Source organism: Streptomyces sp. NPDC032472 (assembly GCF_040636955.1).
Lineage (GTDB): Bacteria > Actinomycetota > Actinomycetes > Streptomycetales > Streptomycetaceae > Streptomyces.
The window spans coordinates 1-42129 of record NZ_JBEZVK010000060.1 but is presented as its reverse complement, the minus strand read 5'-3'; the positions used below and the strand labels follow the sequence as shown (position 1 = coordinate 42129).

The following is a 42129-nucleotide window of genomic DNA, read 5'->3' as shown; positions in this document are numbered from 1 at the left end:
CCGACCGCACTGCCCGGAGGTAGCGCATGCTCGCCGAGACCATATGTTCCGCGGTGGCCGCGGCGGCCGGCCAGGTCGCGCCGGCCCCGCTCACCGACGTGATGTCCCGCCGCACCATCGGGCTCGCCATCGCCGGCGTGGTCGTCGCGCTCGCCGCCATCGGCTCGCTGCTGGTGTACGTGTTCAGCGGCGACGACGCGGCGGACAAGAAGAACCAGGGCAAGGGCGGCCAGGGCGGCACCACGGTCTCCGGTACTCCCGCCCCGGGCGGCTCCGGCAAGACCGGCGAGACCGCCGCCACCGCCGGCAAGACCGGCGGCGGCACCGGCGAGCCGGGCCAGGGCCAGAGCCCGAGCGGCGGGCAGAGCCAGGGCCAGACGGCCTCGCAGGGCCAGAGCCAGGGGCAGGGCCAGGGCGCCGTCCCCGGCGGCCCCGCGGCCGGCGGGATCCCGGCGGGCTTCGCCCTGGTGACGGACCCCGGCTACCACTTCTCGATGGCGATGCCCCAGGGCTTCCGGCAGACGGACATCGCCGGCGACAAGTCCGGAGCCATATACAGCCTCGACGGCGGCTTCCCGCGCATCCAGGTCGACTACACCAACCACCCCGGCAACGACGCCCGCGCAGCCTGGTTCGCGCTGGCCCCCGGGGTGGCGGCCAGCAGCCAGAACTACCGGCAGATCCGGCTCGACCTGGTCCCGTACCGGAACTACCCGACCGTCGCGGACTGGGAGTTCGAGCGCGACCAGAAGGGCATCCGGGTCCGGGTGCTCGACCGCGGCTTCAAGATCGACTCGACCCACGGCTACGCCATCATGCTCAGCTGCGCCGCGGACCAGTGGGACGGGCCGGAGTGCACGCAGATGCGCAACGTGGCGTTCCAGACCTTCCAGCCGCTCGGCTGACGAGCCTTCCAAGGCCCGGGACGCGGGCGCTGCGGGCGACGTATCGTGTCAGCGGGGGCCGTGGGGAACCGGCCGCCCGGCACGTACTCGGGGGAGGCGGAGTGGAGGACTACGCGGGCCGGATCCTGGCCGGCCGCTACCGTCTGCCGCTGCCGCCGTCGGACGACTACGAACTGGTCGAGACCCGGGCGTTCGACACGCGGAGCGGGCAGGAAGTCCTGGTACGGCAGGTGCCCTTGCCGGAGATCGTGGACGCGGAGCTGCTGGACGGCGAGGCCGACGGCTTAACCGGGCCCGCCGCCGGACCCGGCCGCGCCCCCCGGAGCGCTCCGCAGGCCGGGGAACTGCCGGCCGTGCGCAGGGCCATCGCCGCGGCCCAGGCGGCCGCGTCCGTACCGGACCATCCGCGGCTGGACCAGGTCTTCGACGTGTTCGCCGAGGGCGGGTCGCTGTGGATAGTGAGCGAGCTGGTGCCGGCCCGGCCGCTGGCCGCGCTGCTCGCCGACGAGCCGCTGACCCCGTACCGGGCGGCGGAGGTCGCCGCGGACCTGCTGACCGCGCTGCGGGCGCTGCACGCGCACGGGTGGACGCACCGGAACATCACGGTCCGGACCGTGTTGATATGCGATGACGGGCGCGTCGTGCTGACCGGCCTGGCGGCCGGCGCCGCGGAGGACGCCCTCTGCGGCTACGACCCGGTCCCGCCCGACCCCACCGCCCAGGCGTGGGACACCCCGCCGCCCCCCAACGGACCGTTCTCGGTGCCCGGTTCACTGCCGCCCGGCCCCGGCGCGGCCCCGGCCCCGCCGGCCGGCAATACCCCGCCGCTGCCCGGCGGCCCGCTCGCGCCCACCCCGCCCGGCCACGACGTGGTGCCGGCCCGGCCCGGGCCCGGTCACGCAGTCCCGCAGACCGCCCCGGGCGCGCTGCCGGCCCGTCCCGGTTCCGGGGAACCCGCCTCGCGGGGCTACGGCTCGCTGCCGGCCCAACCTGGGCCCGGCGACCCGGGGCCGTACGCCGCGTCCGGTTCGGATGGTCCCGGGGTGACGGGCGCCGGTGGCGCCGGCCGGGGCGACGAGGCGCCGCAGGCGTCGGACCGGCGGGCGGGCGAGGGCGGTTACGCCCCGCTGGTGGCGCCCGGCTACGACACCGGGCCCCGCTACACGGACCGCATCACCCCGGGAGCCCGGGACACGGACCGGCCCGAGCCGAAGGCCGCCGCCCGCGCCGGGGCCATCGCCGCGTACCGGGCGGGCGCGCAGGCCGCGACGGCCCGCGTCACCGAGCAGCGCAAGGCCGTCCCCGCGCCGCCCGCGGGCCCCCGCCCGCAGGGCTCGAACCTCCCGCAGGGCTACGAGTACCCCTACGGCGGGCCCGTCCCGGCCACCCCGGCCAGCCCCGGAACCGGCCAGGGCGCCGTCCCCGGCTCGTCCGGCGGTACGGGTACGGCTCCCGGCTCACCCTCCGGTACGGGTGCCTCCCCGGCGCCGGGGGAAGGTACCGCCGGTGCTGCCGCGTCGGCCGCCCGACCGGGTGTCGGCCCGGACGGCGAATCCGGCGCGGGCACCGCTTCCGGCCTGGGCACCGCCCCCGGCCTGGGGACGGGCCCGGGAACGGCCGGCGGCGGCTCCGGCAGCGGAACGGCCCCTGGCGCGAGGGCCGGTACGGAGCCGGCCCCCGGAGCGGAGGCCGACACGGGCATCGGCACCGGCACCGCAATGGCCTCCGGCGCGGGAGCGGCCACCGGTACGGACGCCACCGCAGGCAGGGGTGCCGGCCCCACGGGCGGTGCCGACGGCGGGGCTGTGCCCTGGCACGGGGCGGCGCCGCGTCGGCAGGGCCCGCTTCCGTCGGCCGAGGCCGGAGGCGGGAGCGCTCCGCACGCACGGCCGGAGGCCGGCCCGGCCGGCCCGGTACGGCCGGCGCTCCCGGCCCAACTCGCGCTGCCCCAGGGCTACCACCAGGCCGAAGACCCCACAGCCCACCTGCGCCCCGGCCGGCCCGGCCACCCCCGGCCGAACCTGCCGATCCCGGCCCACCCGGCCGGCTCCCGCCCCGCGCCCCCGCCCGGGCAGCAGCCCGCCGACCAGACCAGGGCTCCGCACGCAGCCGGTGGGCCGGCGCCGCACACCCCGGGCGCCGTACCCGGGCCGTACGCCACTGCCGAGCCCCGGGCCGGGGGCGTGGTGTCCCCGGGGGCGGGCCCGGACCCCGCCATGACCCCGCGCCCCGAGTCCGGGCGGGAGCCCGGCAGGGACCTGCACCACGCGCCCGCGACCCCCGGCGCGGGCGGCGGCCCGCAAGGCCCCCAAGGCCCCCAAGGCCCCCGAGGCCCGCGCTCCCCGGCCACGCCGCCCCCCGCGCCCGGGCGGGAGCCTGGCGGGTACGGCGGGGCCTGGGGCGGGGCCGGGGGCGGCCCCCGCACCGGGCTGGACGCGGAGCGGGCCCGGCAGACGCGGATGGCCGTGGTCGGGGCCGTCACCGAGCGCTGGGCCCCCGAGCAGGCGGCCGGTGCCGTCAGCGGCCCCTGGCAGCTGGCGGCCCCCGTCGGGCCGGCCACCGACCTGTGGGCGCTCGGCGCGCTGCTCTACCGGGCCGTGCAGGGCCACGCCCCGTACCCCGAGGACAGCGTCGCCGAGCTCGTCGAGATGGTCTGCGCCGAGCCCCCCGCCTTCGCGGAGGAGTGCGGTCCGCTGCGCCCCGTCGTGGAGTCGCTGCTGCGTCAGGACCCCACCGAGCGCCCCGACTTCGAGGAGCTCCGCGGCTGGCTGCGCTCCCTCGTGCGGTCCGCGCCCGAGCCGGATGCCGCGGGCCCCGGCGCGCTCCCGGCGCCGGAGCCGGATCCGGCCCGGCTGCCCGTCGTACGCCGCCGCGGCGACCTGCACGGCCGGCACCGCAACCCGGCCCCCTCCCACAGGCCGCGCCACCTCGGCCGGACCCTGCTGCTGGGCGTGCTCGCCCTGATGGCCGGGGCCGTGGCGTACGCCATGCTGTTCCTCCCCAGGGCGCAGGAGGCCGACAAGGCCGGCAAGGCCGACGCGCCCGCGCCCGTGGCCGATACGCGCACCTCCTCGCCCGCGGCCGCCCCCAAGAGCCCGGCCCCGGACCGTACCCCGGCCCCGACCCGGCTCCAGACCCCGGCCCCCGCCCCGCCCGGCTACACCACCCAGCAGGACCCGGAGCACTTCGAGATCGCCGTGCCCGACGGCTGGGAGCGCCGCGGGATGAACGAGGCCGGCCAGGTCCGCTACACCGACGGCCAGTACGTCCTGACCGTCGTCCCGGGCCGGGACAAGGTCGAGGGCGGCAACCCGGATCCGGCGACCTACCAGAAGGACAAGGAGCCCGAGCTGGCCCCGTACCGCTCCTCCACCTGGGCCAGCGGCGGCGACGTGAAGACCACCAAGGTGGGCCAGCAGCTGCGCGTCACCGGCCGCTACACCTGGATCGACGGCGCCGGCCGCAACGTCGTGGCCCGCAACTTCGTCGTGGCCCTCGGCGGCAGCTACCACGTCGTCATGGTGACGGGCCCGCAGGACGGCGAGGGCAAGGTCACCGAGGTCTTCGATAAGGCCACGGGCAGTTACAAATCGGGCGGCTGATGGAGAATCAGTACGGCAATTGCGTCACAGTGGTGCCGGAACCGTGCCCTCCGTGTATCGGCGGAGCCGCCGCATTCGTAATCTGGCCCGGAGTGCACAGAGTGGCGGGGTTTCGTGGAACAGCAGACAGGTGTGGGCGCAGTGCTCGCCGGCCGGTACCGGCTCGTGGAGCCCATCGGCAGCGGCGGCATGGGCAAGGTCTGGCGCGCCCATGACGAGCTCCTGAACAGGACCGTCGCGGTCAAGGAACTGACGGCGGGTCTGTACGTGGCCCAGGCCGACCGGGAGGTCCTGCACGCCCGGACGCAGAAGGAGGCCCGGGCCGCGGCCCGGATCCAGCACCCGGCGGTGGTGACCGTCCACGACGTGCTGGAGCACGACGACCGGCCGTGGATCGTCATGGAGCACGTCGACGGCCCCTCCCTCGCCGAGGCGGCCAAGGCGGCCGGCCGGATCGATCCCCGCGAGGCGGCCCGCATCGGGCTGCACGTGCTGGGCGCGCTGCGCGCCGCGCACGCGGTCGGCGTCCTGCACCGCGACGTCAAGCCCGGCAACGTGCTGCTCGCCAAGGACGGGCGGGTCCTGCTCACCGACTTCGGGATCGCCGCGATCGAGGGCGACTCCTCCATCACCCGCACCGGCGAGATCGTCGGCTCCATCGACTACCTGGCCCCCGAGCGGGTCACCGGTGCCACCCCCGGAACCGCCTCCGACCTGTGGTCGCTGGGCGCCACCCTGTACACGGCGGTCGAGGCCCGCTCGCCGTTCCGCCGCACCTCGCCCATCTCCAGCCTCCAGGCCGTGGTCAACGACGAGCCGCCCGCGCCGCGGCAGTCCGGCCCGCTCGGCCCGGTCATCACCGCGCTGCTGCGCAAGGACCCCGAGGAGCGGCCCTCCGCGCAGGAGACGGAGCGGATGCTGCTGGAGGCGATGGAGGGCCGCGAGCCGAAGGCGGCGCAGGCGTACGTGCCGACCCGCGCGGTGACCCCGGAGGAACTCGCCACCGCGCACGCCCCCAAGCCGGCCGCGGCCTCCGCCACCGCCTCCGCACCGCCCCTCACGGCCACCGCCGCCGTGCCGGACGCCGCCACCGCGGCCGAGCCCGTACGCACCGCGGCCCTGCCCGAACAGCCCGCCGCTCCCGCGCCGTCGGACCGCAGCGCCGGCCGGATCCGGCGGGCCGCGGCCGTCGCCCTGGTGGCGGCGCTGCTCGGCGGCGGCGCCGTGTTCGGGGTGCTGAAGCTCACCGGGGACTCCGAGGAGGACCGCGGCTCGGACAAGAACGCGAGCGCGCCCGATGCGCAGGACGGCGAGGAGGACGCCGGACCGCCCTCGGGCTACACCGAGGTCACCGACCCGGTCGGCTTCACCCTCTACGTACCGGAGGGCTGGAAGCGCCAGATGGACGGCAACCAGATCGACTACACCGCCGACAACGGAAGGCACTTCATCCGGATCGCGACGGACACCACGCCGGACTACGACACCCCGTACGCGCACCTGCTGGACCTGGAGAAGCAGGTGAAGCAGCGCTCGGACTACAAGCGGCAGAAGCTGAACCAGAACACCTTCCAGGACAGCACCCGCTCGGCCCTCTGGGAGTTCACCTGGACCGAGAAGGGCACCCAGGCGGGGCCGCGCCGGGCCATCGAGCAGATGTACATCGCCCCGGACGGCACCGAGTACGCGGTGTACATGTCGGGCCCGGCCGCCGACTGGGCCACCACCCGCCAGCAGTTCGACACGGTGCTCAGCGGCTGGGCGCCGCCCGCCAAGAAGGGCTGAGCCCCAGGGCCCGTCCGGCCGGGCGGGACGGCATCCTGCCAGCGATTGCTGGCGGGTTTGGCAAAATCCGGTTACCGACGGGTACCCAAAGCCTCCCGCGAGCAATACGCTCACCGCCATGACGGACTCGCAGGCCCCGGCGGCCCCCCTCCGCACCGCACCGCAGCCCACCAACCCGGTCGCTCCCGCGCCGGCCGGTGCCCGCACCGCAGCCGACGTGGTCACCCCCGGCCTGGTCTCCCGGCTCACCCGCGGAGTGATCGGCTCCGGTCGGACCGCGAACCACACCCCCTTCACCGGGGACAAGCTCGCCGACCTCCCCGAGGCCACCCCCGAGGACGTCGCCGAGGCCTTCGGCCGGGCCCGCGCCGCGCAGACCGCCTGGGCCGCGGTGCCCGTCCGCCGCCGGGCCGCCGTCCTGCTCCGCTTCCACGACCTGGTCCTGGCCCGCCAGGCCGAGGTGCTGGACCTGATCCAGCTGGAGACGGGCAAGGCCCGCCTGCACGCGCACGAAGAGGTCCAGGCCGTGGCCGTCGCCGCCCGCCACTACGGCCGCAAGGCGCCCGCGTACCTGCGCCCCAAGAGCCACACGGGCGCGATGCCGACCCTGACCAAGGTCACCGAGCTGCGCCAGCCGCGCGGGGTCGTGGGCCAGATCGCCCCCTGGAACTACCCGCTCGAACTCTCCGTCGGCGACGCCCTGCCCGCCTTCGTCTCCGGCAACGCCGTCGTGATGAAGCCCGACACCGAGACCGCGCTCACCGCCCTGTGGGCCCGCGACCTGCTGATCGAGGCCGGGCTGCCCGCCGAGGTCTTCCAGATCGTCCTGGGCGAGGGCCCCGTCGTCGGCCCCGAGGTGGTCCGGCACGCCGACTACGTCTCCTTCACTGGCTCCACCCGTACCGGCCGCGAGGTCGCCCAGGGCGCGGCCGCCCGCCTCGTCGGGGTCTCCCTCGAACTCGGCGGCAAGAACGCCATGCTCGTCCTGCACGACGCCGACGTGGAGAAGGCCGCCGCGGGCGCCGTCCGCGCCTGCTTCTCCTCCGCCGGCCAGCTGTGCATCTCCATCGAGCGGCTCTACGTCCACGCCTCGATCGCCGACGCGTTCCTCGACCGCTTCGCCGCCCGCACCAGGGCGATGCGGCTCGGCAGCTCCCTCGCGTACGGCGCGGACATGGGCTCGCTGGTCGGCGAGCGCCAGCTGGAGACCGTGACCCGGCACGTGGACGAGGCCGTCGCCAAGGGCGCCACCCTGGTCGCGGGCGGCACCGCCCGGCCCGACATCGGCCCGCTGTTCTACGAGCCCACCATCCTCGACGGCGTCGAGGCGCCGATGGCGGTGTGCAGCGAGGAAACGTTCGGCCCGGTGGTCTCCGTCTACCGCTTCACCGACGAGGACGAGGTCATCGCCGAGGCCAACGCCACCGCGTACGGGCTCAACTCCAGCGTCTGGACCAAGGACGCCCGCCGTGGCCACGCCGTCGCCGCCCGCCTGCGCACCGGCACCGTCAACATCAACGAGGGCTACGCCCCCGCCTACGGCAGCGCCCAGGCGCCCATGGGCGGCATGAAGGACTCCGGCCTCGGCCGCCGACACGGCTCCGAGGGCATCCTCAAGTACACCGAGGCCCAGACCGTCGCCCACCAGCGGGTGCTGCCGATGGCGCCCGCGCTGGGCATGGACGACGAGAAGTACGCGGCGTTCATGACCCGCAGCCTGAAGGTGATGAAGGCTCTCCGCCTGCGCTGAACCCCCGACAGCCGACAGCCGACAGCCGACAGCCGACAGCCGACCGCCGACCGCCGAGGAGGCACAGCAGTGTCGTACGACTACGACGTCATCGTCATCGGATCGGGCTTCGGAGGATCGGTCTCGGCGCTGCGGCTGACCGAGAAGGGCTACCGCGTCGGCGTCCTGGAGGCCGGGCGCCGGTTCACCCGCGAGAGCCTGCCGAAGAACAGCTGGGACCTGCGCAACTACCTGTGGGCCCCGGCCCTCGGCCTGTACGGGATCCAGCGGATCCACCTGCTCGGCAACGTGATGGTGCTCGCGGGCGCCGGCGTGGGCGGCGGCTCCCTCAACTACGCCAACACCCTCTACGTTCCCCCGACCGCGTTCTTCGAGGACCGGCAGTGGGCCTCGATCACCGACTGGCGCGAGGAGCTCGCCCCGTACTACGAGCAGGCCAAGCGGATGCTCGGGGTGCGCCTCAACCCGACCACGACCCCCTCCGACGTCCACCTCAAGGCGGTCGCCGAGAAGATGGGCGTCGGGGACACCTTCCACATGGCCCCGGTCGGCGTGTTCTTCGGCGACGGCGCGGACGCCGAGGGCGGGGCCGTGGCCAGGCCCGGCCAGGAGGTGGACGACCCGTACTTCGGCGGTGCAGGCCCCGCCCGCAGGGCCTGCACCGAGTGCGGCGAGTGCATGACCGGCTGCCGGCACGGCGCGAAGAACACCCTGAACGAGAACTACCTGCACCTCGCCGAGCGCGCCGGCGCCGTGATCCACCCGATGACCACGGTCACCGCCCTCGCCGAGCACCCGCAGGGCGGCTACCGCGTCCGCACCGTCCCGACCGACGCCCGCCGCCGCGGCGTCGCCAAGGAGCTGCGCGCCCGGTACGTGGTGGTCGCGGCGGGCACGTACGGCACGCAGACGCTGCTGCACACCATGAAGGACAACGGGCTGCTCCCGCGGATCTCCGACCGCCTCGGCGAGCTGACCCGCACCAACTCGGAGGGCCTGGTCGGCGCCCAGACCGACGACCGCCGCTACCGCAGGCGGCACGGCGGGGGCCCCGGCAAGGAGCAGCGCGCCGACTTCACCCGCGGCGTGGCGATCACCTCCTCCGTGCACCCCGACGCCGACACCCACATCGAGCCCGTCCGCTACGGCCGCGGCTCCAACGCGATGGGCTTCCTGACCGTCCTGCAGGTGCCCTACAGCCGGCACCGGGTGCGGGCCTGGTTCGCCCGGACCGCGAAGCACCCGGTGCAGCTGCTGCGTTCGCTGTCGAACCGCCGCTGGTCGGAGCGGACGATCATCGGCCTGGTCATGCAGTCGCTGGACAACTCCCTGACCACCTACCGCCGCCCCGGCGGCCTCGGCAAGGGCCTGCTCACCGCCCGCCAGGGGCACGGTGCCCCGAACCCGGTGCAGATCGAGGAGGCCACCCGGGCCGCGACCCTGCTCGCCGAGGAGATCAACGGCTTCCCCGGCAGCAACGTGGGCGAGCTGATGGGCACCCCGCTGACCGCGCACTTCCTCGGCGGCTGCCCGATCGGCGCCTCGCCCGCCGAGGGCGTCGTCGACCCGTACCACCGGCTGTACGGGCACCCCGGCATCTCCGTGGTGGACGGCTCGGCGGTCTCCGCCAACCTCGGGGTCAACCCGTCGCTGACGATCACTGCGCAGGCGGAGCGGGCGATGTCGTACTGGCCGAACAAGGGCGAGCAGGACCCGCGCCCCGAGCAGGGCGGGGCCTACGTGCGCGTCTCCGCGGTGGAGCCGGTGCGCCCGGCGGTGCCGAAGGAGGCCTTCGGCGCGCTGCGGCTGCCGATGCTGCCGGTCCCGGAGGTGCCGCCGCGGCCGGCCGGCGCCTGAGGCGGGGCCGCGGCGCGTGCGACCCGGCACATGACACGCGGCGGGTACCGCGCTCCCCCTCCGAGCGCGGTACCCGCCGCGGTACATAGGTGACAGGTGTTCGCCTCTGAAGGTTGTACCCGGACAAGCGCCGTTTCCGTGTGGTGTCGGTCACACCGAGTGGCGGTCCGCAGGGCTCCGTGGGCGGCGCAGAGGGGGAGGGGCGGGCCGCAAAGGGGCCGGGCAGCAACAGGGCCGGGCAGCAACAGGGCCGGGCCGGGACAGGGCCGTGCACGCAAAAACGGCCGGCCCGGGGCGTCCCCCGAGCCGGCCGTCCTTTCCGGGGTGACCGGGCTGCTGTCCCCTGCCGTCCGGTCACGCGAAGGAGCGAGGTCCCACGACGCACGGCCCACGGGTCGTGCGCCTCATCGCTCCGGCGGAGCCACGCGTGGTGCGGCGGTCGCGCCTGGCTGACGCGGCCACCCCCACCAACGACGGCCTCCGGGCCCGGTCACGGGCCGGACGGGTGACGAACAGGCGTCAGACGCGGCCGCGGCACAGTTCCAGCAGGGTCATGGCCAGGCCGGTGCCGGGCTTGCCGAGGGCGTCGCTCCAGTGCGCGAGCACCTCCATCTCGCGGGAGAGGTGGACGCGGCGGCCGCCGGAGGTGATCCGGGCGTCCTGGATGACCGCCGAGACGGCCATCCGCTCCTGGATCAGGCCGATGATCCGGTCGTCGATGGCGTCGATGCGCTCGCGGGAGGCGGCGATCAGCTGCTCGGTGGCGGTGGCGGTGGCGGTGCTGCTCATGGCGGGGGTCTCCTGTCGGTGTGGGGCGGGGAGTCCGCAGGACCGGTGGGAAACGAGAAGCGCCCCGGTCCTGATCGGACCGGGGCGCTTCGGGAAGTCAGTGGCTCAAGCGAGCATCACGAGGACCCATGGCGGCCGGACCGTCCGGTGCCATAGGTAAAGAGGAAGCCCATGTGCTTGCGCATGAAACGGATTATGACCGGCCGCTCGGCCGCGGGCCAACCCGGCCCGGATGCTGAGACGCGGCGGACCTTGGCGCCACCCAGGCCCGCGTGATCCCGGCCTCGGACGGTGAGACGAATCGGTCCGCGTGTCCCCCGTTAGAATTGACAAAACAGCCACCCTCTTCCGCCGGAAGGCCGCCCCGTGCCAGAAGCACCCTCCGCCGCCCACGACAGCGCCCCGGACACGGTTCTCGTCGTCGACTTCGGCGCCCAGTACGCCCAGCTCATCGCCCGTCGTGTCCGCGAAGCACGGGTCTACAGCGAGATCGTGCCCAGCACGATGCCCGTCGCCGAGATGCTGGCCAAGAACCCCAAGGCGGTCATCCTCTCCGGCGGCCCGTCCTCCGTGTACGAGGAGGGTGCCCCGCGCCTGGACGACGCCCGCGGCCTGTTCGAGTCCGGCGTCCCGGTCTTCGGCATGTGCTACGGCTTCCAGCTGATGGCGACCACCCTCGGCGGCACCGTCGACAACACCGGCGCCCGCGAGTACGGCCGTACCCCGCTGGCCGTCTCCAAGACCGGCTCCACCCTCTTCGAGGGCACCCCCGAGCACCAGTCGGTGTGGATGTCCCACGGCGACGCCTGCTCCGCCGCCCCCGAGGGCTTCACCGTCACCGCGTCGACGAACGTCGTCCCGGTCGCGGCCTTCGAGAACGACGAGAAGAGCCTGTACGGCGTGCAGTACCACCCCGAGGTGATGCACTCCACGCACGGCCAGCAGGTCCTGGAGCACTTCCTCTACCGCGGTGCGGGCCTGCAGCCCACCTGGACCACCGGCAACATCGTCGAGGAGCAGATCGAGGCGATCCGCCAGCAGGTCGGCGACAAGCGCGCCATCTGCGGCCTCTCGGGCGGCGTGGACTCCGCGGTCGCCGCGGCCCTCGTCCAGAAGGCCATCGGCTCCCAGCTGACCTGCGTGTACGTCGACCACGGCCTGATGCGCAAGGGCGAGACCGAGCAGGTCGAGAAGGACTTCGTCGCGGCCACCGGCGTGCAGCTGAAGGTCGTCGACGCCCAGGAGCGCTTCCTGAAGGCGCTGGCCGGCGTCTCCGACCCGGAGACCAAGCGGAAGATCATCGGCCGCGAGTTCATCCGCGTCTTCGAGCAGGCCCAGGCCGAGATCATCGCCGAGGCCGAGGGCGGCCCGGACGTGGCCTTCCTGGTCCAGGGCACCCTGTACCCGGACGTCGTCGAGTCCGGCGGCGGCACCGGCACCGCCAACATCAAGTCCCACCACAACGTGGGCGGCCTCCCCGAGGACATCGAGTTCGAGCTCGTCGAGCCGCTGCGCCAGCTGTTCAAGGACGAGGTCCGCATGGTCGGCCAGGAGCTCGGCCTGCCCGAGGAGATCGTCCAGCGCCAGCCGTTCCCCGGCCCGGGCCTGGGCATCCGCATCGTCGGCGAGGTCACCAAGGAGCGCCTGGACCTGCTGCGCGAGGCCGACGCCATCGCCCGCCACGAGCTGACCGCGGCCGGCCTGGACCGCGAGATCTGGCAGTGCCCGGTCGTCCTGCTCGCGGACGTCCGCAGCGTCGGCGTCCAGGGCGACGGCCGCACCTACGGCCACCCGATCGTGCTGCGCCCCGTCTCCTCCGAGGACGCCATGACCGCGGACTGGACGCGCATGCCGTACGAGGTCCTCGCCCGGATCTCGACCCGCATCACCAACGAGGTCAAGGACGTCAACCGCGTCGTCCTGGACTGCACGAGCAAGCCCCCGGGCACCATCGAGTGGGAGTAGTCCCCGCCCGTACGTGACGAAGCCGCCGCCCCCCACCGTGGGCGGCGGCTTCGCCGTTCCTCTGGCCAGTTGCGGGCCCCGCGGGTACCTTGCGCCGCGAACCGACCGAGGAGGGGACCGCCATGCAGCCGGACCGGCTCGAATCCGTGCGCCCCGGCCCCGTGCGCCCCGGCCCCGTGCCCGTGGACCGGCTGCGCTTCGAGCTGCCGCCCGTCCACGACGACCCGGCGCAGGAGCGAGCGCACCGCAAGGAGCGCCTCGCCGGTGCGCTGCGGCTGTTCGCCCGGCTCGGCTACGAGGAGGGCGTCGCCGGGCACGTCACCGCCCGGGACCCCGAGTACGACGACTGCTACTGGGTGAACCCCTTCGGCCGGGCGTCGGCCACCCTGACAGCCGGCGAACTGCTCCTCGTCGACGGGGACGGGCGGGTCCTGCAGGGGGAGCGGCGGGTCAACGAGCTGGCCTTCGCCGTGCACGCGGCCGTGCACCGGGCCCGGCCCGAGGTCGTGGCCGTGGTCCGCGCGTACGCCCCGTACGGCAGGGCGCTCGCTGCGCTCGGCGAACTCCTCGCCCCGATCACCCAGGAGGCCTGCGCCTTCTACGAGGACCACGCCCTCGTCGACGCGTACACGCACGGCGCCGGCGACGCCGAGGAGTGCCGCCTGATCGCCCGCGCGCTCGGCCCGTACAAGGCGCTGATCCTGCGCAACCACGGGCTGCTGACGGTCGGGGGCTCCGTGGACGCGGCGGCCTGGTGGTTCGTCGCTGCGGAGCGGGCCGCGCAGGTGCAGCTGATCGCGCGGGCCGCCGGCAAGCCGGTGCCCGTCGACCACCGCAGCGCGCTCGCCGCCCGGGAGCGGTTCGGCACGGACCTCGCGGCCTGGGTCAGCTACCAGCCCCTGCGGCAGTCCGTCGCGTAGGACGTCCGGCGGGAGGTCCGGCAGGACGTCCGGCGGGACGTCCGGCGGGACGCACGGCGGGACGTCCGGCGGGTGGGCCGTGCGGGTGACGTCAACATCATGAACGGACAATCACCTGCTCTGACATCGTGCGCAATCCGGAGCACTGCCGCAGTGGTGCACAATTCGCTGGCATTGCACCGTAGTTCAGAGAGGCGGCAGGCACGTGGCTGTCCAACAGATCCCCCGAAGCACCCACGGCGGCGCCTGCACCTGCGACGACTGCCCGCACGGCGCGCAGGAGGGGCACCGGCGCGCGGTCGCCGCGTTCCTGGAGAAGCGGGACGAGTTCGCCGCCGGGCAGGGGCTGCCGGCCGCGGTGGCCCGCTCCGCCGGCGCCTCCCGGCAGTGGGTCTCCGACGAGCTGACCCTCTCGGCCCGCACCGTCGCCGACCGCGGCCGCGAGGCCGGCAACTCCTGGCTGTACCTGTTCTCCCGGCGGGCGGTGCTCGCCGTGTGGGTCGCGGCCGGGGTGCTGCTGCTGGCGCAGGTCGGCACCGCGCTCGGCACCGGCTGGTCCGCGGCCCGCACCGCCGGGCTGCTGGCGGCCGTGGTCCTGGCCGGGCTGCTCACCGCCGCCGCACGCGCCCAGCCGGTGCGCGGCGGGCTGCTCGCCCCGCTGGTCGGGGAGGACAACCGGCTGTCCACCTCGAAGACGGTGCCGAGCGCCTGGCTGCTGCTGACCGCGTTCGCCGCGCTGCTGCCCGCGCTGCAGCTGGCGGCCTCCCCGCACGGGCCGCATCGGCGCGCGCTGTACGAGGGCCTCGCGCTGGAGCAGGCCCTGCCACTGCTGACGGTGGTGGCCCTCACCTCGGCGGTGGCGGTGCTGGTGCGCCGGGTGGTGACCGTACGGATCCTGGGCCAGCGGCTGCAGAAGCTGCCGGCGGACCGGCCGCGCGGGGCGGACCTGCTCACCGACGACGCGGGCCGCGGCAGCTTCCCCGACGCGCAGTACGTGCTGGTCTCCACGGTGGTGCTGGCCTACGCGGCGGTGACCCTGGCCAGGTTCCCCGACCGGCTGCCGCGGCTGCCGTGGGCGCTGGCGGTGCTGGTGGCGCTGTCGGCGGCGGTGTACCTGGCGGCGAAGTACGCGGAGGTGACCCGTCCGCTGGTGCTGTCGGTGGTCCGCAGACGCGAGCCCGGCGACCTCGACGCGGCGATCCGGCCGGGCGACGACATCGAGATCCGGGGGGTCGGCTTCGTCCCGCCCGGGGCGCAGACGCCGGAGATGCTCGCGCGGCTGGTGGTGCGGATCGGAGCGGTGCACGTGCACGTGCCGCTGGTCCCGGTGGCGGGCGGGTTCACCAACCCCTCGGACGCGGTGCTGACCGTACCGGTCCCGGCGGAAGTGGAACCGGGGCGCGTGGAAGTCCAGGTGGTCACGGCGGCCGGAGTGGAATCCAACCGCTGCACCGTCGACGTGGCCGAATGAAGCGGGTAGACATGGGGGCGTGACCCGAACCGACGTTCCCGAAGCACACCCGGCCGCGGCCCCCACCCTGCGGGAGAAGGCCGCCCGGTACGCGCTCCTGCCGCTGCGGATCTTCCTGGGCGTGACCTTCGTCTACGCGGGCCTGGACAAGCTGACCGACCCCGCGTTCCTGTCCGCCACCGGCAGCGGCTCCATCGGCGAGCTGATGCACGGCGTCCGCGACACCTCCGCCGTCCCCGCCCTGGTGGACCTGGCCCTGCTCTCGCCCGTCGGCTTCGCCGTCCTGCTGGCCATCGGGGAGATCGCGGTGGGCCTGGGCGTCCTCGCCGGGCTGCTGACCCGGCTCGCCGCCGCCGGCGGGGCGCTGATCTCGCTCAGCCTGTGGCTCACGGTGTCCTGGCAGGTGTCCCCGTACTACTACGGCAACGACCTGGCCTACCTGATGGCCTGGCTCCCGCTGGTCCTCGCCGGCGCCCCCGACTACTCGCTCGACTCCCTCATCCGGTCCCGCCGCTCGGAGCGGTCCGCGCGGTCGGCGCCGTAGGCGGGGTCCGACAGGCTCCGGCGGTCGCGCCGCACCGCGTAGGTCACCATCCCGACGAACGAGGCCAGGACCAGCCCGCCCGCCGCCATGGGGACGACGAGGAACCAGGGCAGGTCGGCCTCGCCGGTCGCGTCGAGCAGGTACAGCACGCCCGCGGCCGTCAGGACCAGGCCCGCGATCAGCCGTCCCGGCTGGAACTCATGACGCCGCACGGGCCACCTCCACCTGTCCCACACCCGCGTGCAGGTGCAGCTCGATCGTTCCGCCGGCCTCGGTGCCGGCGGCCGGCTTCAGCGTCTCCTGCTGGGTTTCGCCGCCGCTCTTGATGCGTACGTCCCGGCTGTCGTCGCCGGGCAGCCTGATGTCGCCGAGCTTGACGGAGACGTCCGCCTGCGCGGTGACCTCGCGGGGCACGACCACCTTCAGGCGGCCCGCCCCGATCTCGGCGTGCACGGTCAAGGTGGTGCCCTTGGGGACGTCCAGGCGGCTCAGGTCGAGGGTGGCGAGCCCCGTGCCGGACTCGTAGCGCGGCTTGACGTCGGCCACCGCGGCCGGCCGCCACTCCACGTACTGCCAGTCCGTGCCGACCTCGCGGGGCAGCGCGGAGGCCCCGGCCAGCAGCCCGGCCGTGATCATCGCCAGCAGTACCGTCCCGAAGCCGGTGCGTCCCTTGACCGAGCTGACCGCCAGGCCCAGCCCGAAGACCGCCAGGGCCGAGGCCAGCCCGATCTGGAGCGCGTGCGAGAGCGTGCTGCCCTGCCAGACCGAAGCGGTCGCGGCGGCCCCGGCCAGCACCGCCAGCACGAACACCCGGCCGCCGATCCCGGAGCCGTCCGGCCTCCGCAGGGCTCCCGTTCCCCGGCCGGAGACGGACGTGCCCGCGCCCCGGCCGCCCGCCGCATCCGCCGCGGCAGCCGCGGCGTCGTCATATGCGGCGGGCCCCCACAGGTAGCCGCTCGCCCCGACCGGGCCCGTGGTGCCGTCCTTGACCAGCGGGTCCCGCCACCACGACGGGCTGCCGGGCGCCGGCGGGGCCTTCGTCTCCGGCGGCGCCGGACTGCCGCCGCCGCCCGCCTGGGGCTCCGCCTCGGGCGCCGGGGCGTGCCGGTGGCGCTGGGACCAGTACGCGGCCCCGCCCAGCGCGAGGACCACCAGGACGGAGAAGGCCGCCAGCCCCCCGTTGTCCAGCATCGAAAGGAACAGCGCGCACCCGACCAGCGCCGCGAACACCGCGGCCAGGGTGGCCCCTTCGACCCGGCCGGTCAGCATCTTCTTCGCCTCGCTGTCCTCCTCGCCCTCCACGGGCAGCAGCAGCCAGGCGAAGCCGTAGAAGATCAGGCCGACGCCGCCGGTGACGGCGAGGACGCCGAGCACGATCCGGAAGACCACCGGGTCCAGGTCGAAGTACCGGCCCAGGCCCCCGCACACGCCGGCGAGGACCTTGTCGCGCTTGCTGCGGCGCAGGGGCGGCCGGTCTGCGCCGCGATCGGTGCCGCGGTCGGACGTCCGGTCGGTGCCGCGGTCGGTGGCCCGCCCGTCCCGGGCTGCCTGCGGCGGGGAGTCGTGCTTGGTCATGGGTCCATGGTGGCGGGCCGTCCGGCCCCGCGGCATCGGGCCCTACCCTGGGACAACCCTGATATCCCCCGCTCCGATCTGGGGGGATGCCCTGATGCCCGGCGCCCGCGGCCCGTGTGACCATCAGTGACATGCCCGTTCCCGCCGCCCCGCGCACCCCGCACGCCCAGGACCCCGACGAAGCGCCACCGCGCAAGCTCTACCGCAGCGCCGACGGCCGCATGCTCGGCGGTGTGGCGCGCGGCCTCGCCGGTCACCTCGGGCTCCCGGTCATCTGGGTCCGGCTCGCCTTCCTCGGCCTGTTCATGTGGGGCGACGGGCTCGGCGTCCTGCTCTACGCCGCGTTCTGGGTCTTCGTACCGCTCGGCGTCGGCGGCCGCACCGCCGACCGCTCCTTCTTCGAGACCCTGTCCGACGGCAGCCGCCGCCTGCGCAAACCCGCCAAGGGCCAGATCACCGCGCTCGTCGCGCTGTGCATCGGCGCAGGGATCTTCATCGCCAAGGTCCAGGCGGGCGGCGCCTCCGGCCGGTACGTGTGGCCCACCCTGCTCGTCGGCGCCGGCGTCGTCCTCGTGTGGCGGCAGGCCGACAACGCCCGCCGCGCCCACTGGGGCCCCACCGCCGACGGCAACCGGCGCATGTTCCAACTAGCCCGCTCCCTGGCCGGCGTGGCGCTCGTCGGCGTCGGCCTGACCGTCTTCATGGTCGTGCGCGGCTCCGCCGCCCAGCTCGGCAACGTCCTCACCGCCGCCCTCGCCGTCCTCGTCGGCATCGCCCTGCTCGCCGGACCTTGGCTGATCCGGATGACCCAGGACCTGTCCGAGGAGCGCCTGATGCGCATCCGCGCCCAGGAGCGCGCCGAGGTCGCCGCCCACGTCCACGACTCCGTCCTGCACACCCTCACCCTGATCCAGCGCAACGCCGAGGACGTCGGCGAGGTCCGGCGCCTGGCCCGGGCTCAGGAGCGCGAGCTGCGCAACTGGCTGTACAAGCCCGAGGGCACCGGCAAGGACGAGGCCGAGGAGCCCGCCACCCTCGCCGAGGCCGTCAAGAAGGCCGCCGCCGAGGTGGAGGACCACCACGGGGTCCCGATCGAGGTCGTCGTGGTGGGCGACTGCCCCCTCGACGAGAAGCTGGGCGCGCAGATGCAGGCCGCGCGCGAGGCAATGGTCAACGCCGCCAAGTACGGTGGCGAGGGCGGCCCGGTGCAGGTGTACGCCGAGGTGGAGGGGGCCACGGTCTTCGTGTCCGTACGGGACCGGGGGCCGGGCTTCGACATCGACGCGGTACCGGACGACCGCATGGGCGTACGAGAATCGATCATCGGCCGGATGCAGCGCAACGGCGGGACCGCACGGCTGCGGTCCGCGCCCGACGGCGGCACGGAAGTCGAGCTGGAGATGGAGAGGGCGGCGAGGGCGGCATGACGGAGCAGAACGCAGACGCGCAGGCGCAGGGAGCGGGGCAGGGGCAGGCGCAGGCGGCGGAGCGGCGGGTCCGCGTCGTCCTCGTCGACGACCACCGGATGTTCCGCGCGGGCGTCCAGGCCGAGATCGGCGAGACCGACCGCACCGGCGTCGAGGTCGTCGGCGAGGCGGCCGACGTCGACCAGGCCGTCACCGTCATCACCGCGACCCGCCCCGAGGTGGTCCTGCTCGACGTGCACCTGCCCGGCGGCGGCGGGGTCGAGGTGCTGCGGCGCTGCGCCCCGCTGATGGCGGCGGCCGAGCGCCCGGTGCGCTTCCTCGCCCTGTCGGTGTCGGACGCCGCCGAGGACGTCATCGGGGTCATCCGCGGCGGCGCCCGGGGGTACGTCACCAAGACCATCACCGGCGCCGACCTGGTGGACTCGGTCTTCCGGGTGCAGGACGGCGACGCGGTGTTCTCGCCGCGCCTGGCCGGCTTCGTCCTCGACGCGTTCGCCTCGACCGATGCGCCGCCGGTCGACGAGGACCTGGACCGGCTGACCCAGCGCGAGCGCGAGGTGCTGCGGCTGATCGCCCGCGGCTACGCGTACAAGGAGATCGCCAAGCAGCTGTTCATCTCCGTGAAGACGGTCGAGTCGCACGTCTCGGCGGTCCTGCGCAAGCTGCAGCTGTCGAACCGGCACGAGCTGACCCGCTGGGCGACGGCGCGCCGCCTGGTCTGATCGACCGGCGGTCCGGCCCTTGTGATCCACGCCGCAGGGCCGCGGGGGAACCCGGGCGGGCCGCGCCGCCCTCTAGGGGGGCGTGATGAGCTTGACCGGGACCCCCTTGTTCGTGACGGCGATCGCCCTCGCGGTGATCGCCGTGGTGCTGCCGCTGGCCGTGTGGACCAGGCTGCGCGGCCCCGTGGCCGTGCGCGTCGTGCTGCGCGGCCTGATGGTGGTCTTCGCCCAGGTCACGGCCGTCGCCCTGGTGTTCCTCGCGGTGAACCGGGACATGAACTTCTACGCCTCCTGGGGCGACCTGATGGGTACCGGGAAGTACGTGACGGCCGCCCCCGACCTCGGCCCGGACGGCAAGGGCGGCAAGAAGGTCGAGGCGGCGCCGAAGGTGCTCCAGGAGTTCCACCCGGTGGAGGGCGTCGGCGGCCGGGTGCGGAAGACCGAGCTCGACGGCAAGATCTCCGGGGTCAAGGGCGACGTCATGGTGTGGACGCCGCCGCAGTACGACGACCCGGCCTTCAAGGACAAGAAGTTCCCGGTCGTCGAGCTGATCCCGGGCATCCCCGGCACCGGCAAGTCCTGGTTCCAGGGCCTGCACGCCCACGAGGTGCTGGAGCCGCTGATGAAGAGCGGCAAGGTGGCGCCGTTCATCCTGGTCTCGCCGCGCGCCATGCTGCTCGGCAACGCCGACACCGGCTGCGCCAACATCCCCGGCAAGGTCAACGCGGACAGCTGGTTCAGCGTCGACGTCCGCAAGATGGTCACCGACAACTTCCGCGTCTCCGACGATGCCCGCACCTGGGGCGTCGCCGGGTACTCGGCGGGCGCTTACTGCGCCGCCAAACTGGCGATCGCCCACCCCGACCGCTACAGCGCGGCCGTCTCGCTCTCGGGCTACAACGACCCGGGCCAGGAGCCCTCCTCGCTGGTCGCCCAGGACCCGGAGCTGCGCCGCACCCACAACCTCAAGAGCGTGCTGCAGACCCAGCCCGCACCGCCCGCGGTCGCGCTGTGGATGTCGGGCGCCGAGCAGGACGGCTACCTGTCCGGCATGGACCTCAAGGCCCTCGCGAAGAACCCGACCACGGTGCACGCGGAGAAGGTCGTCGGCGGCCACAACCTCGAGTCGTGGTCGAAGCAGCTGCCGCAGACCTTCGGCTGGCTGACCTCGGTCGTGAAGTTGCCGTAGCCGGTGTCGGCGGGCGGCCCGCGGCCGTCGCCGTCACGCCGGCCGGGCCGCGCCCGCCCACGGCATGGAGTCGATCGGCGCGACGCGGACCGTCGAGCCCGGGTGCGGCGCGTGGATCATCTGGCCGTTGCCGATGTACAGCCCGACGTGCGTGACCCCGGAGTAGAAGAACACCAGGTCGCCGGGGGCCAGCCGGTCGCGGGAGACGCGCTGGCCGGCGTTGATCTGGGTGTAGGTGGTGCGGGGCAGGGAGACCCCGGCCGAGCGCCAGGCCGCCTGGGTCAGTCCGGAGCAGTCGAAGGCGTTCGGGCCGGTCGCGCCCCAGACGTACGGCTTGCCGATCGCCCCGTAGGCGAAGGCGACGGCGCGGGAGGCGCGCGAGCCGTCCGAGGGCGGGGCCGCGGGGGCCGCGCCGCGCGGACCGGTGGCGGCCGGCGGGGCGGCGCCGCCGGCCGACCGCGCCTCGTACGCGGCGCGCTCCTCGGCGGTGAGCCTGGCCAGCAGCTGCTTGGCGGTCGCGAGCTTGCCCTCGACGGTGGCCTTGTACGCGGCGAGCTCCCCCTCCCGCTCGCGCAGGTCGGCGAGGCGCCCGGCCGCCGCGTCCCGCAGCTGGCCGACCTCCTCGAGCTGACGGCGTACGGAGGCGATCTCGGCGGCGTTGCGGTCGCCGGTCCGCGTCAGGAAGGAGGCCCGGTCCAGGTAGTCCTGCGGGTCGTCGGCGAGCGCGAGGGAGGTGGCGGGCCCCAGACCGCCGCTGCGGTACTGGCCGGCCGCGAGCGAGCCGAGGACCCTGCGGGCGGTGTTGAGGCGGTCGGTCCTGCGGGCGCTCTCGTCGCGCAGCCCGTTCAGCGCGCGCTGTGCCTCGTCGGCCTTCTCCTTCGCCCCGTTGTACCGCTCGGCGGCGGCCTCGGCCTCCTCGTAGAGCCGGTCGACCTCCGCCTTGACCTGGGCGGGCGTCTGCTGCGGGTCGGCCTGGGAGGTGCCTTCGAACGCGGTGGCGGTGGCAGCGCCCGCCAGGGCGAGGGTGGTGGCGGCGGTGCGTACGGTGCCGCCGCGGAGCGGGCGCTGCCGGGGCTTTCGATGACTGGCCACGAGGGCCTCACATCCTTCCTCCGTCGGGGGCGGGCCTGGAGGAGGACGCTAGACCGCGGGGTAACGGCCGGATGACGAAATGATCGTAAGTGCCCCGACGTGACCGGATGTGTTGGTTCCGGATCAGTGCCAGAGGGTGGCGATGAAGATATTGACCACGGTCAGTCCGCCGACCGCGCCGAACGCCGCCTTCTCCACCCGCTCCTCGTCGCGCTTGACGTAGACGAGGGCGAGGACCACGAAGAGGACGGCGAGCTTCACGCCGATCTTGATGTGGTTCAGGCTGCCGCCGTCCATCTCGCGGAAGCCGACCAGCAGGACGCCGGTGACGAGCATCGTCAGCGCACCGTGCAGCATCGCCGGCACGAAGCGGGCGGTGCCGGCGCTCATCGCCTTCATCTGGGTCAGGAAGCCGCCGAGGAGGGAGGCGATCCCGATGATGTGCAAGGCGACGAAGGCGTTGATGAGTGCGTCCATGCCGTCGAGCGTACGGGGGCCGCTGCTCAGCCCAGGAAGCGGGTCAGCTCCTCCACGACGGCCTCGGGCCGCTCCTCGGGGAGGTAGTGGCCGGCGCCGTCGACGCGGACGACGCGGGTGTCCGTGCCGAGCTCCGGCACGGCCGTCACCAGGCGCTCGTAGTTGCTGTGCTCGCCGCCGAGGGCCAGGATCGGCGCGGTCACGGGGGCGTAGCCGGCGAGGTCCGCGATGTCCTGGGGGAAGGCCCGGTACCAGGCGTTGCCGGCCCGGATCGCGTCCGGCTCGTCGTAGGCGCGGGCGTAGACCCGGCGGGCGTGGTCGTCGATGGCGTCCCCGCCGGGGGCCATGGCGCCGAACAGCCAGTCCAGCAGGAGCCGGGAGCGCCCGGCGAGCAGCTGCTCGGGCAGACCCTCCACCTGGTTGAAGGCGAACCACCACAGGTGGAAGGCCCCCTCGCGGGGGATCAGCGGCAGTTCCGCCCACCGCGGCTCGGGGTGCGAGACGTCGAGGAGGGCGATCTTGCGGGTGGCCTCGGGGTGGTTCGCGGCGAAGGCGTAGGCCACCATCGCGCCGATGTCGTGGCCGACGACGTGCGCGGACTCGATGCCGAGCCGGCCGAGCAGCCGGCGGACGTCGCCGGCGAGGGTCTTCTTGTCGTAGCCGTCGGCGGGCTTGCCGGAGCCGCCCATGCCGCGCAGGTCGACGGCGATCACGCGGTGGCGGGCGGCGAGGGCGGGCAGCACCTTGCGCCACTGCCACCAGGTCTGCGGCCAGCCGCCGAGCAGGACCAGGGGCTCGCCGCTGCCGCCCTCGACGTAGTGCAGGCGGACGCCGTCGAGCTCGGCGTGGCGGCTGGTGAAGCCGCCGTCGAGGGAGGCGGCGAGGGCGGCGTCGTCGAGGGCGGTGTCGTCGAGGGGGGTCTCGGGCATGGGGTGTCCTCCCGTGGGGCGGCGCCGGGGCTGCCGGCGCGCGGCTAATCATTCGAAGATCTCGTACGATCGCCGACTGTACGAGATCTTCGAATGATCCGGCAAGGGGGCGGCCCGACCTCAGTACAGTGAGGGCATGGCCGCCGCTGCTGAGCTGACCCACCCCGACGCCGACCGCCTCGAACTGGCCGAGGTGCTCGCGGCCCTCGGACACCCCGTCCGGCTGGAGATCGTCCGCAAGCTCGCCTCCGGTGCCGAGTCCTACTGCGGCGAGGTGGTCCCGGACCTGCCCCGCTCGAGCGTCACGCACCACCTGAAGACGCTCCGCGAGAGCGGCGTGATCTGCCAGCGCCCCCAGGGCCGCAAGCTCTACCTCACCCTGCGCCGCGACGACCTGGAGCGGCGCTTCCCGGGCCTGCTGGAGCTCGTCCTCGCCTGACGCCGGTGGCGGGCGAGGTGGCTGATGTGTGATGTGACCCAAGTTCTTCCGGTCCGGGACCGGGTGTCCGTCCGGCCCCCTAGACTCGGAAGGCGATGAGCAGCCTCTTTGACGACAGCTTCCTGGCGGACCTCACCCCCTCCGACGAGGTCCCGCCGCCGCCCGAGGAGTACGAGGAAGAGCCCGCCCCGGAGCCGGGCGCGGACGACCTCTTCGAGGGCCACTTCGACCTGCCCATGAGCGGCGACGCGTACTACCGCGACGGCAGCCCGAAGCCGGTCATCGACCCGGCGGCCCTGCTGGACGGGCTGAACGAGCAGCAGCGCGCCGCCGTCGTCCACGCCGGCTCCCCGCTGCTGATCGTGGCCGGCGCCGGCTCCGGCAAGACCCGCGTGCTGACCCACCGCATCGGCCACCTGCTCGCCGCCCGCGGCGTCCACCCCGGCCAGATCCTGGCGATCACCTTCACCAACAAGGCCGCCGCCGAGATGAAGGAGCGCGTCGAGGGCCTGGTGGGCCCCCGCGCGAACGCCATGTGGGTCTCCACCTTCCACAGCGCGTGCGTGCGCATCCTGCGCCGCGAGTCCAAGCGGCTCGGCTTCACCTCGTCGTTCTCGATCTACGACGCGGCCGACTCCAAGCGCCTCATGGTGCTCGTCTGCCGGGACCTGGACCTGGACCCGAAGAAGTTCCCGCCCAAGTCCTTCAACGCCAAGATCTCGAACCTCAAGAACGAGCTCATCGACGAGGACGCCTTCGCCGCCCAGGCCGCCGACGGCTTCGAGAAGACCCTCGCCCAGGCGTACGCGATGTACCAGGGGCGGCTGCGCGAGGCCAACGCGCTCGACTTCGACGACATCATCATGACCACCGTCCACCTGCTCCAGGCGTTCCCGGACGTCGCCGAGCACTACCGGCGGCGCTTCCGGCACGTCCTCGTCGACGAGTACCAGGACACCAACCACGCCCAGTACACGCTCGTGCGCGAGCTCGTGGGCACCGGCTACCCGGACCTGCCGCCGGCCGAGCTGTGCGTGGTCGGTGACGCCGACCAGTCGATCTACGCCTTCCGCGGCGCGACCATCCGCAACATCCTCCAGTTCGAGGAGGACTACACGGACGCGACGACGATCCTGCTGGAGCAGAACTACCGCTCCACGCAGACCATCCTCTCCGCCGCCAACGCCGTCATCGAGCGCAACGAGAACCGCCGCGCCAAGAACCTGTGGACCGAGGCCGGCTCCGGCGCCGTCATCACCGGCTACGTCGCCGACACCGAGCACGACGAGGCGCAGTTCGTCGCCGACGAGATCGACCGGCTCACCGACGCGGGCGACGCCAAGGCGGGCGACGTCGCGATCTTCTACCGGACGAACGCGCAGTCCCGCGTGTTCGAGGAGGTCTTCATCCGGGTCGGCCTGCCCTACAAGGTCGTCGGCGGCGTCCGCTTCTACGAGCGCAAGGAGGTCCGCGACATCCTCGCGTACCTGCGCGTCCTGGCGAACCCCGAGGACAACGTCCCGCTGCGCCGGATCCTGAACGTGCCCAAGCGCGGCATCGGCGAGCGCGCCGAGGCGATGATCGACGCCCTCGCCCTGCGCGAGAAGATCACCTTCCCGCAGGCGCTGCGGCGCGTGGACGAGGCGTACGGGATGGCCGCGCGCTCCACCAACGCGGTGAAGCGGTTCAACGTGCTGATGGACGAGCTGCGCACGATCGCCGAATCGGGCGCCGGGCCCGCCGTGGTGCTCGAAGCGGTGCTGGAGCGCACCGGCTACCTCGCCGAGCTCCAGGCCTCCACCGACCCGCAGGACGAGACGCGGATCGAGAACCTCCAGGAGCTCGCGGCCGTCGCGCTCGAGTTCGAGCAGGCGCGCGGTGAGGAAGCCGCGGCAGCTGTGCCCGGCGCCGCGGGCGGAACCCTCGCCGAGTTCCTGGAGCAGGTCGCACTCGTCGCCGACTCCGACCAGATCCCCGACGAGGACACGGAAGGCACCGGCGTCATCACGCTGATGACCCTGCACACCGCCAAGGGCCTGGAGTTCCCGGTGGTCTTCCTGACCGGCATGGAGGACGGGGTCTTCCCGCACATGCGGGCCCTGGGCCAGACCAAGGAGCTGGAGGAGGAGCGGCGCCTGGCGTACGTCGGCATCACGCGTGCGCGCGAGCGGCTCTACCTGACCCGCTCCGCGATGCGCAGTGCGTGGGGCACCCCCTCGTACAACCCGCCGTCGCGGTTCCTGGAGGAGATCCCGGCGCAGTACCTGGAGTGGAAGCGCACGGGCGCGGCGCAGAAGCCGGCCGGCCCGATGCGCTCCGGATCCGGCTCGGGGTACGGCTCGGGCAAGGCCTCGTTCGGCACCTCGCCGGAGGCCTTCCTGTCCTCCTCCCGTACGCGCACGGGCCCGTCCGGGTTCGCGACGCGCCGGGCCGCCGACAAGCCGGTCATCGCCCTGACGGTGGGGGACCGGGTCACGCACGACCAGTTCGGGCTGGGCACCGTCATGGAGGTCAGGGGCGCCGGCGCGGACGCCCAGGCCACCATCGACTTCGGCGACGACAAGCCCAAGCGCCTGCTGCTGCGCTACGCGCCGGTGCAGAAGCTGTAGCCGATTTTCGGCGGCCGGTGCAGCGCGGCCGCTGCACCTATGGCGAAGCCCGGGCCGTGGCGGCCCGGGCTTCGCCATAGGCGGGGGAGGAGCGCAGGGATCAGGTCGGGTCCAGGCCGTGGTTGCGGAGCCAGGCCTGGGGGTCGACCGCGGAACCGCCGCCGGGGTGGACCTCGAAGTGCAGGTGCGGGCCGGTGGAGTTGCCCGAGTTGCCGGAGTACGCGATGACGTCGCCGGCCTTGACCTTCCCGGACCGGATCTTGGTGCTGCTCAGGTGGCAGTACCAGGTCTCGGTGCCGTCGGGGGAGGTCACTATGGCCATGTTGCCGTAGGCGCTGTTCCACTGGGTGCGCACGGTGCCGTCGGTGGCCGCCATGACGGGGGTTCCGTAGCCGACGGGGAAGTCGATGCCGGTGTGCACCGACATCCACATGCCGCCGGCCTGGCCGAAGCTGGCACTGAGGCCGTGCTGGGAGACGGGCAGGGCGAACTTGGGGCGGGCCGCCTCCTTGGCCGCTTCCTCCTCCGCCTTGCGCTTGCGCTCCTCGTCCTGGCGCTGGCGCAGGTCGATGCGCTCCTGGGTGCGGCTCGCGCGGTCCGCGAAGTCGCCCGCGTCGGCGCTGAGCGCCTGGAGCTGGGTGTCGAGCTTGTTGTTGGCCGCGACGGGCTTGACGGAGGCCGGGTCGGGCGCGGCCATCGTCGTCGTGTCCTCGGCCGGCTTGTCGGCGCCCGTGAGCCCGCCGACGGAGGCGGCCGCGACACCGGCCACGCCCATCACGCAGGCCGAGGGCACGGCCACGGTCAGCAAGGCGGAACGCTTCGCCGGGGACTTGCGGCGGCTTCCGGCGGCTGGGGGCGCGCCCTTGCTCCCGGCCCGGCGCGAGGCCCGCGGGGCGGCGGGGGCAGTGGCCGACGGGGTGACGGGCATGGCCTGCGTGGGCAGGTCGTGCACGACGGGGGCGTCGTCCTCCGCCTCGACGTCCTCGTCGCCGAGGGACTGGAAGACGGCCGTCTCGGTGTAGGAGTCGGCGTCGGAGCCGAGGGAACCGGCGTCGTACTCGTACTGGTTCTCGTACCCGTTCTCGTTCTCGTACTCGAACGAGAAGGCCTGGGTCTGCTGCTGATCCTGCGGAACCTGCTCCTGGGAGAACTGCTCCTGGGCGAACTGCTCCTGCGGGACGGTGTTCCAGGCGGTGGCGTCGTACGCGCCCGTCTCGGTGCCGGTGGTGCCGTACCCCGGCATCGCCCACTGGCCGGTGCTCTGGTCGTAGCCGAAGCCGGCGGCCGTGGCCTGGAAGTCGGTGCTCTGCACGGTCCAGGAGCCGGTGTCCTCGGGGACGCCCTGGGCGGGAACGGTCGAGAGGTAGCCGCTGCCGTCCTGCGGGTAGTTCTCCTGCGGAACCGTGTTCCAGGCGGTGGCGTCGTAAGTGCCGGTCCCGTAGGGCTCGTACGAACCGTAGGCCTCATACGAACCATGCGAGGCGTAGTCGTACCCCTGTCCCTGCGTTTCATAGGAAACGAAGGCAGAATCGCCAGCGAAAGTGGTGGTGGAAAGGCCGTCGTACCCGGAATCGGGATACAGGCCCGACGAGGGGCGGTCGTTCACCAACTTCTCTTTCGCCTCGGCAGTGGGGGCCTGGGTGGCCAGGGTGAGGGGGTTCCCTGGGGAGAGCAGTGGCGTGACTGTACCCGGCGGTCACAGGCGACGACAATCTTCGGGCGGCTTCCGGTTGAGCGGAACCGGGCATTCGGCCGCCTTTCGGTCGCCGCGATGCCCAGCCTTGGCCTTGAGTTCGAAATTCGTTCGAGTGTCGGCCGGTTGGAGTTCAGGCGACGGAAGCGGTGTCCGACGGCGGCTCGACGGCGCTCGGACCGGGCCCGTCGAGGGCCCGCCGGACCGCCGCCGTGACGGCGGGATGGGCGGCCAGCGCGAGGTGTCCGATGCCCGTGACCAGGATGTTCTCCGCCTGCAGGTCCGGATGTTCGAGGCGGGCGGTACCGGTCGGGTCCATCAGCTCGTCGAACTCGCTCCAGAACGCCACGCACCGGGTCCGGCAGCCGGGCGCGGGCGAGCGCAGCTCCGCCATCACCTCGGAATCCGGGCGGACCTGGCGGACGAGGGGGTGGGCGTCCATGAAGGGGGCGACGCGCGTACCGGAATGCGGAGTGCCCAGGGTGACGAGGGTGCGGATGCGGGCGTCGCCGCCGAGGCGCTGGACGTAGTACCGCCCGACCAGCCCGCCCAGGCTGTGGCCCACCAGGTCGACCTGCTCCCGCCCGGTGCGCTCGCAGAGCTCCTCGACCCGCCGGGCCAGATGGCGGGCGGCGCTGCGCAGGTCGCGGGTGAAGGGCGAGTAGTTGTACGCCTCCACCTGCCGCAGGCCGTCCGCGGCGAGGGCGCGGCGCAGCACGACGAAGACGGACCGGTTGTCACTGAACCCGTGCAGCAGCAGCACGGGCGGCCGCGCACCCCGGGCCGCAACCGGGGGCCTCTCCTGCCGGACCCCGGTCGGGTAGTGCAGCAGATGCGCCCCGAACAGCACCGCCTCGAGCACCCCGGCCCGCACCGCGGCCCCGGAAACGGGCACGGCAAGCCCCATGGAAGCCTCCCCCCGGACAATGTGGACCGCGCGGCCCCGCGGAGCCGCCGGGCCGCGCCGCCGTGCCGTGCGGCTGCCGGTACGGTGGCGCGGCGCTCCCGGTGCGGCTCCCCTGGCGGTGAATCAGCGCCGTCTCACGTGTGATTTCCCCCTCGTGGTTGACCGCGAAACGGCGGTGTGCGCGATGCTGTACTTAACGTTCGTTCACTCGGGAGGCAGTGCGATGGGTGTGACCGGTCCGATCCGTGTGGTGGTGGCCAAGCCGGGTCTCGACGGCCACGACCGCGGCGCGAAGGTGATCGCGCGCGCCCTGCGGGACGCGGGCATGGAGGTCATCTACACGGGCCTGCACCAGACCCCCGAGCAGATCGTGGACACCGCCATCCAGGAGGACGCCGACGCGATCGGCCTGTCGATCCTCTCGGGCGCCCACAACACCCTGTTCGTCCGGGTCCTGGAACTCCTGAAGGAGCGCGACGCGGAGGACATCAAGGTCTTCGGCGGCGGCATCATCCCGGACGACGACATCGCCCCCCTGAAGGAAAAGGGTGTGGCCGAAATCTTCACCCCGGGCGCGACGACAACGTCCATCGTGGACTGGGTCCGCGAAAACATCGCCCGCCAGTAACCCACCGCCGCACCTCCGGCCTCGCGGCCGCACGGGCGCACGGGCGCACGGCGGGATGTCCCGAACCGTGCGCGGTGTCCGGCATTTCCGGTTCCGCGGCACATCCGGCCTCGCCGGCGTCACCGGGGTCCGGTCTTTCCGGCTGCGGCGCCCCCGGAAGCGGCGCCGCACGGGCGCACGGCGGGATGCCCCGGACCGTGCGCCGCGGTCCGGCATTTCCGGATTCGGCGGCGCCGGCCACCCACCCCAGCCCCGCCGGCGTTTGAGGCGCAGGGGCACGGGGCGGCGCCTCCGGGGCCTCAGGCGGCCGGGGCCAGCTCGACCCGCATCGCGGCCCGCAACCGCAGCGTGGCCGCGAGCCGCTGGAACGCCTCCCCCCAATACCCCACGGCCCCCGCCTCGACATCGCCCCCGCCACCACCACCGGCATCCACCGGCCCCCCGGCCCCCGCGGCGGCGAGCCCCTCCAACCGCCCGGCCTCCGCAGGATCCAGGCACCGCTCGGCCAGCCCCATCACCCCGCTGAAACTCCACGGGTAGCTCCCCGCCTCCCGTGCCGCGTCCAACGCGTCGACGACGGCCCGCCCCAGCGCCCCCGCCCACGGCACCACGCACACGCCCAGCAGCTGGAACGCCTCCGACAACCCGTGCGCCCGCACGAACTCCGCGACCCACTCGGCCCGTTCCCCCTCCGCCAGGACCCCCAGCAGCTTCGCCCGCTCCGCGAGCGACGCCGTGCCCGGGGCCGTCGCGGTCGGCGCCGAGGCCGAGCCGAGCAGCGCCTTGGACCACTCCGGATCCCGCTGCCGCACGGCGGCCCGGCACCACGCGGCGTGCAGCTCCTCCGCCCAGCTCTCGCCGTCGGCGATCGGCAGCGCGACGATCCCGGCCGCGTCCAGCCCCCCGAACCGCTCCCGCCAGCAGGACAGCGGCGCCGCCTCCACCAGCTGGCCCAGCCACCAGGACCGCTCCCCGCGCCCGGCGGGCGGCCGTTCCACGACCCCGTCGCGCAGCATCCCCGCATCGCATTCGGCCGGCGGGACCACCCCCTCCGGCCCCACGCAGGCCAGCGCCCGCCCGGCCATCCGCGCGGCGAGCGCCGATCCCGGCAGCGCCGACAGCAGCTCCGCCGCCGTCGCCCGGACGTTGCGGCTGCGGTCGCCGAGCGCCGCCTCCAGGAACGGCTCGTCCTCCTCCGACAGCCCCACCCGCAGGGAGTCCAGGAACATCAGCCGGTCCTCGGCCCGCTCGGTGGCCCAAGTCGACGACAGCAGCCGTACCGCCGCGGCCGCCTCGTGCGCCCGTACGGCACCGAGCAGAGCGACGCGCTCCGCGAACAGCCCCTCCTGCCACAGCCGTTCCACCCCGGCCCGGTCCTCGGGGTCGGGCAGGATGCCGCCGCCGGCCCCGCCGCGCAGGGCGAACCGCCAGTCCGGGTTGAGCCGGGCCAGCCACAGTCCCCGCGGCCCGGCCAGGGCGAGTGCCTGCGGGCGCAGGTCGGTACGGGCCCGGGCCGCGTCCAGCAGCGCCGGGAGCAGGGCGTCCGGAGCCCGGTAGCCGTGCCGGCCGGCGGCCGCCAGCCACTGGGGCAGCAGCTCCGTGAGATCCGGGGCGGCCCCCCGCCGCCCGCCGCCGCTGCCCGCACCGGTCCGCCCGGCCAGCAGCTGCGCGAGCCGCCGCCGAGCCGGCTCGGGCGGCTGCGGCCGCGGGTCCGCGGGCGCGGGCTGCGGCAGTGCAGCCGCCGCGGCGGGCCGCAGCCCGGCCCGCCGCCGTACGGTCTGCACGGCCGCCGCGTCGAGCAGCGCCACGGGGCTGCCCCTCCGCCGCTCGGTCCCGAGCAGCGCAACGGCAACCAACTCCTCCCACTCCGCCGAACCCCCACCCCCCGAAGCCACGCCCGCCGGAGCCCGGTCCTCTGGCGCCGCGCCTGCGGGAGCCGCGTCGGCCGAAGCCGAGCCCACTTGGGCCGCGTCCGCGGGAGTTGCGCTCCTCGGAGCGGCACCCGCCGGGGCCGCACCCGCCGGAGCTGCGCTCCCTGACGTCGCGCCCGCCGTGGCTGCGCCCGCCGTGGCTGCGCCCGCCGGGGACGGGCTCCGCTGGAGCGCGTCTTCCCGGCCCGTCACTCCGTCCCCGTCCATCTCCCCGCATCCCCTCGCCCCGTGCCCCTGTTCACCGACTTCGGCCGTCATGGCCATCGGGCCCCCTCCCTCTCGGTTCCGGGCTGCGGTCCCGCCCCCTCCGCGGGACCGCAGCCGTCCCTGTTCCCCCTGTCGCCGGCCCTTCAGCTGGCGTGGTTGTCGCTCACAAAAGCCCCCCGGCTCACTCGACTTGCACACCGGCGCCCCCGCGCCGGTGCTCCCTCCCCTGAGAGGCCCCCCGGCCCCCCGGCCCCTCTCACGTCACCCCAGGGCGACCGGTTCCGGGCAGCCCGGCTGCCACGCCGTCAGCGGCGTGAAGCCCCGATGGCCGCATTCGCCGAAGACCGTGACCGGGCCCCCGCCCGACAGCGCGGCCAGCTGCCACAGCCCGGACCGCGGCCGGCCCCCGCCGGAGGCAACGGGCAGCGCACAGCCGCCCTCCGCATCCGCCAACTGCCAGCCGAGTTCCCCCGGTATCGGGATCACCGGACCGAGCACCACGGGCCAGGAGTCGAGCCACGGATCCTCCCGCAGCGCCGCCCCGTACGCCTCCAGTGCGGCCCCCGTCCCGACCCCGGCCGGCACCCGGTCGCACGGCGCGGCCGGCGCGTATCTCTCCCCGAGGTCCGCCCGCAGCCCCGCCGAACCGGGCCGGAAGCGGGCTTCCGCCTCCAGCACCAGCCCGACCGGCAGCGCCAGCCCCGGCGGCCGCCCGGGCGGCCCGAAGTCCAGCACCAGGGCCGGGCGCCCGCTGTCCAGCCCGCGCAGCCATATCCGGCGGGTGGTCAGCCGGCCGTCCGGCGACACCGAGTCGTACTGGGCCAGGACCAGCCAGCGGTCCCGTACCCCCTCCCCCTCCGCACCGGCGCCGGGCAGTCCCACCCTGCTCCGCACCGTCGCGGCGAGCGGCTGCGGCAGTCCTGCCACCCCGAGCCAGCCCCGGTTCAGCAGGTGCAGCAGCGCGCCCTCCTCCAGCATCCGGGCGGGCCAGCCGGGGCCGCAACCGGGTATCGTCCCCAACTCCCGGACCCGGGCCGCCAGTCCCGGCGCCTGGGCGTCGACCATCCGCGCCGCGGTCTCCTCCCAGGCCGCGTACCCCGCCTGCTCCTGGCCGGCGAGCCCCGTCCGCACCAGGTCGGCGAGCCGCTGCTCCAGCTCGGCGACGCCGCCGCCGATCCGGGCCGCCCTGCGCTCGGCCCGGCGCCGCGCCGCCTCCGGATCCGTCGGCCCGGCCGCCGCCCCCGCCCCGACCGCCGCCTTCGCCGCCCGCTCCGCCAGCCACTCGCCGGCCCAGTCGGGCGCCTCGGCCGGCTCCCCGAACCCCTCGGCGGACCAGAGCAGCAGCAGCCCCAGCGCGTGCTTGCACGGGAACTTCCGGCTCGGACAGGAGCACTTGTACGCCGGACCCGACAGGTCCACCACCGTCCGGTACGGCGTGGCGCCGCTGCCCTTGCACCACCCCCACACCGCACCGGAAGCGGAACCTCCGGTCTGGGACCACGGGCCCGTCCCGCCCAGCTTGGCCCCGGCCTTGCGTGACGCCGCGTCAGGAGCCAGGGCCAGTACCTGTTCCGCCGTCCAGCGGACCTGCTGCTCAGTCATGGCAACCACCGTAGAGACCCCCACTGACAATCGCCCTGACCTGCAACAACGGTACGAACTGGGCCCGTTGTCAGTGGCGTGGTGCACGGTGGTGGCAGCAGTCGGGAACGGCTGTCGAGCATTGGAGGGGGACCATGACCACACACGGGAACGGCACCGGCGCCCAGGCGCTGCGACCTCACGCCGAGGACGCCTTCGCGCACGAACTGAAAGCCCTGGAAGCGGTCGACGACCGACCCCGCCCGGCCCGCTGGCGACTCTCCCCGTGGGCGGTCGCGACGTACCTCCTGGGCGGCCCGCTCGACGACGGGACCGTCATCACGCCCAAGTACGTCGGCCCCCGCCGCATCGTCGAGGTGGCCGTCACCACCCTTGCCACCGACCGCGCGCTGCTCCTGCTCGGCGTCCCCGGCACCGCCAAGACCTGGGTCTCCGAGCATCTGGCCGCCGCCGTCAGCGGCGACTCCACCCTCCTCGTCCAAGGCACCGCCGGCACCCCCGAGGAGGCCATCCGCTACGGCTGGGACTACGCCCGCCTCCTCGCCCACGGCCCCAGCCGCGAGGCCCTGGTGCCCAGCCCCGTCATGCGGGCCATGGCCGAGGGCTCGACCGCCCGCGTCGAGGAGCTCACCCGCATCCCCGCCGACGTCCAGGACACCCTCATCACCATCCTGTCCGAGAAGACGCTCCCGATACCGGAGCTCGGCCAGGAGGTGCAGGCCGTGCGCGGCTTCAACCTCATCGCCACCGCCAACGACCGCGACCGCGGGGTCAACGAGCTCTCCAGCGCCCTGCGCCGCCGCTTCAACACCGTCGTGCTGCCGCTGCCCGCCACCGCCGAAGCCGAGGTCGACATCGTCGCCCGCCGCGTCGACCAGCTCGGCCGCGCCCTGGAGCTGCCCGAGCCGCCCGCGGGGCTGGAGGAGATCCGCCGCGTCGTCACCGTCTTCCGCGAGCTGCGCGACGGGGTCACCGCCGACGGGCGCACCAAGGTCAAGTCGCCCAGCGGCACGCTGTCCACGGCCGAGGCCATCTCCGTCGTCACCCACGGCCTCGCGCTCGCCGCCCACTTCGGGGACGGGGTACTGCGTCCGTCCGACGTCGCCGCGGGCATCCTCGGCGCCGTCGTGCGGGACCCGGCCGCGGACCGGGTCGTCTGGCAGGAGTACCTGGAGGCCGTGGTGCGCGAGCGGGACGGCTGGAAGGACTTCTACCGGGCCTGCCGGGAGGTGACGGCATGAGCCGGGCGGCGGCCCGCCCGGGGCCGCTGCTGCTGGGCGTGCGCCACCACGGGCCCGGCTCCGCCCGCGCGGTGCGCGCCGCCCTGGAGGCGGCCCGGCCCGCGGCCGTGCTGATCGAGGGCCCGCCCGAGGGGGACGCGCTGCTGCCGCTCGCCGCCGACCCCGGGATGCGGCCCCCCGTGGCCCTGCTCGCCCACGCCGCGGACGACCCCGGCCGGGCCGCGTTCTGGCCGCTGGCCGAGTTCTCGCCGGAGTGGGTCGCCCTGCGCTGGGCCCAGGAGCAGGACACCCCGGTCCCGGTGCGGTTCATCGACCTGCCGGCCGCGCACACCCTCGCCCGGCCGGACGGGCCCGAGGAGCCCGGTGGGGTACGGCCCGACCCGCTCGCCGCCCTGGCGCAGACGGCCGGGTACGACGACCCGGAGCGCTGGTGGGAGGACGTCGTCGAGCACCGCGGCACGGGGACCGTCCGGGACCCGGAGGCCGCCTTCGAGGCGCTCGGCGAGGCCATGGCCGCGCTCCGCGAGGCGTACGGGGACGAGGGCGAGGGCGCGGGCTCCCGCGACCTGGTGCGCGAGGCGTACATGCGGCAGAAGATGCGGGCCGCCCGCCGGGAGTTCGGCGACCACTACGCGGTGGTGTGCGGGGCCTGGCACGTGCCGGCGCTGCGCGCGAGGACCACCGCCGCCGCCGACCGCAAGCTGCTGACCGGGCTGCCCAAGGTCAAGGCGGAGACCACCTGGGTGCCCTGGTCCCACCGGCGGCTCGCCCGCGCCGGGGGGTACGGGGCGGGTATCGCCTCGCCCGGCTGGTACGCCCATCTCTTCGCGGCTCCCGACCGGCCGGTGGAGCGGTGGCTGACCAAGGTCGCCGGACTGCTGCGGGAGGAGGACCGGCAAGTCTCCCCGTCGCACGTCATCGAGGCGGTCCGGCTGGCCGACACCCTGGCCGCCGTGCGCGGGCGGCCGCTGCCCGGCCTGGCCGAGACGCTGGAGGCGGTCCGGGCGGTGATGTGCGACGGCTCCGACGTACCGCTCGCGCTCGTCGAGGACCGCCTGGTCGTCGGCGATGTGCTCGGCGCGGTCCCCGACGGGGCGCCCGCCGTGCCGCTGCAGCGGGACCTGACCCGGCAGCAGCGCTCGCTGCGGCTCAAGGCCGAGGCCCGGGAGCGCGAGCTCGAGCTCGACCTGCGCAAGGACACCGACGCCGCCAAGTCGCTGCTGCTGCACCGGCTGCGGCTGCTCGGCGTCGACTGGGGCGTGCCCGCGGCCTCCCGGGCCGGCACCGGGACCTTCCGCGAGACCTGGCGGCTGCGCTGGGAGCCGGAGCTGTCGGTGCGGGTCGCCGAGGCCGGGATCTGGGGCACCACCGTCCTGGCGGCCGCCACCGCCAGGGCCGAGGCGGATGCGGCCGGCGCGCGGGAGCTCGGCGAGGTCACCGCGCTGGCCGAGCGGTGCCTGCTCGCGGGGCTGGCCGAGGCGCTGCCCGCCGTGCTGCGGGCCCTCGCGGACCTCGCCGCCCTCGACACCGACGTGGCCCGGCTCGCCAAGGCCCTGCCCGCGCTGGCCCGCGCCCTGCGGTACGGGGACGTGCGGGGCACCGACGCGTCGGCCCTGGGGGCGGTCGCGTCCGGGCTCGCGGAGCGGATCTGCGTGGCGCTGCCGCAGGCCTGCGCCGCCGGGCTGGACGCCGACGCCGCGGCGGAGCTGCGCGGCCACGTGGACGCGGTGCACGGGGCGGTCGGGCTGCTGGAGGCCGAGGGGCTGCGCGAGCGCTGGTCGGCGGTGCTGCGGGCACTGGCCGGGCGGGAGGGCGTCCCCGGGCCGATCCGGGGCCGGGCCGCGCGGCTGCTGCTCGACGAGGGGCGGCTGCCGGCCGGGGAGACGGCCCGGCTGATGGGCCTCGCCCTGTCACCCGCCGCCCCGCCGGCGGACGCGGCCGGCTGGATCGACGGCTTCGCCGGCGGCGGCGCGGGCGGCGGCACGCTGCTGGTCCACGACGACCGGCTGCTCGGTCTGATCGACGCCTGGCTCGTCTCGGTGCCGGAGCAGTCGTTCATCGACGTGCTGCCGTTGCTTCGGCGGACGTTCGGGGCGTACGAGACGGGGGCCAGACAGGCCCTGGGCGAACTGGTCCGCCGCGGCCCGGGCGGCGCCGCCCGGCCCGCAACCCCCGAGGGCTTCGCCCCGACCTTGGACCCGGCCCGGGCCGACGCGGTCATGCCCCTGCTCGACCTCCTGCTCACCGCAGCCGACACCTCGGCCCCGCCGTGACACGGCCAAGGGAGCCCGGCCCGAGGGGCAGCCCCTCGGCCCCGCCGTGACACCGCCGAGGCGGCCTGGCCCGAGGGCGTCCGCTGCCGGCCCCGCCGGCGCCCGGTGAGGGGGGCAACCCCTTCCGCCTTCGATCTTCGAGGCGGGGTCCGGCATTTCAGCCTCGCCGGCGTTTGAGGCGCGGGGTCTGGGGCGGAACCCCAGGTCACCCGGCTCCGCCGGGCACCGGGCTCCGCCCGGTGCCTCCCCCGGACTTCGTCCGGGGGACCCCCACTCAAACGCCGGCGAGGCTGAATTTCCCGACCCCGGCTGCGAAAGGGCAGGGGGGCGGGGGCGGGTACGGCCGGTATCGGCCGGGAGTGAGTGCGTAGGCAGACCAGAGGGCCGGCGGCGTCGGCTGTGACGAGGAACGGGGGACGGACCGATGAGCGGGACGAAGGGGCGCGCGGTTGCCGGAGGCGGGGCCGCCATGGGCGCGAGCGGCAGTGCTGCGGCAGGTGCCACCGGCGGGGAGGCCATGAGCGGAGGCGGCAGCGCAGCGGCGGCCGCGGGGCACGCCGGCGGGGGCGAGAGGTTGCGGCGGTGGCGGATGGTGCTGGGCGGGGACGGGGACGGCACGGGCTGCACCCTGGCCGGCCGGGACGCGGCCATGGATGCCGCGCTCGGGGCGTTGTACGGCGGCGCGGGCACCCCGGGCGGCGCCTCCGGCGGGGCCCGGAGGTCCGGCGGGCTGGGCGGGTCCGCGCCCCGTGTCGCGCGCTGGCTCGGGGACATCCGTACGTACTTCCCCAGCCCGGTGGTCCAGGTCATGCAGCGCGACGCCATCGAGCGGCTCGGCCTGGACTCGCTGCTGCTGGAGCCGGAGATGCTGGGGGCGGTCGAGCCGGACGTGCACCTCGTCGGCACCCTGCTCTCCCTGAACAAGGCCATGCCCGAGACCACCCGGGAGACGGCCCGGGCCGTCGTCCGCAAGGTCGTCGAGCAGCTGGAGCAGCGGCTCGCCTCCCGCACCCGCGCCACCCTCACCGGCGCCCTCGACCGCTCCGCCCGCACGGCCCGCCCTCGCCACGCCGACATCGACTGGAACCGGACCATCCGGGCGAACCTGAAGCACTACCTGCCCGAGCACCGCACGGTCGTCCCCGAAAGGCTGATCGGGTACGGCCGGTCGGCGCAGTCGGTCAGGAAGGAGGTCGTCCTCTGCATCGACCAGTCGGGTTCGATGGCCTCCTCGGTCGTCCACGCCTCCGTCTTCGGGGCGGTGCTGGCCTCGATGCGTTCGATCGCGACGCGCCTGGTCGTCTTCGACACCGCCGTCGCCGACCTGACGGATCAGCTCGACGATCCGGTGGACGTCCTGTTCGGAACCCAGCTCGGCGGCGGCACCGACATCAACCGCGCCCTGGCCTACTGCCAGTCGAGGATCACCCGCCCTGCCGATACCGTCGTGGTCCTGATCAGTGATCTCTACGAGGGCGGCATACGCAACGAGATGCTGCGGCGGGTCGCCGCGATGAAGGCGGCGGGGACCGAGTTCGTGGCCCTGCTCGCCCTGTCCGACGAGGGCGCCCCGGCCTACGACCGGGAACACGCCGCGGCCCTCGCCGCGCTGGGCGTCCCGGCCTTCGCCTGCACGCCCGACCTGTTCCCGGAGGTGATGGCCGCGGCGCTCGAGAAGCGGCCCCTGCCGGTGCCCTGAGCCGTGCCCCGAGCCCCTCCCGAGGGCCCGGGCCGGCCGCTCCCGCACATCGGCGGATCGCACGAATTTTCCGTTCCGCCCTGAGCGGATCTGTGACAGGTATCACCGCTCAGGTGTGATCTGCGATTTAGGGACCCACGTGTCCCGGGGATAACCTGCGGGACGGACATGCCGCGCCGCGGTCACCGTGTGCGCCTCCCTAGTGACAGCGCCGTCACGTTGCCCTCCGCGGCACGCCCACGCAGACAACCGCGAATTACTGCGAATCTTTGAAGACAAGGGACGGACGCGCGTGGACCTGTTCGAGTACCAGGCGAGGGACCTCTTCGCCAAGCACGGTGTACCGGTGCTGGCCGGTGAAGTCATCGACACGCCTGAGGCGGCTCGCGAGGCCACCGAGCGGCTGGGCGGCAAGTCGGTCGTCAAGGCGCAGGTGAAGGTCGGTGGCCGCGGCAAGGCCGGCGGCGTCAAGCTGGCCGCCACCCCGGACGAGGCCGTCGCCCGCGCGACGGACATCCTGGGCATGGACATCAAGGGCCACACGGTCCACAAGGTGATGATCGCGGAGACCGCTCCGGAGATCGTCGAGGAGTACTACGTCTCCTACCTGCTGGACCGCACCAACCGCACCTTCCTGGCCATGGCCTCGGTCGCGGGCGGCATGGACATCGAGCAGGTCGCCGAGGAGACCCCCGAGAAGCTCGCGAAGGTCCCGGTCAACGCCAACGAGGGCGTGACGATCGAGAAGGCCCGCGAGATCGTCGCCCTGGCGCAGTTCCCGGCCGAGGTCGCCGAGAAGGTCGCCGAGGTCCTGGTCACCCTGTGGAAGACCTTCATCGCCGAGGACGCCCTCCTCGTCGAGGTCAACCCGCTCGCGAAGGTCGCCTCCGGCGAGGTCATCGCCCTCGACGGCAAGGTCTCCCTCGACGAGAACGCGGAGTTCCGCCAGCCGGGCCACGAGGAGTTCGTGGACCACGCGGCCGCGAACCCGCTGGAGGCCGCCGCCAAGGAGAAGAACCTCAACTACGTCAAGCTCGACGGTGAGGTCGGCATCATCGGCAACGGCGCGGGTCTCGTCATGAGCACCCTGGACGTCGTCGCGTACGCCGGTGAGAACCACGGCGGCGTCAAGCCCGCCAACTTCCTCGACATCGGCGGTGGCGCCTCCGCCGCCGTCATGGCCAACGGTCTCGAGATCATCCTCGGCGACCCGGACGTCAAGTCCGTCTTCGTCAACGTCTTCGGCGGCATCACCGCCTGCGACGAGGTCGCCAACGGCATCGTCCAGGCCCTGCAGCTGCTCAAGGACAAGGGCGAAGAGGTCACCAAGCCGCTCGTCGTCCGCCTCGACGGCAACAACGCCGAGCTGGGTCGCAAGATCCTCTCGGACGCCAACCACCCGCTGGTGCAGCGCGTGGACACCATGGACGGCGCGGCCGACAAGGCCGCCGAGCTCGCTGCGGCTGCGAAGTAAAGGGACGAGGTCACAGACTCGCATGGCTATCTTCCTCAACAAGGACAGCAAGGTCATCGTCCAGGGCATGACCGGTGCCACGGGCATGAAGCACACCAAGCTGATGCTGGCCGACGGCACGAACATCGTCGGCGGCGTGAACCCGCGCAAGGCCGGCACGTCCGTCGACTTCGACGGCACCGAGGTCCCGGTCTTCGGCTCGGTCGCCGAGGCGATGGAGAAGACGGGCGCCAACGTCTCCGTCCTCTTCGTCCCGCCGGCCTTCGCCAAGGCCGCCGTCGTCGAGGCCATCGACGCCGAGATCCCGCTGGCCGTCGTCATCACCGAGGGCATCGCGGTGCACGACTCCGCCGCCTTCTGGGCGTACGCGACCGCCAAGGGCAACAAGACCCGCATCATCGGCCCGAACTGCCCGGGTCTGATCACCCCCGGCCAGTCCAACGCCGGCATCATCCCGGGCGACATCACCAAGCCCGGCAAGATCGGTCTCGTGTCCAAGTCCGGCACGCTGACGTACCAGATGATGTACGAGCTGCGCGACATCGGCTTCACCTCCGCCGTCGGCATCGGTGGCGACCCGGTCATCGGCACCACGCACATCGACGCCCTGGAGGCCTTCGAGGCCGACCCCGACACCGAGCTGATCGTCATGATCGGTGAGATCGGCGGCGACGCCGAGGAGCGTGCGGCGGACTTCATCGCGAAGAACGTCACCAAGCCGGTCGTCGGCTACGTCGCGGGCTTCACCGCCCCCGAGGGCAAGACCATGGGCCACGCCGGCGCCATCGTCTCCGGCTCCTCCGGCACCGCGCAGGCCAAGAAGGAGGCCCTCGAGGCCGCCGGCGTCAAGGTCGGCAAGACGCCGACCGAGACGGCGAAGCTGGCGCGCGAGATCCTGAACGCCGCGCAGTAGGCACCGGCTGCTGTCGCAGCACCTGAGCACGGGCGTGGCCCGCATCCCTCCGCGGAGGGGCGCGGGCCACGCCCGTTCCTCGTGCCGAACCGTTCCTGCTCCGGGCCTCATTCGAGTCGTGGGACCAGGCGGGCCGGCCCGGCCGCCGGGCCCGTGCGCAGCTTGTCGCGCAGCACCCGGCTCTGCTCGGTGAGCCGCTGCGGGCCGCTGAGCGGGGGCACGCCGGAGACGCTGCTGCCGGGTGCGACGGGGGCCTCGTAGCGGGTGGGGGCAGTGGTGAGGGTGTAGCCGGTGGAGACGGCGATCACCGCGGTCACGCCGACGACCGTACGGGTCCAGCGGCGCGTGCGGTGCTCGGCCGCGGCCCGTACGGCGGCCGCCGGGCGGGGTACGAGTGCCACCGCGGGCCGGAGCGCGCCGAGCCGCTCCTGCAGCAGCTGTGCCTGCCGCTCGGGCGGTGCGGCGGCCAGCTCCGGGACGAGGGCGGCGAGGTCCTCGTGCGCGGTCAGCAGGCGGCCGCCGGCGGTGGGGGTGCTGGCCTCGGTCTCGGCGGCGGTGTCGGGGAGGTCCAGGCCGACGCCGTGGTAGAGCAGGACGGTGCGGCGGTGGACCGCCGGCAGCGCCAGCATCGCCTCCAGCAGGATCCGGTCGGCGGGGTCGGCCGGGCCGGGGCCGGGCCGGCGGTGTGCGCGCCGGAGCCGGCGCCAGGGGGAGAGGGCGTACTCGTACGCCGCCGAGCGGACCCAGCCGGCCGGATCCGGGTCGGTGGCCACCTCCGGCCACCGCGCCCAGGCGTGCTGGAACGCCCGCTCGACGGCCGCGAGAGCCAGTCCGGGCACCCCGGTGAGGACGTACACCTCCCGCACGAGCCGGCCCGCCACCCCCTGGTAGACGAGCTCGAACGCGGCCGCGGCCCCGGGCCGCCGGGCCGCCCCTGCCGCCCCCGCCGCCCCCGCCGCCCCGGCCGACGGCTGCGGCGTCCCCGCAGCCCCGGGACCGGCCCGGCGGCCCGCTCGCCCGGCGCCGACGGGCCCGTCGGCGGCTGTCGGGTGCGGCGACGCGCCGGCCGCCGCTGCGGGGCTCGGTCCGCCGTTCGCGTGGGCCACCCGCCCCTCGGCCGTCCCCGAGGCCCCGTTGTGGGGCCGCCGGGCGGGGTCGGGGGCTGCGCCGGCCGTCGGGAAGGCCGCGGGCCGGCCGGCGGCTTCGGCACCCCCGGGTGCGCCGGTGGTCTGCGCATCCCTGGGCTCGGCGGCCGGGCCGGTGGCCGTTGCGGCGGTGGCCGCGGGGGTGGGGGCCGCGGGGGCAGCGGGCGCGGGCCACCCGTCCGGGTGCGGGCCGGCCGGGGGGCGTTCGGCTTCCGGCTTGGGCGGCGTTCCGGCCGCGGGGCGGGAGCCCGTTGCGGTGCCCGGGCCCTGTCCCGGGGCGGGCGCGCCGTGTGCGGGCCGGGCCGGTCGGGCCCCGTCCGCGATCGCCTTGTGCGTGAACTCCTTGAAGCGGGGCTCGGTCAGCAGCAT

The 42129-nt window shown here is 74.5% G+C and carries 31 protein-coding genes; 20 read left to right on the top strand and 11 right to left on the bottom strand.

Annotated features, from left to right (window positions below):
- The first annotated feature begins 26 nt into the window (after positions 1-26).
- From AB0F11_RS29685 to AB0F11_RS29665, 5 genes are all read left to right on the top strand, one after another.
- Entirely contained in the window at positions 27-905 is an 879-nt protein-coding gene (locus tag AB0F11_RS29685) for a hypothetical protein (protein WP_362180137.1), read from the top strand.
- Positions 906-1006: 101 nt separating this feature from the next.
- Entirely contained in the window at positions 1007-4507 is a 3501-nt protein-coding gene (locus tag AB0F11_RS29680) for a hypothetical protein (RefSeq protein ID WP_362180134.1), read from the top strand.
- Between the two features lie 114 nt (positions 4508-4621).
- Positions 4622-6292 (top strand): serine/threonine-protein kinase, encoded by a 1671-nt coding sequence (locus AB0F11_RS29675; RefSeq protein WP_362180132.1) that lies wholly within the window; start codon positions 4622-4624, stop codon positions 6290-6292.
- Positions 6293-6410: 118 nt separating this feature from the next.
- Positions 6411-8042, top strand: coding sequence for a succinic semialdehyde dehydrogenase (locus tag AB0F11_RS29670; protein ID WP_362180129.1), 1632 nt, complete (start codon positions 6411-6413; stop codon positions 8040-8042).
- A gap of 69 nt (positions 8043-8111) precedes the next feature.
- Entirely contained in the window at positions 8112-9899 is a 1788-nt protein-coding gene (locus tag AB0F11_RS29665) for a GMC family oxidoreductase (protein WP_362180126.1), read from the top strand.
- 519 nt (positions 9900-10418) lie between these two features.
- Here AB0F11_RS29665 and AB0F11_RS29660 read toward each other — a convergent pair.
- Positions 10419-10688, bottom strand: a complete 270-nt coding sequence (locus AB0F11_RS29660; RefSeq protein ID WP_362180123.1) for a chorismate mutase — start codon at positions 10686-10688, stop codon at positions 10419-10421.
- A 366-nt stretch (positions 10689-11054) separates the two neighbouring features.
- Here AB0F11_RS29660 and guaA point away from each other — a divergent pair, with 366 nt between their 5' ends.
- From guaA to AB0F11_RS29640, 4 genes are all read left to right on the top strand, one after another.
- Positions 11055-12653, top strand: a complete 1599-nt coding sequence (guaA, locus tag AB0F11_RS29655; RefSeq protein ID WP_362180120.1) for a glutamine-hydrolyzing GMP synthase — start codon at positions 11055-11057, stop codon at positions 12651-12653.
- A 122-nt stretch (positions 12654-12775) separates the two neighbouring features.
- On the top strand, positions 12776-13573 hold the full coding sequence (locus AB0F11_RS29650; RefSeq protein ID WP_362180117.1) for a class II aldolase/adducin family protein: 798 nt from the start codon (positions 12776-12778) through the stop codon (positions 13571-13573).
- A gap of 205 nt (positions 13574-13778) precedes the next feature.
- The gene (locus AB0F11_RS29645; RefSeq protein ID WP_362180114.1) at positions 13779-15044 is read left to right on the top strand and encodes a hypothetical protein; all 1266 of its coding nucleotides are present in this window, start codon (positions 13779-13781) and stop codon (positions 15042-15044) included.
- Positions 15045-15063: 19 nt separating this feature from the next.
- A complete protein-coding gene (locus tag AB0F11_RS29640; protein ID WP_362180111.1) occupies positions 15064-15588 on the top strand; it encodes a TQO small subunit DoxD in 525 nt (174 codons plus the stop codon).
- Here AB0F11_RS29640 and AB0F11_RS29635 read toward each other — a convergent pair.
- Together AB0F11_RS29635 and AB0F11_RS29630 are read right to left on the bottom strand one after the other, a co-directional pair.
- Positions 15525-15800: a hypothetical protein gene (locus AB0F11_RS29635; RefSeq protein WP_362180108.1), complete on the bottom strand. Its 276-nt coding sequence runs from the start codon at positions 15798-15800 to the stop codon at positions 15525-15527. The two genes, AB0F11_RS29640 and AB0F11_RS29635, sit on opposite strands and share 64 nt — an antisense overlap.
- Positions 15787-17163: a PspC domain-containing protein gene (locus tag AB0F11_RS29630; RefSeq protein ID WP_362180106.1), complete on the bottom strand. Its 1377-nt coding sequence runs from the start codon at positions 17161-17163 to the stop codon at positions 15787-15789. The genes AB0F11_RS29635 and AB0F11_RS29630 overlap by 14 nt, the downstream gene beginning before the upstream one ends.
- Before the next feature lie 131 nt (positions 17164-17294).
- Between AB0F11_RS29630 and AB0F11_RS29625 the strand changes: the two genes are divergently transcribed.
- The 3 genes from AB0F11_RS29625 to AB0F11_RS29615 all read left to right on the top strand — a co-directional run bounded on the left by AB0F11_RS29625 (position 17295) and on the right by AB0F11_RS29615 (position 20501).
- The gene (locus AB0F11_RS29625) at positions 17295-18590 is read left to right on the top strand and encodes a PspC domain-containing protein (protein WP_362180103.1); all 1296 of its coding nucleotides are present in this window, start codon (positions 17295-17297) and stop codon (positions 18588-18590) included.
- Complete coding sequence (locus tag AB0F11_RS29620) at positions 18587-19312, top strand: response regulator transcription factor (protein WP_362180101.1); 726 nt, start codon at positions 18587-18589, stop codon at positions 19310-19312. The genes AB0F11_RS29625 and AB0F11_RS29620 overlap by 4 nt, the downstream gene beginning before the upstream one ends.
- Positions 19313-19397: 85 nt before the next feature.
- Positions 19398-20501, top strand: coding sequence for an alpha/beta hydrolase-fold protein (locus AB0F11_RS29615; protein WP_362180098.1), 1104 nt, complete (start codon positions 19398-19400; stop codon positions 20499-20501).
- Between the two features lie 33 nt (positions 20502-20534).
- On the opposite strand, the gene AB0F11_RS29610 is transcribed toward AB0F11_RS29615, so the two are convergent.
- From AB0F11_RS29610 to AB0F11_RS29600, 3 genes are all read right to left on the bottom strand, one after another.
- Positions 20535-21593 (bottom strand): NlpC/P60 family protein, encoded by a 1059-nt coding sequence (locus tag AB0F11_RS29610; protein ID WP_362180095.1) that lies wholly within the window; start codon positions 21591-21593, stop codon positions 20535-20537.
- Positions 21594-21716: 123 nt separating this feature from the next.
- Positions 21717-22070 (bottom strand): hypothetical protein, encoded by a 354-nt coding sequence (locus AB0F11_RS29605; protein WP_362180092.1) that lies wholly within the window; start codon positions 22068-22070, stop codon positions 21717-21719.
- A 26-nt stretch (positions 22071-22096) separates the two neighbouring features.
- Complete coding sequence (locus tag AB0F11_RS29600) at positions 22097-22999, bottom strand: alpha/beta hydrolase (RefSeq protein WP_362180089.1); 903 nt, start codon at positions 22997-22999, stop codon at positions 22097-22099.
- Positions 23000-23135: 136 nt separating this feature from the next.
- Here AB0F11_RS29600 and AB0F11_RS29595 point away from each other — a divergent pair, with 136 nt between their 5' ends.
- The gene (locus tag AB0F11_RS29595; RefSeq protein ID WP_362180086.1) at positions 23136-23438 is read left to right on the top strand and encodes a helix-turn-helix domain-containing protein; all 303 of its coding nucleotides are present in this window, start codon (positions 23136-23138) and stop codon (positions 23436-23438) included.
- Between the two features lie 95 nt (positions 23439-23533).
- A complete protein-coding gene (gene pcrA, locus AB0F11_RS29590) occupies positions 23534-26047 on the top strand; it encodes a DNA helicase PcrA (protein WP_362180083.1) in 2514 nt (837 codons plus the stop codon).
- A 100-nt stretch (positions 26048-26147) separates the two neighbouring features.
- Here pcrA and AB0F11_RS29585 read toward each other — a convergent pair whose 3' ends face one another.
- Entirely contained in the window at positions 26148-27653 is a 1506-nt protein-coding gene (locus tag AB0F11_RS29585) for a peptidoglycan DD-metalloendopeptidase family protein (RefSeq protein WP_362180080.1), read from the bottom strand.
- A gap of 220 nt (positions 27654-27873) precedes the next feature.
- Entirely contained in the window at positions 27874-28647 is a 774-nt protein-coding gene (locus AB0F11_RS29580) for an alpha/beta fold hydrolase (protein ID WP_362180078.1), read from the bottom strand.
- A 223-nt stretch (positions 28648-28870) separates the two neighbouring features.
- Here AB0F11_RS29580 and AB0F11_RS29575 point away from each other — a divergent pair, with 223 nt between their 5' ends.
- Positions 28871-29275, top strand: a complete 405-nt coding sequence (locus AB0F11_RS29575) for a cobalamin B12-binding domain-containing protein (protein WP_362180076.1) — start codon at positions 28871-28873, stop codon at positions 29273-29275.
- A 299-nt stretch (positions 29276-29574) separates the two neighbouring features.
- Here AB0F11_RS29575 and AB0F11_RS29570 read toward each other — a convergent pair whose 3' ends face one another.
- Together AB0F11_RS29570 and AB0F11_RS29565 are read right to left on the bottom strand one after the other, a co-directional pair.
- Positions 29575-31170 carry a DUF5691 domain-containing protein gene (locus tag AB0F11_RS29570; RefSeq protein WP_362180073.1) on the bottom strand — a complete coding sequence of 532 codons (1596 nt, stop codon included), beginning with the start codon at positions 31168-31170 and terminating at the stop codon, positions 29575-29577.
- Between the two features lie 504 nt (positions 31171-31674).
- A complete protein-coding gene (locus AB0F11_RS29565; protein ID WP_362180070.1) occupies positions 31675-33015 on the bottom strand; it encodes an SWIM zinc finger family protein in 1341 nt (446 codons plus the stop codon).
- A 134-nt stretch (positions 33016-33149) separates the two neighbouring features.
- On the opposite strand from AB0F11_RS29565, the gene AB0F11_RS29560 reads away from it, so the two are divergent.
- The 5 genes from AB0F11_RS29560 to sucD all read left to right on the top strand — a co-directional run bounded on the left by AB0F11_RS29560 (position 33150) and on the right by sucD (position 40615).
- Positions 33150-34256, top strand: a complete 1107-nt coding sequence (locus tag AB0F11_RS29560; RefSeq protein ID WP_362180068.1) for an AAA family ATPase — start codon at positions 33150-33152, stop codon at positions 34254-34256.
- Entirely contained in the window at positions 34253-36529 is a 2277-nt protein-coding gene (locus tag AB0F11_RS29555; RefSeq protein ID WP_362180065.1) for a DUF5682 family protein, read from the top strand. The genes AB0F11_RS29560 and AB0F11_RS29555 overlap by 4 nt, the downstream gene beginning before the upstream one ends.
- Before the next feature lie 517 nt (positions 36530-37046).
- Positions 37047-38228 carry a VWA domain-containing protein gene (locus AB0F11_RS29550; RefSeq protein ID WP_362180139.1) on the top strand — a complete coding sequence of 394 codons (1182 nt, stop codon included), beginning with the start codon at positions 37047-37049 and terminating at the stop codon, positions 38226-38228.
- Positions 38229-38520: 292 nt separating this feature from the next.
- Complete coding sequence (sucC, locus tag AB0F11_RS29545; protein WP_361912869.1) at positions 38521-39702, top strand: ADP-forming succinate--CoA ligase subunit beta; 1182 nt, start codon at positions 38521-38523, stop codon at positions 39700-39702.
- A 22-nt stretch (positions 39703-39724) separates the two neighbouring features.
- Complete coding sequence (gene sucD, locus AB0F11_RS29540; protein ID WP_361912866.1) at positions 39725-40615, top strand: succinate--CoA ligase subunit alpha; 891 nt, start codon at positions 39725-39727, stop codon at positions 40613-40615.
- Between the two features lie 107 nt (positions 40616-40722).
- Here the strand turns inward: sucD and AB0F11_RS29535 are convergent.
- Positions 40723-42129, bottom strand: a 1407-nt coding sequence (locus AB0F11_RS29535; protein WP_362180061.1) for a hypothetical protein, incomplete at its 5' end; no start/stop codon positions are given.

Bases quoted from the DNA above. Each gene is read 5' to 3' on its own strand.
- AB0F11_RS29565 (WP_362180070.1), bottom strand. From the start codon at position 33,015: ATGACTGAGCAGCAGGTCCGCTGGACGGCGGAACAGGTACTGGCCCTG.
- AB0F11_RS29600 (WP_362180089.1), bottom strand. From the start codon at position 22,999: ATGCCCGAGACCCCCCTCGACGACACCGCCCTCGACGACGCCGCCCTC.
- AB0F11_RS29550 (WP_362180139.1), top strand. From the start codon at position 37,047: ATGAGCGGAGGCGGCAGCGCAGCGGCGGCCGCGGGGCACGCCGGCGGG.
- AB0F11_RS29555 (WP_362180065.1), top strand. From the start codon at position 34,253: ATGAGCCGGGCGGCGGCCCGCCCGGGGCCGCTGCTGCTGGGCGTGCGC.
- AB0F11_RS29620 (WP_362180101.1), top strand. From the start codon at position 18,587: ATGACGGAGCAGAACGCAGACGCGCAGGCGCAGGGAGCGGGGCAGGGG.
- pcrA (WP_362180083.1), top strand. From the start codon at position 23,534: ATGAGCAGCCTCTTTGACGACAGCTTCCTGGCGGACCTCACCCCCTCC.
- AB0F11_RS29560 (WP_362180068.1), top strand. From the start codon at position 33,150: ATGACCACACACGGGAACGGCACCGGCGCCCAGGCGCTGCGACCTCAC.
- AB0F11_RS29630 (WP_362180106.1), bottom strand. From the start codon at position 17,163: ATGACCAAGCACGACTCCCCGCCGCAGGCAGCCCGGGACGGGCGGGCC.
- AB0F11_RS29580 (WP_362180078.1), bottom strand. From the start codon at position 28,647: ATGGGGCTTGCCGTGCCCGTTTCCGGGGCCGCGGTGCGGGCCGGGGTG.
- AB0F11_RS29685 (WP_362180137.1), top strand. From the start codon at position 27: ATGCTCGCCGAGACCATATGTTCCGCGGTGGCCGCGGCGGCCGGCCAG.
- AB0F11_RS29595 (WP_362180086.1), top strand. From the start codon at position 23,136: ATGGCCGCCGCTGCTGAGCTGACCCACCCCGACGCCGACCGCCTCGAA.
- AB0F11_RS29670 (WP_362180129.1), top strand. From the start codon at position 6,411: ATGACGGACTCGCAGGCCCCGGCGGCCCCCCTCCGCACCGCACCGCAG.
- AB0F11_RS29650 (WP_362180117.1), top strand. From the start codon at position 12,776: ATGCAGCCGGACCGGCTCGAATCCGTGCGCCCCGGCCCCGTGCGCCCC.
- sucD (WP_361912866.1), top strand. From the start codon at position 39,725: ATGGCTATCTTCCTCAACAAGGACAGCAAGGTCATCGTCCAGGGCATG.
- AB0F11_RS29660 (WP_362180123.1), bottom strand. From the start codon at position 10,688: ATGAGCAGCACCGCCACCGCCACCGCCACCGAGCAGCTGATCGCCGCC.
- AB0F11_RS29615 (WP_362180098.1), top strand. From the start codon at position 19,398: ATGAGCTTGACCGGGACCCCCTTGTTCGTGACGGCGATCGCCCTCGCG.
- AB0F11_RS29575 (WP_362180076.1), top strand. From the start codon at position 28,871: ATGGGTGTGACCGGTCCGATCCGTGTGGTGGTGGCCAAGCCGGGTCTC.
- AB0F11_RS29605 (WP_362180092.1), bottom strand. From the start codon at position 22,070: ATGGACGCACTCATCAACGCCTTCGTCGCCTTGCACATCATCGGGATC.
- AB0F11_RS29625 (WP_362180103.1), top strand. From the start codon at position 17,295: ATGCCCGTTCCCGCCGCCCCGCGCACCCCGCACGCCCAGGACCCCGAC.